This is a genomic window from Neochlamydia sp. EPS4, assembly GCF_000813665.1.
In the GTDB taxonomy this organism is placed as follows: domain Bacteria; phylum Chlamydiota; class Chlamydiia; order Chlamydiales; family Parachlamydiaceae; genus Neochlamydia.
Genome location: NZ_JSDQ01000052.1, coordinates 1 through 57,671 on the forward strand (window position 1 = coordinate 1; position 57,671 = coordinate 57,671).

A 57,671-nucleotide genomic window follows, 5' to 3' on the forward strand; every position below is an offset into this window, starting at 1 on the left:
CATACATTACAGCATGAAATTAAAAACGACGAGAGTGATCTTGAGATACGGCCAGTCTATGTACGTTCACAAGAAAGTACAAAGGGCCATGTTTTGGTTGTAATGTTAGCCTACATAATTATCAGAGAGCTTGATAAAGCCTGGAAAGACCTTTATCTAACAGTAGAAGAGGACTTGCGTAGCTTATCTACTTTAACATCAATAGAATGGACAGCAAGTGAGGGCTTAAGCTTTCAGCAAATCCCAGAACCACGTCACCAAAACAGACAGATACTTGAAGCCTTAAAAGCAGATTTACCAAAAGTTTTACCAAAGAATCATGCGCCTGTGGTCACCAGGAAAAAGCGCCGATAATACGCATAATCTTTTAATAATCAATAGCTTGTTTCTTCTGGTTGTTTCTAAAAAAATGGAACTTCCATTATATTTTCCCCGGCAATCGAAGAATTAGAGATAAAGCTTACCGCGCCTTGTGCTTCTAATTCATCCTCTTGATATAAAATACGAGTTGGAGAGCCTAGAGCAGGGGTAATTTGCATACCAATTCTTTAGTTTTTTGATTGCCTGCTATGGCTATCAGTTTACTTGGGAAAATTTAAAAGCAGTTGAGCTTTAATTTCTTTAGCCTGCCGCTTAGGAACTATACTTAAAAGGCTCTCTAAGAGCTTAGCATGGGTAGAGACTTTTGCTTTTTGCCAACTTGGATGCTTAAGCAAGATATCTAGAATATCGATTAATCCCTCTTCAATAGCATAATGCAAAGGTGTTCTTCCTTGGATATCCTGCTGAAGGATGTCAAGTTCAGGATAACGTGTTAATGCTAATACCATGCTAATGTTTCCTTGTAAGACAGCAAAATGGAGGGGCGTTTGGCAATGATTTTTTTCATGAGTTTGTGCATTGATATGGGCGCCATTTTTAATAAGAAGATGGGCAGTCTCCACTTGGCCACAAAAAACAGCACGATGCAAGGGAGTGCGATCCAATCGGCCTTTGGCATTAATGGTAGAGGGCTTACGTTGAATAAGTAATTGAACGATCTCATGATGGCCTTTTTCAGCTGCCCAATGAAGAGGTAAATAGCCTTCATTATCCTTTAAAGTTAGGTCGGCACTCTTATCGATTAAAAGCTGCATGGCTTCTCTTTGATTATGATAAGCGGCGTAATGCAGAGGAGCAAAGCCTACCTGAGAAGGTGTATTCACAAAATCTTTACGACCCCACCTCCATTTTTTGCTAATTTCTTGCTTAAGATAATCGACTGCTCCTAGCTGGCTGGCTATAAAAAGATCGGTGACTTTTAGATCCTTTTGTAGCTCTTGCTTTTTGGCTCTTAGTTTGGCTAGCTCTGGCTCCATGGCTTCTTGCAGCTCATAGCCTTGGTCTGTCAGCTGCTGCTTGCGCTCAAAAAGCTTTTCAAAGATATCTTGATACCTTTCAAACTTTTCTTTAAGCTGAGCTCGCATCTGCTCTAAATTGGTTGCGTCCTCTAGAGGAAATTCTTCTTTAAGCTGATGGATACTTTCTTCTAGTCTTTGTTGGTAGGCGTGCTCTAAGGTACCTTTTGTTTGAGCATTCAGCTGGATGGTCTGACCTTCTATTATAATTAGTTCTCTTGCGTCTAACAATCCTCGGTAGTTCTCTAAGCAATTTTCTCGAATGCCTTCTATTCGTGTATCGATTTGCTGCCGGATCACTGAGATTTCTCTTTGTTCAAGAGGTGGCTCAAGCTCTTTTAAATAAGCATCCATGATGTCTGTTGTTAAAGCAGCATTTTCCTGCATGGTCTCATCAAAAGCTCCTATAAGCCCTCTTAAACGATAAACTTCTCTTTCAATTCTTGCCATCTCACCACTGATGTGATTTAAGGAAGCATTACAGTGAATGATTGGACGGGCAGGATCGTAGTCTAGTGAAGAAGAAAGTTGCATAATTTTTATTCCTTAAAGGGGAGGGTTAAATATCTATTGTTTTATTTAAAAGCAATCTAAGTTTTTAAATGAGGTTTCTTTATTTCGTCAAGGAAATGTTTTTTTAAAAATAATTTTTTTGCATTTAGCTTAGATAATCAGCGACTTAGGAGGCGTTTAATGCCCTTTAGTGGCATTGAAGCTATATAATTGAAGGAGTAGAAATAAAAAACTTGGTCTAGCTAGTTGCTAAAAAGGCAGTGATAGGCATCTAAGGGGGGGTATCTATTTGCTCTTAGGGTCTTAGATATAAGCTCTATATCATTCTAACTTATCTATTTCATAAACAACGTTAACATTTGCTTTGATTTCAATATCACCTGGTTCTATAGGCGTCAGCTCCGAAGCCATAGTTTTAAGAAACATAGGAGTTAAAGATTGCGGAGATCTAGCAAGAGTATCGTTGAGGGAGATGGATAAGAGGCGGTTTAATTTTACCTGGGCAGCCTCAGCCATAATTTTAGCATCTGCAATAGCATTCTTAGTGGCTTTGGCGACGGCTTCTTCCCAATAAACTCTTTCATCTTTTAAACTAGCATAGATGTGATCAATTTTATTGGCTCCTGCTTGATGAGCAGTGTCAATAAGAGCGCCAATCTCTTTGATTTTATCTGTCTTTATCTTAAGGGTATTAGAGACTTCATAACCATTGATGGTAGGGCGCCAGCCCACAGGCGGGTTTTGAGGGGGGAGAGTATAGGTAGGTTGGATGCTAAACTGGCCTGTCTGGTATTCAGACTTATCAAAACCTTTTTTGTTTAGCTCTCCAATGATAGTTTGCATTTTTTTTGAATTCTCCGCTAATACATTATCGGCTTCTGCTCCCAAGTTAGTGATACCAATGATTAGACTAATCTGGTCTGCTTGCTTATGTAAAACAGCTTGTCCTTTAAGGCTGAGTGTAGGAATCTCTGCTGCCCTTGCAAATGTGCATAAGAACAAGCAAAGTAATGGCGTTAAAACTTTAAACATCATAACCTTTCTTCTTAATTTCTAATTAATTAACCGATAGATCGTCAGGAATCATAGAAAGCGAGGCATATTTCCCTCCCATCTCTCGTAGAAGACTTTGCCAAAGTTTATCCGGAGGAGTATGAAAAATATGTTTAGTCGTGGCAGGATAGATGAACCATGTTTCATCTAGCAATTCTCTTTCCAATTGGCCTGCTCCCCAACCGGCATATCCAAAGCAAAGATGGATATAAGGCCCATTCTCATCATTTAAGGAATCTTGTAAGAATTGTAAATCTCCACCCAGATAGATATCTTTAGTGATTTGTAAGGCTTGATGGGAAATATCTTTGCCCGTATGAAGAAGCATCATTTGGTTAGTTTGGACAGGTCCTCCTCCACGTATTCCTACACGTGGATTAGCTAAATGTTGAACGCTAATAATTTCTTCAGGCAATTCGAGATCTAAAGGTTTATTGATAACCAGGCCAAAAGAACCACTCGGGTTATGTTCACAGATAAGAACGACGGCACGAAAGAATATGCCTTTATCGATATCAGGAGAGGCGATCAGAAAATGGCCTTTTTGTATTTGTGTATAGGGGATAGCTTCCATCACTCACCTAACTTAATCTTTTACACCATTCATAACTTGCGCAGAATTGTTTGTAAATCTCTAAGTCTGTTCACTCTGTTTTTTTAGCATTCATGTCTATAAGTTGTTGATTATACATCTTTAATGCTTCTTCAGTATCTGCCACTCGTCTAAGTAGTTCTCGATAAACTTTTTGGAACTCCTGATTTTCAAAAAGCTTACATCCTGATGAGCTTCCATGGCTTTGCTCAGCCAAAGCATAGACCCGTGAGAGTGAAGTATTAATTTGATCGATTTCTTGGTTGAAATAATTACGAAATTCTTGAGGGGTAGATAAGGTAGATAGGAGGTTAAGACGGCGTGCGCGAAGACGCTGCCAGCCTTTATCCATATTGAATAGTAAACCATAGTGATTAATATCATTCATCATCGTTTCTCCTTTGCTTAGAAAGGAGTTAGCTTTTAAATATAGCTGATCAGTCATCAACAATTTTCCTAGGGTTCCTTGCCCCTTTTCGACATAACTTAAAATATTACTCCCTTTATCTGTGAGTAAACGAAGGTTGTGGGAAGCGGCAGATAAGTTACTTAACATCCCCTCTACCCTGTCCCATAATGTAAGAACTTTCTCAGTAAGTGTATGCGCATTTTTTATCATTTGAGAGAGTTGCAAGGGCTGGTTTAAAGCATGAGTAATAGAATTAACATTTTGAATAGCCATCCCTAATTTTTTTACAATCTTTTCTTCGGACATTTCATTAAAAACCGTAGAGATAGAATTAAGAGAGGTATCAAATTTTCCTGCAAGCTCTTTAAATTCTTTAAGAGTATCTTCCACACTACCGGCTTCAGTGGCATACAAAATCTCCTCGTTCACAAGGCGTAAAGGCTTTCCTGCCTTGGAAGGAAAGGGAATAATGACTACCGATCTTTCTCCTAAAAGGCCAGAGGTACGCACAGAAATCTCATCGGTGCTAAACACATTCACATTAGAATCTACATGCAACACCAGCTCATAAACATAAATAATTCCCTGGTATGGCTGACGGGATTCTATAGCATCTTTTATCTCGTGTATGGCCGCTACTTCACCGACTGGCTTGCCAGCAAATGAGACTCGAGTTCCTACTGAAATTTTATCAATATTAGGGAAACGTACACGTAGTACACGCTTTTCATCTCCTAAGGAAGGGTGTAAGAACATTAGAGCAAACACAATGACTGCCATAGCGGTGACAACAAAAATTCCTATCATAATATTTTTCAATGGATCGGTCATAATGATTTTATTTGCTCCAGATTTTTATAATTAGAGGAAGGCGAGTAAGCGCGAGTGACGATAGCATTTTCAAAAAAAGCATTGATTAGGGGATCGTCAATTTTAATAAATTCTTTCTTAGAAGTTATATGCATGAGTTTTCCGTCATGATGGAAAGCTAATCGATCGCCTACTTCCATAGCAGAATGAATGTCATGGGTGACTACAATACTAGTAGCTTTCAGTTCATGTTTGGTAGTATTGATTAACTGATTGATTTGCTGGGCCGTAATGGGGTCTAAGCCGGTAGTAGGTTCATCATAAAGAATTATTTTAGGTCGATAGATCACTAGGCGAGCTAAGGCAGCACGTTTACGCATTCCTCCTGATAAATCAGAGGGCATTGCCTTTTGCTTGCCACTTAATCCCACTATTGCAAGAGCCTCTGCTACGCGCTGCTGGATTTCTCTCTCATCCACTTCCTTTTCATGCTGGCGGAGATAAAAAGCGGTGTTTTCTCCGACATTCATGGAATCAAAAAGGGCTGCTCCTTGAAATAGCATGCCTACTTCCTTGGTTACCTTTAGCTGCTCATGTTGGCTAAGAGAATGAAGAGCTTTACCATTAATGTTAATCGTGCCCTGGTCAGGAAATTCAATACCCATAATCTGGCGTAAAAGCACGCTTTTACCTACCCCTGATCTTCCCAGAATAACTAGCGTTTCGCCTTCATAGACATTTAAAGTGAGGCCTTTAAGGACCTTTAATGCACCATAAGATTTATGTAAATTTTGAACTTCGATGATCGCCATTTAGATTCCTTTAGCTTGCAAAGTATTCAATGTAAGCGTAAGAGCTATTTAAGGCTACGGTGATTAAGAAGTTGGCGACTAGAATCACAGAATAGCAGATGACCACACTGTTGGTGGTTGCTCGCCCTACTCCGGCTGCTCCTCCACGGGTGGTCATTCCGCGGTAGCAGGAAATGGTGATAATGATCAGGCCGAACACAAAAGCTTTTGCCAATCCGCTAAAAAAATCGAAAAGCTCAATATTGACTGGCAAGGGATCAATAAAAGATGTAGGAGCCATTCCATAGTAATAGACTGCAATAAAGTAGCCTCCTAAAATCCCACATAAGCAGCTAAAAATGGTAAGCAAGGGCATCATAACTAATCCAGCGATAAAACGAGGGGCCACTAGATAACGTAAAGGGTTGACAGACATGGATTTTAAGGCATCAATTTGCTCTGTTACCCGCATGGTACCTAACGTGGCACACATCGAGGCACCTACTCTGCCTGTGATCATGAAAGCTGTAAGCACAGGACCTAATTCTACTAACATAGATTTGGTAACCATTAAGCCTGTCGCGCTAGCAAGCCCTTTATCTGAAAGCTGAAAATAAGCTTGGGCAGCAAGCACCATGCCCGTAGAAAAGCCTGTGATACCTACGACCGGCAAAGATAAAACCCCGATCTCATAGAGTTGGTCGCGAATTAAGACCCACTGAGGAGGCTTGCGCAAGCTTACTGCAATCACTGAGGTAATAAATACAATATAGTCTCCCAAAGAGGCTAAACTGCGTCCAATGGGTGAGCTCAAAAGCCAATGTTTTGACATGCCATACAACTCATCATAAAAAAAGCATTCTATTAGAAAACAATCTTTAATGAAAAGCATAACCTTAAAAGAACGAAAAGCCATGGCACAGGGGAGGAAAATTAACTTAGACAATTCTCTTTAAAAAGCTTTCTAGCTTATATCAAAAAAGCTATAAAATTTAGCTTTTATTGCATTAACCTCAACTTCCTAAACTTATTTATTTGACTTTTCAAAAATTTTATTTCTAAAAAACTTGTTTTTTTTATGAAAATTTATTTTCTTAACCAAGGGTTAAAACTAGCTATAGGTTGGCGCAAAAAAAATCAGCTATTAGAAAAGCCTCTCTTTTGCTATCACATAAATATGTTTGAAAGGTTAAAGACTAATAATCGCGCTTCCATTTAAGCTGCAGCTGAGCGCTTGAGTCATCTCCAACTTGTGCTCGTGCCTTGATGTTACGCCATAGATTCGCTTCTACGCTAATCTCGTTAACTTCAGAGGTAATGCTTTTATTAAGAGAGACAAAAACCCCGCGGGAGATATACTTGCCTACTTGTATGGAAACTTCATTAGATTCCTCGCCCTCTGATTTGTTAATATCTATGCGGTCTAAGCCGATGCTATCCCGAATCCTAGTGAGTACATCAGGGCCTTTATTGCCTTCTTTACTTAAATTGCTTATCGATTGAGAAAGTTCAGCTCCTTGGAAAGGAGTAATGTCGGTGACGCCCCTTCCAAAAAGTATCCAGGATAATATCTCACGTTGAGACATAGGAGGATTAGAACGGAAGGCTATGGAGGGGTTTTTCACAGAGCCCTTAAGGATAACTTCAGCGACCATTTTACCTAAATCTTTACTAGCAATCACATAAAGATTGGTTTTTTTATCAGGCTCTCCTGCAAAAGAAATGGTGCCCTCTTTAATATCAAAAGTTTTTCCATTAAAGTTGTAGTCTCCTTCAATAATTTTGACATCTCCAAAAAGCTGAGGAGTCTGAGGAGTACCTTTCACTTTAACGCCTCCTTGCCATAGGCTAGCGAGTGCTTTGCCTTTAATGGTGGTGCTAGAAGCTATATCAATTTGCATATCCAATTCTACGGGCCAGGTAGGCTGAGAAGAATTAAGAAGGGGGGATGTTTCTCCTTCGGGAACATTAATATATCTCACATCGACAGAGTAGGCGAGTGCGGGAGCTTGTTCAGGAATAGTAATTTGGAGCGAATCAGTAGTAAGATGGCCCGTTACCTTGGCTTGACGAGCATTACCTTTAATGATCGTTTCGCCACTAGCGATGGCTTTGGCAAAATCCAGATTTAACAGTTTAATACGTGCGAGTTGGATATTGAGCGTGAAGGGAAAATCTAACTCTTTTTTTAATTCTAGCCTGCCGCTACCACGGATTGCTCCCTCATTCATATCGAAAGCTTCAAATTCCTGCAGAGTCAGTATTTTATTGTTAGCTTCAATTTTAGCATTGAGATGATGAAAAGCAGCCCCGGTCGTAGGACTTTCAAAAGAACCATCCTTAATAATAATATCTCCTTGCGTATGAAGGTCATTAAGGGAACCTGTAACATCTAAAGCGATAGAAGTATGACCTGAGATAGAAGAGGACTCTATCTCAAATAAAGGCAAAAAAGGACTAATTTCTCCTTCAGCAGCAAGATGAACCAAGAGAGGGTCATGCTTGCTTATTTGAATGTCTAAAGGATTAATAGAAAGGTGAATAGGTAATCTAGCAGTTACTTCAATAGGTTTTGGGGTAAGTCCTATGATCTGAGCCGAACCTGTCATTTGGTTTTCTAAAACGGTTCCTATCATACGTGCTTCTAAAGAGGTGGGAGAGTCTAGAGGATCATCGACTAATCTAATTTGAGACAGATGGGCACGTATATGACCCTTTAAATTTTCTGGATTGCCAAATAGATCCACCTCGCCTTGTAGATATCCTATCAAAGGAGCTTGTAAATGAAGGGGGTAAAACAATTCTGCCGGCAAATCTTGAAATTGAAAGCGGGCTGTTGCATAGGCATTTTCTTTTTGGTGATCGAGAGTAAAAAATAAATGACCGACGCCTATTCGCAGCGATAAAGGAGAAAGTTCAAAGAAATTGTTATATTTGGTAAAAGTAAAAGTTTTTTGCAGATCAAAAGGCTTTTTTTTCAAGTGCCCTTGAAGAAGTTCTACTTTTACTGTAAGCTCCTCCTTGTTTAATTTCCAGAAACCCTGGGCTTGGGCCGCCAAAATACTCTCTTCATCTTCTTGAGTGGAGATACTAAAAGGCCAATAATCTTTCATCCTCTCCACTTTTGTCTCAGCGTTTAATCCTGTAAGGCTCCCACTACTGCTATAAGCTTTCTTAGCTTTTAAATGTAGATCTGCTTGAGGAACGCTGAAAGCATTCGTTATATTCCCTGAGAGGATAGCTTCTTCTAAATAAAAATCGCCATACCGTCCTTTACCTATCTGCCAAACAAAATCCATATTTTGCAATTCTTTCTTATCTTCTAATGAGGCTGTATCGTAAAATTTTAAGGACACATTGCTTGAAGTTAACAGATCGATATTTAAATATTTTTGCAGTAAATAGCTGTTTTTTATGGAGGCTTCTAAATGACCGATGAGCGTTTTAGTCTCTAATTTATAATGAAGGTCTCCGGTTAATTTTTCATTCCCATATTCGGCATCAATATCTTTTAAGTGGATATGCTGCTGGCTCCCTTGCCAAGGATTATCTATTTTAAATTTTAGCTGATTGTGGATAAAACTTAAAAAAAGTTGCCCTTTTAAAGCCTCTTCATTTGTTTTAATAAAAGTAAATTGCCCTTCTAAATCTTCTAAACTTTCATTGCAAATTTTTAGATGGTCTGTCGCAACTTTAAGTTCGATAATAGGATTGATGACCGTACCCGCAAAGGAGCTGATGAATTGCATAGAACCTTCTATAGGGAAATTTAAAGGATTTTTCCAGCGTGAAAGATGAGCCACAACCCCCGTGAATTTGCCTGTTTCTATTTGAAAAGTAGAGGTGTTAAGTAAAAGTTCACCTTCAACTTGCAAAGGTCCTATATTGCCTGCCACTGAATGAACTTTTAGCCAACCGTCTGGATGGTAGACAAATTTTCCAAGTATATCCTCAGAGGCTGATTCTATTATCTTAATATCTTCTATCGCACTACATTTGAATTGCCCCTGGTAAGATTGATCAGCAGCCAGGGTTCCTCCTAATTCTAGAGCGGCATCGTGAGCCAGCTCTAAGCCTAGCCATTGAAAAAGAAGGCTTTGTTTAGGGGCGAGCAGATCTAAATGATAGGTAAAATGGGAGGAGCCTTGACAAGAAAGGTTTAGGCGCATTCCCTCTTGATTTAAAGCTTCTTTTTTTAAGGATAGATTTACATGAGCGATATGATTTTGAGGACGAAAAGTTAAAGAGCCAGAAAGATCTAACGGAAAAAGTTGAGCAGGGAATTCATGAGGTAAAAGATGGGGAGCAATCGTAAGATTTTCAATAGAAAGCTCGGCAAAGTGAATATTATAAGGAAAAATTTTCCAAGAGAGTTTGGGCTTGTCGGCAGGAGAATTTAATGGGGGAGTAGGGTAATCTAGGAGATGTACATGGTTTAAAGAGACTGCCCGTAAAGCAAAAGTTTTGCTAAGCAATCGCCAATAGGGAATGGAAAGCTTAATTTCATCTATTGTCAGCCAAATCGATTGGTTGTGCTTAATTTTAACCTTATAAGCAACCCAGTTAAAAGGCAGGGGGAAAGCCAGCTCCTCAATCTCTACTTCATGACCCGTTTTTTCATGAATGATTTCCGTTAGAAAGGAAAGAATAGCCTTTTGGGCGTGAGAAGTTTGTAGATAACCCCATACTGCTACAAATACACAAATCAACCCCACTAGAAAAACAGATAAAACTTTTTTCATCTTAAAATGCCTGCCCAATGCTTAAATAGACTTGAAACTTCTCGTCAATATGATATCTACGGTGTAAAGGAATTGCAAGATCTATCCGTAAAGGGCCTACAGGGGTGTTATATCTTAGTCCAATACCAGCAGATTGCAAGATTTGTTTGTTAAATTGGGGTAAATAATTTTTAAAAACATTTCCAAAATCATAAAAAATTACCCCTCCCCATGTTTCTGTGGCTCGCCAACGTCCTTCTAAAGAATAAATCATCATGGAACGCCCGCCTATCGGTTCATTATCATGTAAAGGGCTAACTGTCATGAAATGATAACCTCGCAAAAGATTTTCATTTCCTGCATAAAAGCGTTCAGAAGGAGGTATGGTATGACGTTTTTTCCCAAATATCGAGCCAAAAGTTCCTTTAGCAGCAAAAACAAAGCGTTTATCCGAGGTAAGAGGAAGATAAATAAAACCTGTAAAAGTGTTAATGCAATAGGCGAATTTGGGATGAAGAATCTGTAAAGAAGGGATGATTTTAACATGGAGGGCCAGACCCTGCGTGGGATCTAAAATATTATTAGTTTTTTTCCAACGCAGCTGGAAAGGGATTTTGAACAAATTGAAATTTCCGTTGTTATCAGAATGAGTATCACGTAAACGTTTAAACATCCCTCCATACGAAAGGCGCGTGTAATCATTAAGTTGCCTTTCAAGAATACCTGAAACACTGAATGAGGAAGCATGAAAACCTTTAGTCGTTTGGCGTTGAAATTCTGCCAGCCAGATAAGGTCCTGGTTTGAGCGTTGAAAGTCAGGGATAACATAAGCTAAAGTTCCTTCCTGGAGGCGTTGAGCCATTAATGCTTTAAAGCTAAGCTTTTCCCCGCGACCTCGAATGTTTCGATGTTCCCATTCACCTAAGATCCCTAAGCCATCGTCTGTAGAATATCCTATACCTGCCGCAATGCTGCGATGTTTACCTTCTAAGACTTCTATTTCTATGGGAAGTAAGCCCTCTTGTGAAGCACTATCGAGATGAGTAATGGAAATAGAGCTAAATAGGCCGGTGGCTTCTAAGGCACCATGAGTTCTTTCAATCGGCGTAGGATGATACATATCTCCTAGATGCCAGGCAATCTTTTTACTAACAAATTCGGAAGAAACCCGCTGGAGGCCTAAAAACTTTACTTCTCCAAAATAGCATTTAGGCCCTGTATTGACACGGAGGACAACATAGATAGAGTGCGTGGATTGATCAGCAATCACTTCGCGATCTACAATTTTTGCTAGTGGATAACCCTCTCTTTCTAACTTTAATATTAAAAGCTCTTCGGCATCAAGAATACTTTTAGGGAAGGCGGGACGACCCAATGTGAGGCCTAACTCTTCTTTATTCCAATTCGTATAAAGAGAGGTTAGATCATTTTTAAGGTCGGAAGGGAGAATTTCAAAGCTGGCCAAAGGGTAGACTGGGCCGGTATTGATCTTAAAAACTACTTGGGCTGTCTGATGGTTGAAGTTAACTTCCACATTGACTTTAGCTTGGTAATAGGCTTGGCTATGAAGAGCCTTAATGAGAAGAGGCAGATCTGCTTCGGCACGTCTTTTTAAGCCACGATTAGTAGAAGGAGGAGAGCTTTGCAGCTCTACCGTTTTAGAGATTGTTTGTAGTAAAGAGAGGGTTTCGGGATGAGAAACCCCTTGAAAAATTACCTGATAAGCTTCGACAGCATACAAAGAAAGATTCAAAATCGCTATAAACATGATCAGGCATAGTATTTTGGAGAAAGAGGCGATCATGCTTTAAAGTCCTAATTTTCTTTTATCCAGCAGTAAGGTAAGCATTATTGCTTGATTCTAAATTTTCAACAAGAAAAGAGTCATTTATTTTTGCAAAATGGATTGACTATCAACTAGTTGTTGATCCTTCTTCTTAAGGATTTTTTATAGCCCATACAGAAAAAAAAGCATGCAGGGATAGAATGGCATGTTATTTGCTATAAAATAAAAAGTGATATTTTTTTTATTTAATATAATAATTAGACTTTTTAATTAATTATTATTATAATGAATATTATTAATTAATAATATTAATGGGGAAAATGTATGTCAGTTTCTAATGGATTACCTCAGTGGCAATCTACCTATCCTTCAAGAGAAGGAAATATAGAGGTTAAAAATACTTCTTCCTCCCCCAAAGCTATTTTCATAGGGGAAAGAGGGAAGGTTGATCAAGCGGTGCATCAGCTGGCAAGCGCAAGTCGAGCAGTAGCAACTGAAAAGCCTAAATCTTTTCAACGCACTTCTCTCCCAACCGCTAATCCTTTGGTAAAAAGGATATATAAGCGGGCAATTAAATCTACTCCCTCTTTTACTGCAAAGCAAGAAATCCCTTCTAAACCAAAGTTTATGTCTTCCAAAGAGCATGGCTTATATAAAGGTAAGAGAATCTCTTCTTTAGATCCCGAAGAAAATAAAAATATCGATAACTTTGCTAAGAGCCAATTCAACTCCTTTTCTTTTAAGGGAATATGGTCAGGTTTGCAAAAGGTCGGTTTAGCATTTAAAGCGGCTCTTATTACGGCAAGCTCGCCTCTTTCATCTTTCATTAAATCAGTTACGGCCGCTGTCTTAAATTTCTTCCATAGACAAGGCTTGCCGTCTGACTTAGCAAAGTTTAATTCTTTTAAAATTAAAAATGACGAGAGAACATTAAAAGATATTAGTGAAATGATTATAGGCAGAGAAGTAGATCATCAACTTAGCGATTTAAAATTCGATGACCTGTCTGTTGGAGTCCAATTACCTACTCAATTTTCTTTAGACTTACCGCGTGCTGATAATTTTGTTATTAACGGTAAAAATATGTTCCCCTATACAGAAAAAACCGCAGAGGAGGTAAAAAATTGTGCGGAGAAAATATATGAGGTCTTAGGAAGAGAAGAAACCTTGGTGGTGGGACGTTTTTTTCATCAATCCTGCACCGTGGGACTTTTGCACAAGTTTATTCAGGGAATGGAAGAGTTTAACAATACAAATGAAAAGAATAATCGGTACGCATATGGGCAAGCACCTGGAGGAGAGCTTAATATTGAGGTGCAAAAGGGGATCGCTCATTTTTCTTATAAGCTCACTTATCAAATTATGAGAGAAGAAGATCCCGAGACTGTTATGGCTTATTGTGGAATGGAAACAAGAATTAGCCTGCCTCTTGAAGAATTAAAAAATTTAACTCGCTTAGATCTAGAGAGTTTAGAAGGGCAAGGGGAAGAGAAGGTTAAAGAGCTTGCTCCTAACTTGCAGGCTGTGGTTGCCTGCACAAAGTTTTATGCCGCTCTTGAAGAGGCTCATGAGGCTAATGGAATTTCTAAAAAAGAGAAATAAAGGAAGAGTCTCTAGCAAAGGATAGAGGGGATTTTATTTAAGCCGTATTTAACCAGGGTGAATTAGCCTCTCTGGCTTCTGGCCTGGCGATTGGGTGCTCTATCCTTCTGTTCGTAGATCATAGGCTTATTTTTCCAGAGGAGCATAAGCTTCTCGGCAGGTTTTAAAACTTCTCAACAAATTTACGATCACTTATGCTTTTTTCTTACTCATCTTAAGGTGTAAGAAATGCTTGCTCGCCCAAAAAGTCTAGAAATTTATAGACGTCTTTGTGAAGTAATTCCAGGAGGAGTCAATTCTCCTGTGCGTTCTTGTCAAAATATGCATCAGCCTCCTTTAGTGGCTGAGCGCGCTTGGCAAGATCTTCTCTATGATGCAGATGGGCATGCCTATATCGACTACTGTGGTTCGTGGGGAGCTCTCATTCACGGCCATGCGCATCCTCAAATTATAGAAGCTGCGCAAAAACGCATGGCCTTAGGCTCTACTTTTGGCATTACGACTTCGATCGAAGAAGAGCTTGCTCGCTATGTCATTACGCTCATGGAATCGATTGATAAAATTCGCTTTGTCTCTTCAGGTACAGAAGCGACAATGAGTGCTATTCGTCTAGCAAGGGGATACACCCAACGCGAATTAATTATTAAGTTTGCAGGAAACTATCATGGCCATGCAGATTTCTTTCTTGTACAAGCTGGTTCAGGGGTAGCCGGCTTTCTATCCCAAGCTTCATCACAAGGTATTCCTCCCGAGGTCGTTCGTTATACAATCTGCTTGCCATATAATGACATAGAGGGGTGTCGCCAAGTGATGCGTGACTCTAAAAACCGGGAACGTATTGCCGCTGTGATTTTAGAACCGGTTGCAGGTAATATGGGTGTGGTGCCTGCTACGCAGGAATTTATCCATATGCTACGCCAAGAAACTTCTGCCACAGGCGCTTTATTAATTTTTGATGAAGTCATGACAGGTTTTCGAGTGGGATTAAAGGGAGCGCAAGGCTTGTATGGGGTTCGTCCTGATCTGACTACTTTTGGGAAAATTATTGGAGGGGGCTTTCCTGCCGCTGCTTTTGGAGGACGCCGCGATATTATGGATTGCTTGGCTCCCTTAGGGTCTGTTTATCAAGCGGGAACATTATCGGGAAATCCTGTAGCTATGGAAGCAGGCTTACAAGCCCTAAAGCTCTTAAATCAAGAGGGTTTTTATGAAGAGCTATTACGTAAAACTAATCTTATCACTCAGCCTATTCAGGAATATCTTTTAAGCACAGATAAGCAAGCTTGCATTCAGCAGGTAGGCTCCATGTTTACTCTGTTTTTCGGTTCTAAAAAAATTACCCATTTTGGTGACACCAAGCAGCTGGATAACGAAATGTTTGCTCGTTTCTTCCGCTATTTATTTGCAAAAGGCATCTACATTCCTCCCTTGCACATTGAAGCATGGTTTATCTCGCAAGCGCACAGGGAAGAAAATTTAATCAAAACACGTGATCTTATTTTAGAATTTTTAAAAAAAGAGATGCCTTGATCTTAAAAATAGGAAGAGGCAAGGAAACTTTTTGCTTTTTTTACTCTAAATGGCCCTGGGTTGATTGCCTGATGCTTTTACAATGACTCTAGCCATTCGATTAGGTATATAGTGATAAGGTAAAATCTCTATATCTACAATGCTAACTGTTTTAAAATCAGCACCTTTTTGAATAGCAGCTTGAATAGCTTGTTGCTGTAGCTCTTCTAAGGTCTCCTGGCGATGTTCTAAAGAAACGACAGTATCAATAGTGGCCGAAATTGTAGCAAGGGCAGCACCAAATGCATTCGCATAATGAGCATAGGGCGGAATAATAAAGCGCCCGTCAAAAAGATGTTGCGGCAATAAAGCAGAGCCCCCTCCAATCATAATCACAGGCAGGGAACGTTCTTCAGGCCCAATTTTTGAGATAAGCTCATAAATTTGTTTGACCACTTCATCGATAACTGCTTTACAGCCTTTCCTAGGTAAGGATACGTTTTGGGGGCGGGCTCCAGCAATATCTACATAGCCTAAAGCTAGGGCGATATCTGTCAGAGTCAATTGCTTTCCCCCAAAGCTGAGTGATTGCGAGAAAGTTTTATTGCCGCAGCTTTTAGGGCCAATATGAATTTTCTCTTGGGTAATTTGAATCTGGCTGCCTCCTCCTAAAGCTATAGAATATACATCAGGCATAGGAAAATTTAGAGTCACTCCCCCTATGCATGAATTATTAAAACAGCGTCGTGGAATGCCTTTACGAACCATTCCAATATCCGTAGAGGTGCCACCAATATCAATAACAATAGCATCTTCTTTTTGAGCTAGACGTGAGCCTCCAATAAATGAATTGGTAGGGCCTGCTGAGATGGTAAAGATAGGATATTCATTAGCGTTTGCCAAGTCCGCTACACTTCCATCGTTTTGTGTAATCCAAAGAGGGCAAGCGATGCCCAGATCTCCACAAATGGCCACTAAATTTTTAAACGCCGTAGGCATGACTTGTTTTAAAGCCGCATTTAAAATGGTGGAGTTTTCGCGTTCAATAAAGCCTGCTCCCCCAATTTGATGGGAAAGAGAGATAGGCAGTTCTCCTTGCGTCATCTCTTGCGCAATTTCTTTTACCAGCAGCTCGTGATGAGAATTTAATGAGGCATAGACCCCAATAACTGCTAAGCTTTCAATGTTTTTTTTCAACAACTCTTTTAAAGCCGATCTAATCTCAGCAGGATTGATGGGCGTGATAGGATCGCCATGGCATTCAAAGCCTCCATTAATAGTAATGGTATCTACATACATGCTTTTTTTAAGCGCAGGAGGCCATAGTAAACAACTAGGTAGCGATTGGGGATGATGCCCAGCAATGCGAATCACTCCTACGCGGTAAAGATTATCCTGTTGGTGAATGGCATTGGCTACCTGGGTAGTTCCTAAAAATATTCCTGTAATATCTTCACGGATAATAGAAGCTTCATCAAGAATTTGCTTTAAAGCTGTTTTAATGCCTGTATTTAAGTCGGGAGTGGTAGCAGTTTTTGCACAGGCAATCACCTCGTTATCCGAGTCTAAAAGCACTACATCTGTGTTAGTTCCACCAATGTCAATGCCGATTTTATATTTTTGATTTATTTTCATGTGGTAATACTTAGCACGCTACTTTTTTGGCGCGCTTTATGAATGGGTTTATAATCGGTCTCATAGCCAAATTTTCTAGGACCCACCAAGGCAAGCCCTTGCGGGGTGGTCCAAATTTCTGGAGCTGGAAGTGCTATTAAATTAACCCTTAGGCCATATTGGAGTAATTCACTGGTAATAGGAGCTCCTGTTTCTTGCTCTAGCAGCATTAAGATATCAGGAGTGGTAGCAATGATCTTACTATTAATTTTTGCTAATAGATATTCATTTTGAAAAATAAGCTCTATTTTATCTTTGGAATTCTGAATGGTAATCGAGCCTTGAAGAAAACCTTTGGAGATTTCGCGATCTATATCAGTAATTTTGCCCGAGCCAATGAGAATACCTTTGCAATGGTTTAAAATAGCTTCTAAAGGATCTTCTCCTTTTTCTTTTGCCGAGCGGTGAGCTTTTCCTAGGTTAATAGCGCGTGAGATGCTATTAGGTACCGTGCATTCACGGGCCTTAGCCCCGGTAATAGGATAAAATGCAAAGGCGGCTATTGATCCCATCGCAATGGTAGCGCTACGTCCAATTTTTTCTAAAGCAAAGGTGTTTTTAGCGTGGATAACCACGGCGTTGTCTAGACTATCACTAATAAAGCCAGGATTAGGAGAAACCCCATAAAGGTGACCAGAACTCATCTGAGCTTCAGGGAAGGCCCGTCCCATCATATCAGCATCCAATACAGGCAATCCCATCTGAAGACCGGTGATAATAGGGGTAAACGCATTGTGGCCCCCAATTTCAAAAGGCATGATAGCTGTGATCTTTTTATTTAAGTTTTTTTCTACAATCTTAAATAGTTCGACATAATCACGTCCGGTAACAATTTTTTCCATTTCAACAGTGGGGGCTCCCATAAAACCTATGGGGATAACAAGAGCCTCAGGCTTTAAATCGGCGTAGTTAAGAATTGAAAGGGAAGCTTTTTTTTCCATCTCATAGCGGGCCATCATGTAAGCATAAGTAGAATCGCCTCCACCTCCCGATCCTAAAATCGCGCTTCCAATGGCTAAGTCATCTAAGTTTTGCAATGTTAGCTTTTTCACTATATTTCCTTTGAATTAAAACAAAAAATGTACCTAAAGATGAGCCAATAGTGGCATCTAAAACGGGAATAGAGGTTAAAGAAACTCCATTCAGACTAGAAAAGCCCATCGCTAATCCCAACATCCAAGCAAGAAAGTGACAGGGATAATCGTTGGAGGTCACGGGAAGCTTTTTTACTTGTTCAATGAGATAACGGGTAATAATCACACTGCCCATACTGGCGACAAAAATTCCCATCACATCTAAAACAATGATAAGATGATTGAGAAAATTGAAACAAGACAGGAAGGTACCCACACCTCCAAAAAGTAGAGTTCTTAATTTTTCTGATTTGATTTTTAAAAGCGGCTCTAAGCAGACGGCACCTGAGTATAGATTAATATTATTGGTGGTCCATCCTGCTAGGATAAGAAATAAAGCCACCCATAGATTCCAAAGATTTCCATTGGAGCGTTTTAAAACATCTAAGATTGTTCCTCCCGAGCTTCCGGCAGCTAAGTAGACGCCTACAATTTCTAAAATAGGGAGAGCAAGCACGAAAATGATAGAAATGCTGATAAATCCGTCTTTACTTGTTTTAGCATGACGATAATAGGTAGGTAAATCGATCACAAAGGCAATAGCTAAAGCGATAACCATCGAAATGCCTGCAAAAGAAAGAGGTACAGAAGGAGCCGATGGAGGGGCGTCCTCAACAGTGAAGAAAGCATAGCCTAAGGTAATGATTAAAAGAGGAAGGCTAAGATTAGATAGAAAATTGATAGACTTAATCCCATAAAGGGCAGCCACGGTAATTAAACTGCCGAGCATAAGATTGGATAGCACACCAGGTAAAGCCTGGTTTTTATCCAGAGCTAATAAGTCAAATACACTTAGGCTCATCATATTGAGCTGGATAGCAAACCATCCGACTAGCGATACACACATCGTTAAGGCAAAAAAAGTCACGCCTGTTTCCCCAAAATATTCGGTAGCATTTAAAGGGGTAGTCTTTCTTTTTTCGCAGCTCATTTTCGTCGTAGCTAGACCTAAAAGAAGCAAAATAGCATTTCCTAAGAGGATAGCTGCAATAGAAGAGGCAAAGCCATAAGTTTGATAAAGTGTTTGTCCAATAACGATTACAGGCAAGCAGATAACGCCACCTATTTGAATACTTGATAATTGCCACCAATTACGTTGATTATCCATATGTTTATCCCTCAAATAATTTAAAAGAAGTCTTATAGTGCAATGACTAGTTTCCAAACAATATAAAAGAAATTTTTGTTTATTTGAAGAAGCAAATCATCAGGGTCTTTTATTTAGCTAAATGTATGAGTAATCGGCTCTAAAACTATAAAGCAGCCACAAGGCAATCTCCTTAGCCTTTGCTCTAGCAATTTTTAAGGAGCAGGTTAAATATCTATCATGGTATAGAGTAAAATAAAGTAAAAAAGTGGGGAATTGGCATGGCAAACATGATCTATCGTTCTCATCCCTGGCATGGCCTTTCTTTAGGGCCCCTAATGCCTCAAATTGTTAATTGTTACATTGAAATCGTGCCTACGGATACGATAAAATATGAGCTTGATAAAGAAACGGGGATCCTAAAAGTTGATAGGCCTCAAAAGTATTCAAGTGTATGTCCAAGCTTGTATGGATTGCTGCCTAAGACCTATTGCGGCCATCACTTAGCGAGTTACTGTATGCAAAAAACGGGTCTTAAAAATATCCAAGGCGATGGAGATCCTTTAGATATCTGCGTATTCACCGAGAAAGTCATTCCTAGGGGAGACATTATTTTAAAAGCCATTCCTATTGGCGGATTTCGATTAATTGATGGAAATGAGGCGGATGATAAAATTATTGCTGTGATGGCAGACGATTTAGTTTATGGCAGTCTTCAAAACATTGATGAATGTCCGCAACGTTTGATTGAAAGGCTTCGTCATTATTTTTTAACCTATAAAGATTTCCCCGAAAAAACTACTGGCACTGTCCAAATCACCCACCTCTATGATGTTAAAGAAGCTCATCAGGTGATTGAACTAGCTCTTCAAGACTATGAAGATAAATATGGATCTACATCAAAGCCGGAAAATTTTTGGTAAAATAGTTTTTTTATTCTCCTGGAATAGTAGGCCTAAAGAATGCCTCATATGAGAGGGGAATTAGGAGCAATTTTATTGAAAAAAGGTGGAAAGAATGGCTATTGTAAAAGCGAAGAGCACTCCTATTGTGAACCATGCGATTGACTCTTCAAATAAGGAGCTAAATTAATGAGTCCTTTAATTTTTTTAGTGCTAGGTTTTATATTAATATTTATAGAGTTTTATCTGCCAGGTGCCCTAATGGGGATTGTCGGGGGTATTTGCATATTAGCCAGCTTTAGCATGTTTGCTAGGCAAACCGAATCTTTTCTATTGGTTATCTTATATGTGATAGGGAGTGGCGTGGCGCTTGCTTTTTTAATTAAATTTGCTCTCTGGCGCATTCGTACCGAAAAGCCTCAGCATAGCATTTACTCTGCAGATACTCAAGATGGTTACCGTGCTGTCGATTATGATGCTTCTACAATCGGTAAGTCAGCCATCGTGCTGACAGATTTAAAACCTGGGGGCTTTATTATCGTAGAAGGCAAACAGCAACCTGCTATTTCTCAGGAAGGGTATCTATCTAAAGGTACTAAAGTTCTTGTGATTGGCGGCAATGAATCTAATTTAATTGTTAGAAAGGAATAAAACATGACTCATCAACTATTGGCCTTGCATTTAAGCTCAGAACTATATTTTTTGCTGATTCTTCTTGCATTGGCTTCTCTTATTATTTTAAGCATTCTAGGAAAATTTCTTAGTTTTTGGTTTCAAGCTTTTGTCTCGGGTACTCCGATCCCTTTATTTAATCTAATCGGTATGAGTTTGCGTAAAATCCCTTTACGAGTCATCGTCAATGCGCGCATTAATCTATTCAAAGCAGGATTAAAGCAAGTGACTGTCTCAGACTTGGAAACACACTACCTAGCTGGAGGCCATGTTTCTGAGGTAGCTACGGCTCTTATAGCTGCAGATAAAGCCAATATTCAGCTCGATTGGCGCCGCGCAACAGCGATTGATTTGGCAGGAAGAGACCTTCGCGATGCGGTGCAGACCTCTGTAAATCCCAAAGTAATTGACTGCCCTAGCCATGGGGGCTACATCACAGGGGTCGCTAAAGATGGCATTCAAATTAATGTCCGCGCTCGTGTAACCGTGAGAACAAATATTGCCCAATTAGTAGGCGGTGCTACTGAAGAGACGATTATTGCTCGTGTGGGTGAAGGGATTGTAACTGCTATCGGTAGTTCTGAAACCCATCTGCATGTCCTTGAATCGCCTCATAAAATTTCCCAAGTGGTTTTAGAAAAAGGACTTGATTCTTCTACAGCTTTTGTTATTCTTTCTATTGATATTGTTGAGATGAACTTAGGCGAAAATATTGGTGCCAAACTGCGTGCCGATAAAGCAGAATCCGATAAACGTATCTTCCAAGCTGAAGCAGAAAAAAGGCGAGCAATGGCCGCTGCGATGGAACAGGAAAATATGGCTAAAGTTAAAGACATGGAAGCTAAGCTAATTGAGGCTCAGTCTTCTATTCCTATGGCGATTGCCGAATCTTTTCGCTCAGGGCACATAGGCATTATGGATTTTACCCGTTATGAAAATATACTTGCTGATACTAAAATGCGTAAATCTATTGCCGAAGAAAGTGACGATAGAAAAAAATAAGCTATAAGCTTGATAGGCCTTAATTGCTAAGTTAATAGAAAAATAAGGCCTTCAAGCTGCTTTCATGAGTAAAAGTAAGCTTATAAAGGGAAGATAAAAAATTTTAAGAAAGTTTTGTTCTCAGCCCTCTCATTAACAGCTTTGCATAGGGAAAAATAAGATGCATATTAACGATACGATAGGTTTCTTAGTGAGTGTAGCAGCCATGCTCTATATGCTCATTAAGCTTGTTCAGCCTAATAAAAGGTCTAAAAAACTTGCCAGCATCCAAGATGATGACCCCTTACAAGCTAAAAGATTGCAAGATTTTCTTCATTCCTTAAATGCCGATATGGAAAAAAGCAAAAGTTTTACTCCTCCCTCCCCAAAAAATTTAAAGCCAGCGAGCCTACCAGCTGAGTATAAAAAGAAGACAATCTATCATCAACCTGCTTACAAAAAGAAAACTTCTAAAGAGGAAAATAAATTTAAGTCAAATTTAGATGGCTTTCAGGTGCGCAATCAGATTGAAGAACGCCAATTTAATATGAATAGCAAAAATAAATATGAAGGGGATTATGGTGACCATCTTTTAAGCCAGGGCTTTCGTGAAAGCAAATCTGCTCCTCCTTTGATTTATAAGCGCTCTTCCCGCATTAAAAGTTTAATCCATCATCTTCCTACTAAGAAAGATCTCATTGTCATCCATGAAGTTTTAAATCCCCCTAAAGGTTTTAGATTTTAACTATGTCCATTCTTGATAATTACCGAGCCTTACAACAAGAAATTGCGGAAACAGCCCAGGCCAGTAATAGAAAGATTGAAGACATTAAACTAATTGCGGTCTCTAAAAAGCAACCTTGGGAATTTATTTTTCCCCTTTATCAAGAAGGGTGTCGAAATTTTGGAGAGAATAGAATTCAAGAAGCTCTACCTAAGATAAAACAGGCTCCTTCTGACTGCCATTGGCACTTCATCGGGCCCTTACAAAAAAACAAAGTACGTAAAGCAGTGGGCCCTTTTGTTTTGATTCATTCGGTAGATTCTTTGGATCTAGCTAATAAAATAGCAGAGGTGTCTAAGCAATTAAATTTAATTACAGCTATTTTACTTCAAGTAAACACCTCTCAAGAACCATCTAAGCAAGGGATGACTTGCGAGGAGTGCTATCAAAATTTTAATGATTTTCTTTCTTTACCCCACCTTGATGTGCAAGGATTAATGACAATGGCTCCTTTGACCGATAATGAGAAAATTATAGCTAAAAGTTTTGAAAGGCTACGTCGGTTAAAAGAAGCTTTGTTAAAAGATTATAAACCTTCTAATCAATTACCTCATCTATCTATGGGAATGTCCCAAGATTATAAACTAGCCATTCGCGAGGGAGTAACTTTACTACGTATAGGCTCAAAGATTTGGTATTGAATTTTTCTCCTCTTTTTTCAATTATTTATCAACCTTAAATAAATTTTAGCTTGAGCAATTGCTCGCGATGAGTAACTTTCATTGGTCTATTCAGCGCCACCTTTTGTCCTCTACTTGATTAGATAGAAAGCAAAGTTAACCTTTTTGTTTAAAAATAGTGTGCTATATATGTTCCAATAATTTATTCTTCTATCTACTTTTTTTATGCCTATAGATAGGGTTTTTATGAATGCTTTGCTAAATAAATCTATCCACCTGAACACCACTTTTTTACTTTTTGTAGCTGTTTGCTGTGGCCTTATCACTGGGTACATGAATAATGAAATGGTAAATACCGTGGCCGAAAGCTTTTCAGCCGTATTTATTAATCTCCTTAAATTGGTCAGTTTGCCTATCATTTTTCTTTCTATTGTTTCAACTTCGTCAGGGATGGAAAGTGCGCGTGAGCTAAAAGTTTTAGGCCAAAAAGTCTTAAAATACACTTTGTTAACCACGGTTATTGCGGCTTCTACCGCTTTGATTTTATTTGTAGTTATCGATCCTGCGCGCACTCATCTGCAGGAAATAAATTTTGAATCGGTAGCCACGATTGAAAAACAGGGAAGTTATGTGCATTATCTCCAGCAAATTATTCCTTCCAATGTCATCAGGCCTTTTAATGATAACAATGTAATAGGCGTGCTGTTTATTGCTCTTTTATTCAGCCTTTCCATCATTGCTCTTCCTGCTGAAAATCGCCATATCCTACATGCTTTTTTCTCAAGCCTCTATGCTGCAATGATGAAGATGACAACATGGATTATCAAGCTCATGCCCTTGGCCATCTGGGCTTTCATTACCCTTTTCATGCGTGATATACATGAAGGGCTAGAAATCGAAAGTTTAGCTCTCTATTTAGCCGTAGTCATTTTAGCTAACCTGGTGCAGGGAATTATTGTATTACCTCTTCTTTTAAAATTTAAAAAAATCTCTCCTTTAAGGACTGTGAAAGGCATGTTGCCAGCTTTATCTATTGCCTTCTTCACCAAATCTTCCAATGCCGCCTTACCGATGGCTATGAAATGTGCCGAAGAAAGAGTGGGAGTTTCTCGTCGTGTAGCGAGCTTTGCTTTTCCCCTATGCACGACTATCAACATGAACGGTTGTGCCGCTTTCATCCTTACTACTGTTCTTTTTGTATCGATGAGCAATGGCATGACCTATACGCCTTTAGAGATGATCCTATGGGTTTTTCTTGCTACTATCGCTGCCGTAGGAAATGCAGGGGTCCCCATGGGCTGCTATTTTCTTTCGAGCGCTTTTTTAGCCACTTTGAATGTTCCTCTTAACATATTAGGAGTGATTTTACCTTTCTACACCCTTATTGATATGGTGGAAACAGCTCTGAATGTTTGGTCGGACTCATGTGTAGCCACCCTCGTTGACAGTGAAGTTTCTCCTCATACTGCTGCTTCTTCTATCGTTAATGAATCTTCTCTAAGTGTTTAAATCAAAGTTACACGTAACTTTAGAAGACCTGGCAGTCCCTAGAGCTTTATTTAACGCTTTTAGCTCAATCCTTAGACAATTGGACTTAAGGGATGGCGCATCAGTTTTTTTTATTTTTTCTCCTTACTAGGCAAACATTCTTCCAAGAAGTCCTCCTCCTTTTTTTAGTTCTTTGTAAGCCTGATAGGCGCGATTAGAACGAAAAAGACTACGCCTATAAGGCGCTAGTTTTTTAAGAGGAGGGAGCTTTAGGGCAATGGGGGGGATAAGAAGAAAAGGTGAACCTTAGGAGGAATTCTAAGCTTTTTACAAACGTGATAGGGGGCTCGGTCCAAAATCAGTAAGGCATGAGAAGAAACTGGTAGGGATTGATTAACCTGTTCGAGAAGATGCTCAATGGCTTTGCTATTTAAGAAAGGAAAAATGAGTCCTTCTGCTTTTCCTAAAGCTGGACAAATAGCTGTCGCTATATAGAGGGTAGGATAGGCTATTGACTTAGGCACTTTTGGCCGCTTTCCTTTTTTCGCTGCTCCCTGGCGATAGGCGGGAGGGGGGCCTAGCTTGGCTTCATCTTCAAACCAAATTTCGATCTTGTGCTTAGGAAATTGATTGCTTAAGGCCTCGATGGCTTCTGGGACTTTTTTAAAACCTGTATATTCCTTTTTATTGGCTTGATAGCCCGGAATGCGGGATGTTAAAGTGGTATAATGAGGGTAATCTAAAATTTTCGACCCTTCAGGCAAAGTCAAGCTTTTATCAAGCTCTTCTTTGACGGTGAATGGAAGGTCATCCAGGAGAGAAAGACTGCTCGGCTCTTCAGAGCTAGGTCTTCTTTCTGCCCGTCCTGAAAATGCTTTTTTTTGCTGGGGCATTACAGCTCTTTTTCTTTCGGTAGTTATAGGCCGATTGTCTTGTAATCTTTCCAAGTGGTGATGATTATATCGTCGTATCCATTTCTGAATAGTACTTGTACTATATCCCAGAGCTTTTCCTATCTGATAAGAGCTTTCTCCTTCCATCGCCATAGCTATGGCTCTTAATGGGTGGCTGTATCTAGCAGATGGTTGCCTCTTTGCCAGGGCGTTTAGCTCCTCGATTGTATGATAAGCAGCTACAAACATGGTTGCCTCCTCCTTCTTCCATACCTTTTCTCATTCAATTATCCTCCTTATTAAAATTTAGTAAAAGACAGTTTGTATCCTTAAACTTTATGGTTGGCAAAGTTTTTTTAATCATAAGCATTCTTCATTCTTTGCGCGGGAGTTATTAACAACGCTAAAAAGTTCCTAAAATATAAAGAGTAAAAGCCAGCAAGAGCAAAGAGAAAGGTTTAAAAAATTTTTTTTTGCTTGGGACAGGGAGTAGGTAAGTTATCAAAATAGCTGAAGCCTTTCCCAAGCCTTAAGCACCTAAAGTTGTGGTATGTTTATGGGAGAGTCGGGGGAGTTTGTTCTCTCCTAGGTTTATGGCTTTCTAACCAGGAAATGGCTGACTTTAAGCCATTTTTAGGAAGAGAAGCACAAAAGATAAGAGCTCTGAAAATTATATAAGTAAACTCTCAAATTAGGTTAATAATAAAGGCCTGCGAGTAGATGGAGCGCGAAAACCTCATCCCCAAAGGATGAGTTTTAATTTCTCTCATGAGATAAACTTTAGGGTTACCCTCTTTGTCTTGCCTTTGAAGGTAAAATCCTGTGGAAACCATGGAGTTGTGCATCTGCTGGATGATTCACCTCAGGAGTTCTTATACTTGCAAACAAGTGGGTGGCGGCACTCTCTACTTTAAATTGAGTATAGTCACTCCACTTGTTTCTTAATACAGGAGTTACAAAGAAGTCCTCCCTTTGGACCGAGGTTCAAGGGGCGTTAAGCTAGCTGAGAGTCTCTCTTTAATTTTTTGAGCCAACTTGTCGGCAGAGCCAGGAAAATAGCTAAGGAAAAGTGAGGGCTCAATCATTTCTACTTCCACCACGGCTAACGCAGAACCTTTCTTGATCACGTCTACTCTAGCATGTAAATAAGGTTGTTCAGTAGCAAGGAGAATTTTTTTAACTTCGTTGATCATCCAATCAGGTGGGGTGACCGGTTGAACGGAGCCTCCATGTGCGCTTTGCACTAAAAATTGCCCATCTGCCGGTTTTTTTAACACGCAATGGATAAACTCTTTTTCGAAGAAGATAAAGGACCATTCGCCTTCTGTCATGATTTCTTTCATAAAAGGTTGAACTATTAAGTCACAAGGATAACCTTCAAAGTGAGCTTGCATTTCTTGGACAGTAGAAGAATTAAATCTAAAAGTGTGATCTCCACTAGCAGAAATACTAGGTTTTATCACGCATTCTTCCCATCCATATTTTTCTAAAAGGTTGGGTAAATTTTTTAAATCTTTAGAAGATAAATAAATACTATCAATGACCTTAACTCCTTTCTCTGCTAGCTTTTTTAAATAAACTTTTGAAGCATTCCAACGAATGGTGCTAAGGGGGTTAAAAAGTGGGATTCCTTGTTTTTCAATATTGCCTAAGGTTTGCAAGAAAAAGTTAAACTTATCGGTATGATAGTCCCAAGTAGAAAAAACTAACACTGCTTGATAGTCTTTCCAATTGTTTTGAGGATCATCCCAAATCACTGAGCGAGCATCTATTTGCTGTTTTTGCAAGGCTCTTATTAATAAATTATCATCTTCTTTTGATTCGGAGCAGTTGCTACTTGTGAGCAAAGCAAGGCTAGCTAAGAGAGTCGTTAAAATCATACATTCCTCAATTTATAAATTTTTATCTAACGTAGGAAGCTAAAAAGATTGTAAGCAATGATAGTTTGTTTTTCTATTTAAAATTTTTTTTGTATAGCGAGCCTTAAATCAAGGCTGGCTATCCTTAAGTAAAATAAATTAATCATTGATGTCCAAACAAAGGCTCTGGGAGAGAGCTTAAGTTATCTATCCTAACCCTTACGACCGAGCGTATAGAGCTGCCTCTTTCAAAGCAGTGTTTTTGCTTTAATATTTTTATTTATTAATTTATTAGTTGTTCTGCGTTTTATTTTAAAGAGAGCATAGAAAATAGTGAGTGAGGATAGGCAAAAATGGATTTTATACAGGCAGATCGCCAAAAAGTACTGGAAAGGTGAGGTAAGAAGAACTTGATCAAAAACTTGCGTAAAAAGGTACTAATCCGAATTAGCTGCTTAAAAAATTCTTGAAAAATGTATCCCATAAGATACAATAAGGATATATGGAAGGAATAGAAATCGAATTATACGAAACAGTAAATGGTAAGCAACCCTTTGAAATCTGGATCAAGGATATCAAAGAAATCCATACACGGGCCAAAATCCTGACACGGCTTGATCGCTTAAGGCTGGGGACTTCGGCGATTGCAAAACCTTACAAAAAGGGGTTTGCGAGCTTAGAATTCATTACGGACCCGGATTATTACGGAAAGATTGGGAATAAAGTCATTTTGCTTCTTTGTGGCGGTGATAAAAGCTCTCAAGAAAGGGATATTGCTAAAGCAAAAGATTATCAATTAAGAGAGTTAGATCATGGCAAGAAGTAAAAATATCAAAAATTTCTGCTCAAGCACTTAAAGGATCACGATGAAGCTGTTGCATACCTAAATGCTGCGCTAGAAGAAAGCCTTAAAGGCGATAAGGAATCACAACATCTTTTCTTAATGGCTCTACGTAACGTCGCAGAAGCTCAAGGCGGCCTTGGCGCATTGGCTAAAAAAGCTCATGTAGGCCGTGAAAGCCTCTAAAAAACCCTTTCAGGAGCCGGTAATCCTAAATGGCACACGCTTGTTTCATTATGTGTAGCAATGGGATTGAACTTGAGATTAAGTTAGACTATGAAAATTGACATCGACCTTTTTCAAGCTTTATTAAAAATAAAATTTCTCATGGATAAACCTTAAGAGAGTAATTAACGCGAGTTATCGGATAAGGAAATAGTTTAAGGCATGATTTGAAGCAGCCTTAGATTGTTTTCTTATCCGATAACTCGCGTTAATGTATCAATGCCTAGGGCCATCAATCTAAACCCTAATCTCATTGGGTGCTAATGGCAAAGGATATTATTGAGGGGAACTAAAATAAGAGTTATATGAACCAACAAGCCATTATTGCTAGATACGTCTAGAAAACGTGAATGGAGTATGAAGTTCCCCCTGCGTTAGATGCTGCCATTTCTATTTTTATGCACTCCATTCGCTTTAAGAAGTATCCATTTTCTAATAATCCTTTGACCTACACACCTGCCAAGAAAAGTTTAATGTCTATCCGAGTCCCGGTCGTTTTGACCGGCGTGTAGTCAGTGGCTTACTGGTAGTTATGGGCTGCTATTTCTACGCCGGCCTCGCTGTAAAGGTCGGCTGCCTTTTCTTTAGCCCTAGGAGTGAGAGGCACGGCGGCGCAATGGAAATTCTGCTAAGCTAGGGGAACGTGAAAAACTGGCCATTAATAAAAGGCTTTATTTTTTTCTTGGGAAGTAGGATTAAAAATAACAAGAGCTAGCGCTTATCCTCTTATACTCAATAGCCGTTTTTTATCGCTTTGGGGTAACGTCTCTTGATAGGCATAAGATAAAATTCTCAAATAAGACTGTAGCCTTTGATTGATTTAAAGCTTATCCATTTTATTTTTCAAATGCCATTCATCATGCTTGAATGTTGAAATATTATTTTAATAGCATTTATTTCAAACCCTCTCTAATATGATCGTTGATGAATATAGAGAAAAAGAAATTTAAAAGTCCTTACATATAAAAAGGTAGCGAAATGAAAATTTAGATAAAGAGAGGTTAAACAAATGAACCCTTTGCATCCAAATCCCTCTGTTTTATTTCCTGTATTTAAGACTCTTTCTTGGTTTAGAGAAGAAACAAATATTTATTCCGAGATCACAGTCAAGATTTTCTCAAAATTGGGAGCCTCCGATCTATGTCAAGCAGAGGGAGTTTGCCAAGAATGGAAGCAACTGATTCAAGCAAGTAACTTATGGAAAAAGCTCTATTTCCAAAAAGCTAGCAAAGTTTCCTCGTCAGAAAAAGAATCCGCTATAGGTACACTCCCTTCGGAAATATTGTTAAAAATTTTTTCCTTTTTGCCTGTTAAAGAACTTGTCTTTAGCCAGCAGGTATGCAAGAGCTGGTATGAATTAGGCGCAGAAACTGCACTTTGGAAATGTTTACTTGGGAAAACTTATCCTACTTTATCTGCTATACCCGACATGATGAAAATCTCTCCCAAAGATCTAATTGTGGCTCAATACAATATAGAAGCTAATCGTGTGCAAATTATTGATTTGCTTCCTATGGCATTGGAAAAAGGACATAATAAAAACTCGCAAGCAGCGTTTTCTTCTAATGGTAAGCATGTAATTATTTTTAATAATGACCTACTTACCCTTCCTTGGGACATTGCTCGTGACATTGTTAGCCTTTGGGATGCTAATACGGGGAAATGTCTACAGGTTTGGGAGGGAATTACTTGGAGCAAAGATCTATTTCTTTCTTCAGGTAGCCAGTGGCTAATTATCAATAGATCTAAGTCCATTAGTCTTTGGAATGCCAACACAGGAGAATGTCTAAAAGCCATAGAAGAAGACCCATTGGGCACAGAAGTATTCTTTTCTCCAAATAAGGAACGGCTAGTTACCTGGGGTAGCTCCATTTGCCTTTGGGATGCTAAAACGGGAGAATGTCTACAGGCTTTAGAAAGACGGGGAATAGAACATCGGAGTTCACAAACACCTTTTTCTCCGGATGGCAAGTGGCTGTTTATCGATAGCTCTAAATCCGTTAGCCTTTGGGATGCTAAAACTGGGCAATGCCTACACACTTTGGAAAAACTGGATAAAAAAAGCCTGTTCACAAGAATATCTTTTTCTCCAGATAGCGCGTTGCTAGTTATCACTAGTAATGAATCCATTAGCCTTTGGAGTGCTAACACTGGGGCGTGCTTACATATTTGGGATGAAATCAGTGAGGTAAGCTCAGTAACTTTTTCACCAGATAGCCAGCAAATAGTTATCGACGACTATGAATTCATTCGCCTTTGGGATATTAAAACTAGAGAATGGGTCTGCACTTTGGATGAATGCGGAGATGCCTCCATCATATCTTTCTCTTCAGATGGTCAGCGCCTAATTATTGAGAATAGGCAGTCTCTTTGCCTTTGGGATGTTAAAGCGGGGGAAAAGCTAAAAACTTTAGATGATAAGCTAGCGGCACGCACACAGATAATCCTCTTTTCTCCCGACAACCAGCGGATAATTGCCGATACGATGGATCTCATTCGCCTTTGGGATGCCAACACAGGAGAATGTCTACAGACTTTAGAAAAACTGGAAAAAAAAGAGTGGCTTGCAAGAATATCTTTTTCTTCAAATAGTGAAAAGGTAGTTATTTACCTCATCGACTCCATCCACCTTTGGGATGCACAAACAGGGAAATGCCTAAAAAATTTGGAAGAGCCTGAAAATTTCAAACAAGCATTTTTTTCTCCAAACAGCCAATGGTTGGTTATTTCTGACTCGCATGATGTTCAATTGTGGGATGCTCAAACAGGCGAATACTTGCGCACTTTGGGAAACCACTTGGGATACGGGGGATACCAGCCGGCATCCTTTTCTCCTAATGGGGGACAATTATTGATTGGGATGAAAGTTTTCAATTTTTTTCCCGCTAAAAACGACAGTTATCAACCCGAGGAACCTCCAAGAAATCTAGAAAATGAAGAGAGAGCAAACAATTCAACTGAAAAATTGGTAACAGAAGAATCTAAAAGAAGAAAAGCCAGAAGTGCTAAAAGCCAAGAAGATAGTAGCAACGTTTCAGCGGCCGTGGAACATCTTCCACCTCCTCACCAGAAAAAAAGGAAGAAAGGGGAGTAGGTTAAGGTTTCTATATTTTTAAGCATTTATTTTAAAGAGTAATATTTAAGCAAATTTCCCATCTATTGCTACAATAATTTGGCTCTTCTACGGTGTGTGTGTTACGTAGTAAAAGGCTTAATTAATACTTAAAGTAGTTAAATAAAATAGCGTTTATCACATCCTACTGTTTGCAAATAAAAGAAGAGAGTGAATAAATACTAAATCACTCGCGTTAACTAGAAACCAAACATGAGATTTCCCTCACGTTTCTTATTGAATAGAAATTAAATTTTGCCTAAGTAAATGATTCTGATGGAACTTTTAATGAGGAGATTTGTCTTTTAGAATTTTTATCTCTTCTTGTAGAGCTTTAATTATTTTTATGTATTTTTCTATATGGTTGAGAAATACGCTATTACGGTTATGAATTTCGATAGGCTGGGCTGGTAACCCTCCGTACTTACCAGAGTTAGGCAAGGATTTGGTCACCCCACTGCGTCCGGCTAACATCACTTCATCGGCAATCTTAAGATGCCCCGCTACCGCTACTTGACCTCCCATCACGACATGACGGCCAGTTTTAGTGGAGCCGGCAATCCCTGTCTGAGCCACGATAATATTATGAGCGCCTAGAGTGACATTATGTCCAATTTGCACAAGATTATCTATTTTAGAGCCTTTTTTAATATGCGTAGTTTCAAAGCGTGATCGATCGATAGTCGTATTGGCTCCAATTTCAACATCATCTTCTATTTCCACTTTACCTAATTGTTGCAATTTAATGTGTTCACCAGCTTTGTTGGTAATATAGCCAAAACCACAAGCTCCTATCACAGCACCTGGTTGTAGAATGACTCTGTCTCCTAGGGAGCAGCGTTCACGGATTACAGCGTTAGGATGGATAAGGCAATCCTTTCCTATAGTAGCATAAGGACCTACGTATACTCCTGCACCAATAAAGGTGTTGTCATCTATTTTAGCTTCTTTATCTATAACAGCATGGGGTCCAATTTTTACATTAGCGCCAATTTGGCACGTTTCGTGAATCACAGCTGTTGGATGAATTCCTGCAAAACCTGTAAGCTCTCCCTTTTCTTTAAAAAAAGCATCAATTAATTGCTGAAATGCTAAAGAAGGGTTTTCATTAATCAAAAAGTTACGATCACCCGCCAAAGGAGTATGTGAATTAACAAATATCACACCTGCATGAGATTTTTGCATCGCTTGCTCATAGCGGGGATTTTCTAGAAAGGAGGCCTCTTTGGCACTCGCTCTTTCTAGATCGGCAACCCCTTCAATTTGATAATCGGGATTGCCTATCAGCTTTGATTGTGTCATCGCTGCTATATGGGCCAGCTTAAAGGTTTTTAAGGAATTCATCGATTTCTCTTATGACTTTATGGATTGGATCCTGTGGATGTCTTTGGCTCTTTAGCTTCTTTATCAAAAAGCTCATCCATCACACTCACAATATCATCAGAAATGTCTAATTCCTTATCATAATAGTAAGCTCCTTCTTCGTTCATCACCATATGGTAGCCATACTTTTTAGCAACAGTCTCAGAGGCTTGAGTGATCACATCAGCGAGCTTATCCAATATTTTATAATTAGCTTGTTGTATTGCTTGATAATATTGCGACTGCTGTTGGCTTGCCTCTTGGCTTAAAGTTCTAAATTTACGCTTAAGCTCTGTTTCTGCTTCAGGGGAGAGGCTGTCAAGATAGTCAGGATCATTAAGTTTATCGGCCATTTCATTCAATGTTTTTTCTTTTTCGCCTAGCATTGTTTCCATTTGCTTTTTGAGCGATTCAAAGCTAGCTTGTTCTTGCTTGCCTAGTTTAGATTTTTCTACGCAAGTCTTAAAGTTCACCAGACGCATTTTAATTCCTTGATCAGCTTTAGCTGCAGAGGCTTCTACTGCTGCAGGGCATAGGGCCACTAAAGCGAAACTTACGCTAACTGCTTGCAGGATTTTTTTAGATAACTTTTTCATTAAATTTTCTCCTTGTTTTGATAGATCTTAAAGACGCCCGCCCACGCTGATGAAGAAGCTTTTAACCTCTCCGCGTGTTTTAGGATTGATAGGGATTCCATAACCCATCGTAAGAGGGGGAATGCTTTCGACTATTTTGAAACGTATGCCTAAGCCAACGGATGTACTAATACGTGCTTTTTTCAATCCGAAATCAAAAGTGGCAAAAGAAAGATGACCGGCATCACAGAAAATGAAACCTTCGAGGTTTTTCATGAACCTTCGAGAAGCCTCTATCGAATAAATCTCCATGGACATCCCACCCCGTGGATCTCCTTCAATGAAACGTGGCCCCAGTTTATAAGGACGATAGCCTCTTATCATGTTATCGCCACCCAGAAATAACCGCTCGTCAAGGGGCATTTTTTTAGCAGTCGTCCCTCCAAAGGGATAAAGGAAGCGAAAATCCATGCGTAGCTTTAAAACACTGCGTCTATCTAATTTATGAAACCAGCTATTGGTGTAGGCAGCGCCAAAGAAACGATAGTTACCGCCCAATCCAGCTATCTCCAATTCTAAACGTGATTTAAATCCTTGGGTAGGTTTGGCCGGGTGATCAGTAGAATCGTAAGACCATGTTAATCCGGTGGCTGAAACCATTCCATCATTATGGGATTCTTCAACTAACGAAGCCCCATGCTCATGCTTGGCGTAATATTTATACTGTTCTTCATAAAGCAAGTCATGCGAGGTTTGAATATCTGTATGTTTTAAGCGGTAATGCCACCCCAATTTCATAAACTGATTTAACTGATAAGTAGCATTAACCATTCCCCCATAAGTTTTTATATCATAGTCTTTGGCTATATAGCGATTGACAGAATTTTCTAGCTCAAATCCTACAATCCATTGAGTATCATTAAAAAATGGCTTGGTCCAAGAAAAAACATAGCTGCGGCTTTTGGAGCCCACTGTAGCGGTAGCATGGGCATATTCGCCGCCTCCTCTTAAGGCTTTATAGCCATCTTGAAAGAAACGACCTAAGCCTTTATAGTTAAAGTTTTTTTCAGTGATATTAAAGCCGCCAAAAATACTTTCTGCGGTGCTAAATCCAAAGAATGCACCAAAATGTCCCGTGCTGGTTTCTTCTACTTCAATGTGGACATCGCGATAATTTTCTCCTAAGCCATAAGAATCTTCTGATTTAACAGCATAGACGTTTACATGCGAAAAATAGCCAATGTTGGCTAAACGTTCTTCAGTTTTTTTCAGTTTTTCAATATTAAAGACTTCTCCAGGAATAATCAGGGTTTCATGGAGAATAACTTTTGTTTGGGTCTGAGAATTTCCAAATACCTTAATTAAACCTACCCGAAACTGCTCGCCCTCTTCAATAGTGATTTTAAGGTTGTAGATGTGTTCTTGGCTTTCAGAAAGAGTAGGTTCATGATCAATGATGGCATCAATATAGCCTTTACGACCATAGAGATTTGTAATGTTTTCTAGGCTTTGACGAATTTTTTCAGGAGAAAATATCCCTCCTTCACAAAAAGTTAACTGCTGATAGATTTCTTCTGTACTAAATAGGTGATTTCCCTCGATTGTAATATTACCTACTCTATAAATAGATCCTTTGTTTGCAGTAACTATAATGACCACACGGTTTTCTTGAGCGGCTTCCACAACTTTAATATCGACAGCTGCATCAGCATATCCTTGATTATGAAGATAATTAAGAATGGTGGCTTGATCATGCTGCATGGCCTCTTCATTGTAAGTTCCTTCATTGCTTAGCCAACTTAAAAATATATTATATTTTTTAGTCACCAGCTGCTCACTTATCTCTTCTTGTTCATGATCTGTAAAATTAACAAATACAATTTCTTTGATATAGCCCGAGCGCCCTTCAGTAATAGAGATGTTGATATCTACTTCGTTAGTAGTGGCATCTAGCTGTACATCGTAGGTAAGCTCCGCTTCAAAAAAACCTTTTTTAATATAGTAAGCTTTTAGCTTGTGAAAAGCTTGATTAAAGCTTTTACGGTCAAAAACAGAAAAGCAAGATACTTTCAACTCTTGCTTTAACCTTTTAGTTTTTATATGTTCGTTACCCTGCCAGTTGATAGAGCGAATGATAGGCTTGGGCCATATTTTTAAGGTAATATATAGCTTATCAGCTAAGCTTTCAACAAGGGGTTCAACACGGTCATAATCTTGAGAAAGAATTTTAAGATCGTTATCAAAATGTGTTTGCGAAAAAAAATCTCCTTGCCGTGTTTTGATTCGGTTAAGGAGAGCATCTTCTTCAAAATGGTCGCAAGGCCCTTGAAGAAGAATTTCAATTTTTTCTATTTTTTGATTTTCATATTGGGTAGACTGACCGAAAAGATTTGATGAGTAGCCGCTTACTAGAAGCAAAAATCCTATATTAAGGAAAAGCATTAATTTATTTGTCACAGATTCCTCTGAAAATTATAGATGATAATCGAAAAAAGAGTAATCATAGGGTAAGTTTTGTAATATTGTAAAGAAGAAGAAAAGGAGAGGGGACTGAGGATTAAAATTTGCTTCTTCCGGAGAAAGCTCGTGCTAATGTACCTCCATCTACATAATCGAGGGGGCTTCCCATAGGAAGTCCAAAAGCTAAACGAGAGATAGCAACTCCCAAGGGAGCTAATTCTTGCTTTAAATAAAGAGAGGTAGCATCTCCTTCAAGAGTAGAATCTAAGGCAATGACAATCTCTTCTATTTTTAGCAAAGCAATACGTGTTTTTAATGCGGCAATAGTCAGTTTATCGGGACCTATGCCTTCTAAAGGAGACAATAAGCCTCCTAATACGTGATAAAGGCCTTTATATTCGCCTGTTGTTTCAATGGAAAAAGCTTCTCTTGCACACGAAATAATGCAAATAACCTTAGATTGCTGGCGTTGCTCTGTACAAAAAGGGCAAGCATATTCGCCTTTTAAGCAGCCACATTCCTCACACTGCGGCAATTTTTCATGAATATCTTTTAGGGTGCTAGCCATTTCATCTAAATATTCTTGTGGCCATCCTAGCATATGGAAAGCGTAACGCTCGGCACTTTTAGAACCTACTCCCGGTAGCCTTTTCAAGACATTTATAACTTTTAATAAATGAGGAGGATAATGCATAGTTTTGCCATAATTTTAAGAAAAAGCATAGCATAAAAGGTTATTTTATTTAAAACCTAAAGAGTGGGAGAAAAACTTCATCTTGTAATCGCTACTGGTGCTGTTTTTTTAGTTATTATTTTTAAATTTATGTTTTTTAGCGAGCCCTTGTATTTTCCTTAAAAAAGCAGTTTTTTCAATCGTCTTGTCTGCTTAACTTTAAGTTTTTCTACGCTTAACCCATAAATATATATCCCTATAATTTTATCTCTCTCTTTTCACTGAATTATCTATATTATCCATGTAGATAGCTTGGGGCTCTAAAGGGAGCGCTTCTTTTTAATAAGCATTTTTGATACAGTTTTGCTTTTTAATAAATAAGGGGGGCAGACAAATGCCAATTCAACCTAAAGCGCGTATCGTAGGAATGGGCTCTTTTTTACCTGAACGTATTTTAACCAATCAACATCTAGAAGAGATGGTTGAAACAACCGATGACTGGATTGTCTCGCGTACAGGAATAAAAGAACGTCGAATTGCCGGCACTCACGAGCCTCCTTCTTTAATGGGGTTTTATGCGGCCCAAAAAGCATTGCAGGAAAGTAGCGTGTCAGCTGCAGATATAGACATGGTTTTAGTGGCCACAATGACACCCGATTACATCACACCAAGTACAGCTGCTATTATTCAGGCCAAGCTAGGGGCGTCATCTGCTGCGGCCTTAGATATACAAGCCGCTTGCACAGGTTTTTTGTATGGATTGTCGATTGCTAAGGCTTACATTGAAGCAGGCATCTATCGCAATATTCTTTTAATTGCTTCAGAAAAGCTCTCTACTATTATCAATTACAAAGATAGAAATACCTGTGTTCTGTTTGGCGATGGAGCGGCAGCGGCTGTGATCTCTAATCAAGGAAAGGGATTTTCCCTCGACGCATTTTGCTTAGGTTCAGATGGAGAAGTTGCCGAACTTTTAATGATTCCTGCGGGTGGCGCGCGTCAGCCTTCAAGCATCGAAACCGTAACCCAAGAGTTACATTTTTTGAAAATGGAAGGAAAGGAAGTTTTCAAGCATGCCGTACGAAGAATGGGGGCTGCAGCAAAAGAATGTTTAGTTAAAGCCGGTATAACCGAAGGAGAGATTGATTGGTTAGTACCCCATCAAGCTAATATACGGATTATTGAAGCATTAGCTAAAAGTTTTAATCTACCAAGTGAACGCGTTTATAAAACCTTGCATAAATATGGCAATACCTCGGCATCTAGCGTGGCCATAGCCTTGGAAGAGCTCAAGAGCGAAAACCAAATTTTACTAGGTGAAAAGCTGCTATTGGTAGGTTTTGGAGCCGGGCTTACTTGGGCAGCCGCTATTATAACCCAAATAGATGATTTATCCTCTTCATTCGACTGATAAGGTATAAGGACGCAAAGATATGTCGCATTCTAAAAAAATTGCTTTTTTATTTCCTGGCCAGGGAGTCCAATATCTTGGGATGGCAAAAGATATTTATGAAAATTTCTCCATCGCTAGGCAAACTTTTCAAGAGGCCGATGAGGTGTTACATCGCCATTTATCTAAAATAATATTAGAAGGTCCTGAGGAAGAACTGCTTGAAACAAAAAATAGCCAGGCGGGCATTTATGTTGTCTCTATGGCGCTTCTAAGGATTATTAAAGATTTATATCCTAACATACAGCCAGATGTGTGTGCTGGCTTAAGCTTAGGTGAATATTCAGCATTGACAGCTTCTAAGAAACTAGATTTTGCCTCCTGCCTCTCTATTATTCAATATAGAGGCCATTATATGAATGAAGCCTGTGAGGCTCATCCAGGGGGTATGGCAGTTGTTTTAGGTCTTACAGCTCACGAAGTAGAGGAAGCTGTGCAAGCAGTGAATTTGCCTCATGATTTATGGATTGCTAATTTTAATTGCCCCGGCCAGATAGTGATTTCGGGAACTCGAAAAGGAATTGATAGCGCTGCATCAGCGCTTAAAGATAAAGGTGCCAAACGTGTCTTGCCTTTAAATGTATATGGAGCTTTTCACAGTGGTCTTATGAAGACAGCTGAAGAACGTCTTGCTGAACATATCCATCATGCTTCTATCCAAGATAGCCCGATAGGTTTGATCATGAATGTTCCTGGTAAAAAGGTAGAAAATACTCTCGATATTAAAAGTCATTTAATTAGGCAGGTGACTTCTCCTGTTCGCTGGGAGCAAAGCATCCGCCACCTGGGGGAAGAGGGAGTCGAGCTATTTATTGAAATAGGGTGTGGAAAGACACTAGCAGGTTTTAATAAACGTATTCTTCCCCACATAAATACCATTTCTGTAGAAAAATTAACGGAACTTGATCAGCTCGCTAAAATATAGGAAAACTCTAGATGCATCATCTTTTAAACAATCAGGTGGCTATCGTTACAGGAGGAACTGCTGGCATTGGCAAAGCAATTGCTCATGAATTTGCTCGTCAAGGAGCAATGGTGGCAATCTTCGGAACAAATGAGAAAAGAGGCCAAGAAGTAGTACAGGAAATTGGAGCAGAAAAAGCCTCTTTTTATCCAGTCAATGTAGCTAAAACCCTAGAGGTAGAGGCGGCTATAAAACAGGTACAGCAAAATTATGGCAAAGTGGATATTTTGGTCAATAATGCCGGGATTACGCGCGATCAGCTAATGTTGAAAATGACTGAAGAAGATTGGGATACAGTCATGGAAGTTAACTTAAAATCCTGCTACAATACTTGTAAGGCCCTTACCCGTCATATGCTTAAAGCCCGCCAAGGGGTGATTATAAATATTAGCTCAGTGATCGGCCTGATTGGTAATAGTGGGCAAGCGAATTATGCGGCTTCAAAAGCTGCTATTATAGGTTTTACAAAAGCTCTTGCTAAAGAATTTGCCTCCCGTAATATTCGCATTAATTGCATAGCTCCTGGCTTTATTGACACGCAGATGACGAAAGACATGACAGAACAGCAGCGCCAGGCCATACTCTCTTCCATTCCTATGGAAAGGATGGGCGCGCCTGAAGATATTGCCAATGCAGCCGTTTTCCTAGCCAGCTCGATGGCCCAATATATGACTGGGCAAGTATTAGTAGTAGATGGAGGAATGGTGATGTAACCCTAATTACATCATTGAATGTAATTGGTAAAAATGATATCTTATTTTTTTTTAAGAAATCTATTAATTAAAAGGAATGTGTATGTCATCAACAGAACAAGAAGTCATCGACATCATTGTAGAACAGCTGGGTGTAGATAGAGATGATGTAACTCCTTCTAAAAAGCTTGTCGAAGATCTAAATGCAGATTCTCTGGATTTAACAGAGCTCAATATGACTTTTGAAGAGCGTTTAGGAAGAGAAATCCCCCAAGAAGAAGCTGAAAAGTTTAAAACTGTAGGCGATATCATCCAATATTTCGATCGTATCACCAAAGAATAGAACATTTATATAGGGCTCTAGGCAAGCCAGAGCCCTACATCTCAAAGTTTTAAGATAGGCATTTATCTAATAGATAAATGCATTTAAAGCTTATAATATTTTTTCAAATTTGGAATTTCTTCCCTTCCTTTATCTTGCTAAAATATAAGTTAAAAGGCCATCCTCAACGGGAAATCTTTTGATGCTTTTATGCAGGAAGTTGCTTCGTTTCCTTATCCAATTTTCATTCAATTTTACACGTTAAGATGTGTTACAAAAAGAAACTGCAAGTCATTCTATTGCTTTGCATCATTTTTCGTTGAACAGTATGCTATAAAAAATTATTTTAATGGTTGGCAATGGCTAACGATTTTAGCGGTACGAGGAGGAAATCTTGCATAACTTAATTTGGAGCCTTTGACAGATACTGTTACGCTATAAAAAGTTCCGTCTGTATTTTAAGAAGGCAAATTAAGCCTTCCTTACCTACCTCTTTTATTCCAAGTGATATTTTTTTAAGCATATGATAACTTAGAAAACTGCTTAAAAGCGTATTCTCAATATTATTTTGTATCCGCTACAGGCTCAGGTAACTCACCTATATAAAATTTAAATTTTTTATATGCTTAGTTTCTTCATGCCCTTTAGTTTAAAAGGGCCTATCGAGAATTTAAATAGGCTCTATATAGAAATCGTTCGATGTTTTTCTTTATCTCGAGCAATCTTAACCTTTTCAAAAATATATAATACGCTTCAAAAAAACTAAGCCTGCATACCCCACACCCTGAAAGTCTTCTCTCTACTTAACGAGAGGGGTTTTATAAAGTACGGGATTGCATAAGAAGTAGCTCAAAAGCGTATAATCTTATTTTTTATTAATTGAATGAAAACTTGTTCTCTGATTATCTTCCAAAAATGCTGTATCCATTATATCACTTTTTATAAAGCTTCGTTACGAAAGATATGGCCACTTTTTTGAGGCTTGAAGAATGGTTTGCCTCTTTCAAGCTTAAAAGCCTGAGCCTTAGATTGAAAAATTGACAAAATAGATAGAAAAAGAGGCAAGTGTCACTGCTTGCTTTGAGAGCTAAAAAAATAAAGAAGTAGCTTTTAAGCAAGGTTTTTAGTATGAAAAGTAAAACATTGTTTTTTATCTTTCTTTTAAGAGGACGACTCTAAAAAGATAAAAAAAATCGCCCACAGCGTTACAAACCCACTGAAGTGCACCCAAAGCTAAAATAAGGATAAGCAAATGAGTTTAGAGAGTTCACCTATTAGCTCTTATGGATTTACTAAATTTAAGGAAATAGAAAAAAGAAAACAGCCTTATTTGAAACTAGGTCCCTATTCAGAGATTAGTTTAGAAATCTTCAAAAAATTAGGGCAGCAAGATTTATGCAGAGCACAATCAGTTTGTAAAGAGTGGAAATCGTTAATCGAAAAAAGTGATGAATGGAAAAAACTTCGTTCAAAAAAACCAAGAAATATTTCATTAGAAGAAAATCCGCAAGCTAATCATCAAGGTAGTTCTTTAAATTCTTCTCATAGTCAAGGAGAAGAACACGAAGTAAATAGGCTCTTTAAATCTTTGACACTCTTATCAAAAGAAAACCAGCAAGCCAATCATCCAGTTAGTTCTTTAAATTTTTCTCCTAGTCAATGGGATCAACATCAAATAGCTAAATCCTTATGGTTCCATTCTTCCACTATCATTAACGAATCAATGATAGCAAAAGTAAATAAGGCATCTAATTATTTAAGCAAGGAAGGATTTGAATTAAGAGGTGTTCCAAGTGACGGCGACTGCTTTTTTAGCTCATTTTTAAGAAGCTATGCCTGTCTTTCTAGGAAGATCCCTTTGCTAGACGATCAAGAAAACAAAATCTCGTATTTAAGGCAAGTACTCGCAGGCATTATTAAACATACAGACAGCCAAAGAGCACTAGAAATAATAGAAAAAGGAAGTTGGGTAAGCGGCTTGGGTGAAGGAGATCTGTTAGCTTCGGCTTTATCTATTCCTATAAGGCTAGTAACGGTTAATGAAGAAGGGCTGATTTGCGGTATTCATGATACGTTAATTTTTTCACAAGCAGGTTTAGTTGAGGATAATAGATCCCAAGAATGGGAAACTATTCCTCAAGAAGAAAGGCCTCAAGAATATATCTTTATTGTTGATCTGGGTGGTCATTTTGTTTATGCTCAAAAGCTTTTAAAGCTAGATAAAATCATTTCTTCAAAGTTAAAAACTTCTCCAAGTGCTGCTTTAGGAAAAGATAATTCTTCTTATCCCAATAAAAAAGCTAGAACAATGGATAAAATAGGGGAAAATAAGAGATCTTTATCAAACAAGCTAAAGTCAAAAACGCCACCATCCTTTCTGTCAGGAGAAGACGATTCTTTTCACCCACATAAAACAGCTAAAATAGCAATTATAATAGGAGAAACTGAACAATTGGCAATAAAAGTATACCAAGGTGATGGGACGGCTAAAAAAGAAATATTTGATCCCTCCAGACCTTTAGCTACTCTGCCCTTAAAAATTTTCCAAAAAATTTTTCTTTCTTTTAGCGGTTTGCAGCAGGATGAATTAAGGCAAATTCTTGACGTAAGAAGCTGCGCTCAAAAGTTCAGACAACGCATGCCAAGTAACACTAAACTTTTAACAAAGTATCAACCTCAGAAAATGCCACTTTATCTGGACAAACTTGCAGATTGGTTAGGAGAGGCGATCTCTCCAATTAACCAGAGTAGCAATGTATTAATAAATGCTAGGCTAGAGGATGCTGAAGAGGCCTATACCCAAGCTTTAAAATATGCTGTCCAAAAGAAAGACCTTATCCAAGAAAGCTTTTGCATAGAAAAATTAGGTGATATTTATTTAAGAAAAGGAACGCCAGAAACGCTTTTGCAAGCTGCGGGGCTCTACAATTATGCTTTACATATGTCTACTCAAAAGCAGCAAAAAATTCTTAACGATAAGCTTTTCAAAGTTCAAAATTTGCTTGTTAGAGCATGCAATGGCAGCCCCTTAAGTTTGGCGGTTATGAAGAAGCAATTTATTACCAATCGCCAAGCATTGAAAAAGTTTAGAGAGAAAATAGAAGATAAAATTCAGGCTCTCGGCTTAGATCCTTCTCCTGAAGAAGTAAGAGAGTTGTATGGTGAGATTGCACAACAGATAAAAATTTTCTTTGAGCGTTTGGCAAAGCAGGCCATTGAAACATTAGGGTCACCTCCTTGTGAGTATGCAATGATAGGATTTGGCTCGTTAGCTAGAGAAGAAATGACGCCATATTCAGATTTAGAATTTGGCATTCTTATGCAAGAAGATACTCCAGACAACAGAGAGTATTTTAAGCGTTTGACTACTTTAATTCACTTAAAGGTCATCAATTTAGGAGAAACCATTCTGCCTGCTTTAAATATTCCCTGCTTAAAAGCCATAGATTTTTTTGATGACAAAACGCCACGTGGCTTTGCCTTCGATGGCGAAGGAGCGAAAGGAAAAGGGTGTAAAACCCCTTTTGGTAATCGCCAGACTTTTGAGCTTATCCAAACTCCTGAAAAGATGGCTCAATATGTCGCTCAAGATGAAAATGGTAAATGGTGGCATCAGAAAGAGCCTCATCTTCCTATGGAACTTTTGACTTTCACTCACCTCCTAGGTAATCATGAGTTAACTAAACACTACAGTGAAAACGTTCAAGAAAAACTTAATACGCCTTACAAAAAAAGCCTTAATCTCCGTCAATACTTGGCTAAAGTTCATTTAGTCAAAGAGGATATGATATCTTTTGACCCAGGAATGGGCCATTTAGAAAGGCACGGTATGCTTTTTAAAGTGAAAAATGATTTGTACCGGTTTCCCCATCTAGCCGTGGATCGACTAGCTCTTCTCAAAAAAATAGAAGGTTCCAATTCTTTCAGTAGGATCGGTCAACTAAAGGAGCAAGGAGTTTTAACAGAAGGTGCGTCTACAAAGCTAAACGAGTGGATAAGTATAGCGTTATTCATGCGCCTTAAAACTTACTCTCATTATCAAGCGCAAAAAGAGATGATGAATCCTCTGCTTGAACCTTTTGGGTTTGATGAACCTGAACTTATCCGAAAGCAGTTTGCTTTAAATGAGGGAGCATTAGAAAAAGTAAAAAAAATTTATAGCTTTTTTATTCCATTTTACCAGGCTATCCACGCTTTTTTATCTGGAGATGAAAGTATACTTACTTCTTCCACTTTGGATGATGATTCGCCACAGATTCAAGGAGATATATCTTTAAGGCTTTTTCAACATGAAGAGGCAATAAGATGGTACTTATTAGCAACAGAAAACGATCCAGAAAATTCTAATCTATTAAATACTTTAGGGATGGCCTGCCGTGATCAAAAGAATTTAAAGCAAGCGAAAAATTATATTGCTAAAGCACTTAAAATCGATCATAGACAGTTTGTTGAAACATCCCTCAACATGGCAAGAAGTTTCAATAATTTGGGTTTGATTTACCAAGACCGAGGGAAGTCGAAGAAGGCAATTGATTGTGCTGAAAAAGCTATCAAAATTTACGAGGTGCTTTCTCACAAAGATTTAAAAGTGGCGGCCAGCTATAGCCATTTAGGATTGATATATATAGAACAAGGTGATTTAGGACATGAGAGTATATTTGCTTCTTCCACTTTGGATGATGATTCGCCACAGATTCAAGGAGATATATCTTTAAGGCTTTTTCAACATGAAGAGGCAATAAGAGGGTACTTATTAGCAACAGAAAACGATCCAGAAAATTCTTATCTATTAAATGCTTTAGGGATGGCCTACCGTGATCAAGAGTATTTAAAGCAAGCAAAGAATTATATTGCTAAAGCACTTAAAATCGATCATAGACAGTTTGTTGAAACATCCCTCCACATGGCAAGAAGTTTCAATAACCTCTGTTTAATTTACCGAGAGCGAGGCAAGTTAAAGAAGGCAATTGATTGTGCTGAAAAAGCTATCAAAATTTACGAGGTGCTTTCTCACAAAGATTTAGAAGTGGCGGCCAGCTATAGCCATCTAGGATTGATATATGTGGCGGCCAGCTATAGCCATTTAGGATTGATATATATAGAACAAGATAATTTAGAAATAGCACTTCCTTATTTTGATCAGGCTCACAAGATTATTACTGATCGTTATGGTAAGAATCATGTAAGTGCGGCCGCATTTTACAACAATCTAGGATGTGTCTTCCAAAATGCAGGAAATTTAGGACAGGCAATTGAATATACTAGGAAGGCGCTTAAAATCAATATTCAGCACTTTGGCAAGCATCATGCAAATGTATCAATAAATTATCTTTGCTTAGCAACCATTTACTTCGATTACGGAAATTTAGGAATGGCGGTTCAGTATATTAATAAAGCTTTTGCAATAGATGTTAAGTTGTTTGGGGAGAATCACCCAAGGATGGCAGGCGTTTACCGCGTCCTAGGCTTGATTTACATAGCTTGCGAAGAAGTAGAAGAAGCAATTAAATGGATTGAGAAAGCACTCGAGATTGATTCTAAGCAATTTGGAGAATATCATCCAGCAGTAGCAAGACATCTTAACATCTTAGGGCGCCTTTATCAAAATTTATGGGAATGGGATAAAGAAAAGTCATTAGAATATATAAGTCGAGCTCTCAAAATTAGACATAAGCTTTTTGGAGAGAATCATTCAAGTACGGCAGCTTGTTACAGTAGCCTTGGGATTCTTTATAGCCGACTAAATAATAAAGAAGAGGCAGTTCAGTACATGAATCGAGCAATTGAAATTTATCATAAGCTTTTTGGAGAAAATCACATCTTGGTAAAACAAGGCTATGAAAATTTGTCTCTGATCAACAGGTATAGTCTTGGAAATCCAGAGGAGGCAGCTGAGTGTAGTAATAAAGCTCGAGCCATTGGTACTGAGCTTTTTAATCATGCCGAGGTAATAAAAAAATACGTAAACCGGTACTTCATTCATCTAAACCACGGAAATTTAAAGGAGGCAGATGAGTGTATCAACAAAGCTCTCGACATTGACCCTAAGCTTTTTGGTGGGGATCATTTTAAGAGGGCAGCATATTATACTCAACTCAGCCAAATCTATTTAAATCAAGGCGATTTTGAAAAGGCGGCTGGGTATGACAAGAAATCTCTCACCATTAATCTTAAACTTTTAGGTGAGACTCAGCGCAATATAGCAAATGTTTATAAAAAGCTGAGCCGAACCTATGTAGATCAAGGTGATCTAGAAAGTGCGGCTGAGTATACCAAGAAAGCATATGCTATTGCCTTAGAGCTTGCAGGTGAAAATCATCTCAGCGAAGCGAAGGAGTACGTCAAGCTGAGCCAAGACTATTTAAAACAAGAGAATTTAGAAAGGGCGACTGATTATGTTAAGAAAGCGCTTGCTATTAACCTTAACTTTTTAGATGAAAATTATTTTGATGTTGCAATACTTTACAATAAGCTAAGCCAAATCTATTTAAATCAAGGTGATTTAGAAAGGGCAGTTGAGTATATCAAGAAAGTGCTTGATATTAACCTTGAATTTTTAGAGGAAAATCATCCAAATATTGCGAGCCTTTACGAAAACCTGAGCCAAGCCTATTTAGAACAAAGAAAATTGCAAAAGGCAGCTAAGCATGCCAAAAAAGCGCTTACCGCTGAGCGTAAACTTAATGGAAATAATTCTATTAGGGTCACATCTTATCGCGAAAGCCATGAGTCGATTTGCCAAGAGCATAACAAGTTAAAGAAGGCAGCTAAGAATATTAAGGAATCACTTACAATTAAACTTAAGTGTTTTAATGGAAAGCATCCTGAGGTGGCAAAAGATTACCATGAATTAGGAACCCTCTACCGGAAACTAGGTAAGCCCAATAAGGCAACCAAGTATGCCGAGAAAGCTCTTGCCATTAACCCTAGCATTTTGGATGAAAATCATCGTTCTGTTACAACAGGCTGCCACATCCAACGAATGATCTACCGAAATTATGGCGAACTAGTGCAGGCGGCCGAGGGTAGTGAGAAAACTCTTGCCATGCACCTTAAGTTTTTGGATGAAATTTATCGCAATTTAGCAAGAGATTACGACAGCTTGGGAATAATCTACCAACAACAGGGCAATTTAAATCTGGAAGCTGAGTATGTTGAGAAAGCTCTTGCCATAAGACGTAAAATTTCGGGTGTAGATCCTACGACTGTAGCAATATATCATACCCGATTAAGCCAAATATATTTAAACCAAAAAAAATTCGAAAAGTCGGCCGAGTATGCCGAGAAAGCTCTCACCATTGAGGTAAAGCTTTTAGGCGAATATCCTGACGTTGTAGGAATATGCTACAGTAATCTGAGACAATTTTATAAAGAACAGCGTAATACAGATATGGCGGCTAAATATGCTAAAAAAGCTCTTGCTATTAAGCCCAAGTCACTAGGCGAAAATTTTCTTTCTGGAGCGGTATGGTACAGCAAGCTGGGACAAATCTACCATGAACAAGAAAATTTAGGCAAGGCGGCTAAATACTTTAAGAAAGCGCTTGCTATTAACATAGAGCGTTTTGGTGAGAACAATCACACTGTTTTTGAGAATTATAAAAATTTAGTGCAAATCTATGAAAAGCAAGGCGAGTTGAAGAAAGCAGCTTGGCATTGCAAGAAAGCGCTTGCCATTATCCTCGAAATTTTTGATGAAAATCATCTTAATTTAGCAGCAATTTATGCCAACTTGGGCCAGATCTATTTAAGCCAAAGAAAACTTAAAAAGGCTGCTGAATATGCCGAGGAAGCTCTTGCCATTAATCTTAAATTTTTTGGTGAAGATCATCCAGCAGTTGCACAATCTTATAGCTATCTAGGAGAGATTTCTAGAAAAAATAAAGATTTAAATAAAGCCGTTAAGTATATCAAGAAAGCGCTTAAAATTAATCGTAAATATTTTGGCGAAAATCATCCCCAGATTGCAGAATGTTATAACGATCTGGCGAAAATTTACAAAAAAACAGACTTAAAGAAAGCTCTTAAGTATGCCAAGAAAGCCCTCGAAATGGCCCAAGGAATTTATGGTGAAAATCATCCAAAGGTGGCAAGATTTTATAATGATTTAGGATATATATACCTACGAAAAGAAGATTTAGAAAAAGCCATTCAGCATACGAAAAAAGCCCTTGATATCAATATTCAATTTTTTGGAAAAAACCATCTATATGTGGGCAGGGATTACAATAGCCTGGGAAACATTTACTTTGAAAAGGGTAATTTAGAGGAGGCCATAGAATATGCCAATAAAGCGCTTGAAATCTGTCGTGGAATTACAGGAAAAAGCCATCCAATGATGATAATAACGTATTACAATCTGGGTACTATCTACGAAAAAGTTAATGATTTAGAAATGGCGATAGAGTGTGTTGATAAAGCACTCAAAATTGCAGAAGAGATTCTCGGTAAAAATAATTCATATATGGTAAGATTTTACCAAACGTTGGGGAGCATCTACGAAGCTAAAGGAGACTCAGATAAAGCTGTTGAGTATAGTATGAAAGCGATTGATATTGGTCGTAAGCATTTTGGGGAAAATCATTTAAAAGTAGCAGTATGCTACAGTAGCTTAGGAATCATCTATCAAAAGTATGGCAATTTAGAAGGGGCGGCTGAATGCTTTAAGAAAAATCTTGATATTAACTTAAAGCTTTTGGGTGAAGATCATTCTCATGTAGTAGAAGCTTACAATAACCTGGAAACAATCCACTTTAAACAAGGCAATTGGGAACATGCGGCTGATTACATACAAAAGGCGCTCCCCCTTGAACTTAAGCGTTTAAGTGAGGATCATCCTCATGTGGCAAAGATTTACAATAAGCTGGGGACAATCCACTATAAACAAGGCAATTGGGAACAGGCAGCCGAGTATGTCAACAAAGCTCTTGCTATTAACCTTAAGCTTTCTGAGAAAGATCATTTTGCAATTGCAATGAATTATAATAATCTAAGACGAATCTATCAAGCGCATGGCAAAACAGGCAAGGCTTTTGAATTTGTCAATAAGTTTCTTGCCATTGATTTTAAGCTTTTTGATGAAAGTCATTCAGATGTCGCAGGGCTTTATAATGACCGAAGCCAAATCTATTTAGAACAAGGTGATTTAAAAACAGCTGCTGAGTATGCCGAGAAAGCGCTGGCTATTAACCTTAAGCTTTTGGACGAATATCACCCTGCGATGGCAAATGATTATAACAAGCTAGAACAAATTTACCATGATCAAGGAAAGTTAGAAAAAGCGGCTGAGTATAGCAAGAAAGTGCTTGTCATTAGACTTAAGCTTTACGTTAAAAATCATCCTCTCGTGCTCCAAGATTACGTTTGGCTTGGAATGATCTACCACAAGCAAGGCGATTTAGCGAAGGCAGTTGAGCATTGGAAGGAAGCACTGACAATTGCACGTAAGCTTTATGGTAAAAATCATCTCACCGTGGCAGCTTGCTACTATATCTTGGGATTAATTTACCAAGAACAAGGCAACCCCAAGAAGGCAGCTGAATGTACTGATAAAGTTCGAGCCATTAACCTTAAGCTTTCAAGTGAAAGTTCTTCTACTGAGGCAATAGAGGATTGCAATTTAAATACCTCTAATGAAAATACGGAAATCTAAAGCAGGAAAGCATGTGCATGTTTTAAGAGATGAAAAGCTAGTGAATCCATCATAAGAAAAACATTTATTTTAAAAACTAAAGCTTGGTTTAACATTTGCACTGGTAAATATAAAAGAAAATGAATAGGAGAGCGGCGAAGGCTTCCACTTTAGCCGCTTAATTGAAGGGAAGCACGACTCGTGTAGCAGTCAGCACAGCAAGGATTGCCCGAATGCCAAAGCAGCTACTCGTCCGAAAAGGCACCTATTGACAGCTAACTCACGCTTGCCTGGCTGATGGAATCGTTAAGAGATTTTTGCCAAACCTTTCTGCTTACGACTCCTTGCTGTTACACTCAATGGTAATTTTTCCTGTCCATTTGGATACCAGATAAATGCTGATTAAGCTGACCGCAAAGGCAGGAATTTCTGCTGGAACGTTATGTCCTAATAGCTGCTTGCTATAAGCTTCCCAGGTGCCTGCAATCATTCCTCCAGTAAGTATGCCTGCTATAGCCCCATATTTATTTACTGATTGAGAATAAAGAGACATGAGCATTAAAGGACCAAATGAGCATCCTAAGCCGGCCCAAGCGTACCTTACGGCTTCTAAAACGGTTGTACTTTTGTTATACGCTAAAATTAATGAGGACAGAGCGGTAAAGACTAAACCTAGGCGTGAAATTAAAAGTAGCTTCTGGGGAGAAGCTTCTTTCTTAAAAATACCTTTGTAAAAATCCTCGCTGATGATGGAAGCACAAACTAGAAGTTGGGAATCCATGGTGGACATATTGGCGGCGAGGATAGCACATAAGATGAAGCCGGTGATAAGAGGATGAAAGAGAAAGGGGACCATATCAATAAAGACTAGCTGAGGATCACGAAGCTGACCATCAAAAAAAGGTAGACCTATAAGTCCTACGGCTGTTGCTCCTAGCAAGGTAAGAATTAACCAAGACATCCCTACATATTTGGATTTATGCATCTCTTCCACATTTTTAATTCCCATAAACTTGGTCACAATGTGAGGTTGCCCGAAATAACCTAATCCCCAGGTGGCCATAAATATAGCCTCGAGGATGGAAGAGGAGGAGAGATCTTTAAAGAAAAAGAGGGAGGCATTTTGGCTTTTAGCCGCTTCTGTAATAGATTGCCATCCATTTGGTAGATGCATGAAAGCATAAGCAGGAACAAAGATAATCATGGCCATAAGAAAAAGAGACTGAAATAGATCTGTCCATGCTACGGTAACAAATCCACCTATCAAGGTATAAATGACGACGACAAGCATGGCAACAGATAAGCCTACATAGTAGTTAATGCCAAAGACTGATTCAAATAACAGTCCCATGGCTATTAATCCAGCTGCTATATAGGAAGCTAGGAAAAAAAGAGCGATGGCAGCTGTTAAGAATCTTATTGTGCCTGACGTATCATTAAAGCGGCGTTCGAAAAAGGTAGAGAGAGTATGAGCATTATATTTCTCGGTAGCTTTTCTTAAACGTGTAGCAATAAATTGCCAATTAACAAACATTCCACCAATTAATCCCCATGCAATCCAGATCTTAGGTAAGCCGCTACTAAAGACGGCAGCCGGAAATGCCATAAAAAGCCAGGCGCTCATATCGCTGGCATGGGCAGAAAGGGCTGTTAGCCAAAAGTTAAGTGAGCGATTGCCTATAATAAAATCTGCTGCGGATGTTTGCTTTTTATGAAAGTATAGTCCCATGCAAAGTAGCATAAAAAAGTAGGCGAAAAAGGATATAACTAGAAAATAATGCATGCGTTCTACTGTAGGTTTTATAATAATCGATTCAGTTTTTAATATAGGCAAAAAGAAAGCATTAAGCCTTTATCTTAAAGAGAGCCTTTTTAAGATAAGGGAAGAAAAAAGGAGATTTTTAAAGATAATTTTTCTTTTTGCCTATTTGAAAGGAGGGCATTATAAAAAAAGAAATAGCATTAGTCAATAAGAGATCTAGCCTTTAAGAAGCACTTCTTAAAATGCTTGAAAAAATGCTAAATTTTTAAAGGCTTATTCTCTAGTTTTTCTTCTTTATTTTAAAATATTATCAAGGGGTGTGCTTTTTGAGCTTAGCACTAAGGCGGTGGGAGGAAGATTGGTAGAAAACAAAGTTATTTCATTTAAATAAGTAGTGTAGTCTTCCATCGACTCATTAATTTTTGGTGCGCGCATGCTTATAAAAACGATACCGGCATTTTTGGAAAATTCTTCTACTAAGGGATAAAAGCAAGCTCTACTTTCATCGGAGACTAAAATTTCCACATCTAAAGGAAGTCTTTTGCTTACGCCAATTTGCTTAAACTTTTCCATTTCTTGTTTACGAAGAGTTTCGTTATCTACAATTCCTTTTAAGCAAATTCTTGTCTTTTTCCATAGAGGGCTTGTTTGTAACATATAGGAGAGAATCAACATGAGCTCAGAATTTTCTATATTTTTTTCATCCCACCAGATGTGAATATCTCCTGTTAATTTTCGATCTTGTAAAGGAAGTAAATCTTTCGATCTATTTTCATTTAAGATCACCACATTGAAATGCTTGAGGTAAGCTTCCTTCATGACTTGCGCAAATTCTTGCGACTCGTTGTCGGCAACTCCCCCAAAGACAAGCGTATTAGGTTGAAGGGGGCCAAGGCCATAGCTTTTGATCATTTGCGTCATACCTGCCGTAATTTTATGCGTATGCATGATATGAACAAGGGCTTGAATGTTTTGTTTTTGGAGATCTTTTGCAATCGTTCTTTTTAATTCTTGTTTTTCTTTTTCATTATCAAGTTCTTGAGGAACAAAAGAGGCCATGGTCAAAAAGCCTTTACTCTGGCTAATGGCTTGAGTGAACTCAAGCAAGTTGTTAGAATAGCCTTCTGTGTTCTTAGAAAAAACAAGAAAATGAGGCCGCCAAGATTTAGCTACGCTTTTGCTGTAGGCCAATTGATAAATGGCAAAGCGTGAAAAGAACACAAGGATGCCATAGCGCATATCATCCCAGGCACCACTCAAAGCGCGGCGCTTGGCGATTAAATAGAATAAGATGATGAGCGCTACTGCCATAATAGCAGCTCCGGCATCAATCATTAACATTGTTAAGACACAAAGGAGGGCTCCCAACATGGATATACTCCAGTGGATGCGAAAGCGGGGGCGCCAGCTTGGATTGGCCATTAAAGTTTCAAAGCCTGCGGAAAAGTTTAAAACGCCATAGCAGATCAGGCAGATCATGGCAAGAAGTGGAGCGAGTACGTTAACACTTCCAAAATAGACGCCACAAAAGGAAATACAAAAAGTTGTTAAGGTGGCTATGCGAGGTTGCTTATCTTTTCCAAAAGTGCGTGCAAATATTCGAGGAACTACTCCATCTTCTGCTAGTGCTTGTAGCATTCTTGGAGCCCCTAAAAGGCCTCCTAGAGCACTTGATATAGTCGCTCCCCATATGCCTAAAATAATTAGAGAAGGAATTCTTGCTATATTCTGCATGATCAAGGGATCAGCAGACAATAGTTCGAGGGAAACATTTTTAACTAAAAAGACAGGAATAAGCATATAGATAGCGTAAGCTACAAGCAAAGCACTTAAAGTACCTAAGGGCAGAGAACGTTCTGGCTTACGTAGATCTCCCGACAAAGAAACTGTGGCTTCTACGCCTGTCATGGCTGGAAAAAAGATAGCAAAAATAGTCCAAAAACCTAGGGATGTGGCAGGCTCCGGAGTAAAAGTTTCAGGACTTGGAGAAATAAACTCTCCGCCTCCCATGAAGAGAGAGATTAAAGAGGCTATCAAGCTTACAAAAATGAAGACTTGTATCTTAAGTGCTCCACTTAAAGAAAAATAGGCTAAAGCCGTAAGGACGATGAGCGTCCCTATGCTAATAGAGACTATCGGCCATTGAGGGATTAAATCGTGTAACGACTCTGCAAATCCAATCACACAAAAAGCAATCGATAGCGACTGTTTTACATAGAGAGGAAGTCCGATGGCAGCTCCTATCTCTATTCCTAGAGAACGAGAGAGTATATAATAAACACCACCTTTTCCTATTTCAATATTAGTGGCTATGGCGGTCATAGAAAGGGTAGTCACAAAAGCGATAAAAGCTGCTGAAGTGACAATCATTAGAGTGGTAGATAACCCTACTTGGCCTACAATCCAGCCTAGTCTTAAGAAAATGATCACACCAAAAAGCATGAGTATACTAGGAACGAATACTCCGATAAAAGTACCAAAGCCTTTCTCTTTTTCTTCAACCTTTTCTCGGGAGAATAGAGTTTCACGAACAGTAGATAAGAAAGTCATTATTGTTCCATTTTAGTGGTAAATTCTTAAATAAATGTAAATTTGATTGTCACTATCTAGGGCAGCGATCGCTGGACTTTTAATAGTTTTTTGAGATTACAGGTCGGTTAGACTCTCTGATTAAATAGCAATGTTGATTTTATGTCAATTTGATATTTATTAATTTATTTAAAATTTTTCTTTTTCTACCTAGAAAACATTTGGAATTGCTTTTTCTTAAATAATTTAAGTTTTTTTTATTATTTTGTTTCTTGTAGATGTATGTTAATTAATAATTTATTAACAATTAGTGGATATAATTTAATTATAGAGGAAAGAGCTTTGCTTTTACTCGAGAGAACAGGAAAAAAACTATGAGTATGATTAGCCCCTCATCTAGTTATGTTGCAGAAGTTCGAAGAGTATCCTTTGCTGAGCAAAAATTGGAGAAGGTCTCCCGGCAAATTGGCAACCACATAAAAGATAACACACTTGAGCGGTCCCAATGGCTCAAAGCTGTTAAACATCCCACTTCAGAGGTAAGAGCGGCGCGTATAGAAAAGATATCTATTCCTTCCCAAGTTCCAAGTGAAAAATTTATCCACTCTATTAAAGCTCATTTAGAAAGAGTTAAAAATAAGGTTACTCATTCTATAAAGATAAAACAGAGAAACACCCCAGAGGTTTTTTACCCGCCATCTTCGCCTTTGTCCGCGCAAAAATTAAAGCCTATGACTTCTGCTAAAAATCCTTTAATAGCTATTAGGGAAGAGCTTGAGCAATTAGATAACCTTAAAGAACAGCTTTTAAGCTTAAATCTTGGTGGGCAAAATCTTAAATTAGTAGGAAGGGTTTCTAAAAAGAACGATGAGTTAAAGCTTTTGTATGCTCAATGCAAGCAATTAGAGTCGCAAGAAATTAGCGATAAGAGTGGGGCAGGGAACAAAAAGCTAGGAGGTATTTATTTAAAGATTTTTCGAAAACGTAACGATATTATCGTTCTAATGCAACCTTTAAAAATCTCCGCTTGGGCCATAAAATATTTCGATGGAGAAATTAATGAATATAAAGAGGTAGGGCTTGGTAAAGCCAAACGTGTATGGATTACAAATTCTTTAGATCCATCCCCCCATGCTTTCTTTACTCCTGTAGGAAGTGAAAATGGTTTTACGCTCAAAAGTTATTTCAAGAAAGCTGAGATAGCTGAAGAAGTTAAAACTGCCAAAGACATAAAAAATAGCCTTTTTAGGGCTACTCTACGACCATTAGTAGCTCAAAGTTTTGCTTCGCAGGACGCAGCTAAAATTGTGGAAGGTGTACTAAAAAAATACAATAATCTGGCTGCATTTAGCGAGGTTTTATCTAATCAATTAGAGATAAAGAAATATTTTATCGAAGAAATAAAAATGTCTATGGAGCAAGCAACTATCTTGCTAGATAAATTATCACTTGAGCAATGGGATAATCTAGGAGCTAATCTTGCTGTTGAAATGGAAGAAGTAGCAGATTCTAAGCGTATCAATGGGGCTTATACAGTAAAAACCTTTAAAGCTACCCGTGATTTAGAAAAGGAAATCCGTACAGTTAGAGATTCTTTAGATCAGATAATAGAAGCCCCTACCTCGGATCAGTTTCAAGATGACTTTAAAAATAGAGCTTTGCTAGCTAGAGGATTTTTGAAAGGAGTGAAAGATCTACATGCGGCGGGTTATGTGCATGGCGACTTAAAGCCAGAAAATATCCTAGTCTATACTCAGCCCAAAGAAGAGGGGATGGTTAAAGAAGTCAAACTGTCTGATTTTGGTAAAACCCAAAAGATAAAAGATAACGAAGAAAAAATACATACGGGCAATCAGCGTTTTGCCGCGGTAGAAGGAAAAATAAGCAAGAAAGCTGAGGTTTATAGCTCTGCCTTAGTTTTAATACGCATGCTTGAAGAAGGGCTTTTGCAAAATGATTTAATGATCCATCCACCCACCACAAGAAAATCTTCTGGTCATTCATCTTTAAATTTGCGCGGTGTTGAAAGATTTCTTGTCGAAAACGCTGCCTGTCCTCAAGTCAAAGCTGTAGGTTTAAAAGCTAAAATAAAGCTTTTAGGACGCCTGCTTAGGAAACCTTCAGAAAGCGTATCTGCTGCAGCACAAAATGAGGTCCATGGCTATATCGATGCTCTGATTGTAAAAATGAAAGAAAAAGAGCTGGCGGATGAGAAAAAGCTCACTGCTCTTGGAGATCTTTTGAAGAGTATGACCCTTACTAACACTCAAGATCGTCTTACAATGGAACAAGTTCTCACAAGATATGAGAGCCTTGAGATCTAAGCTTATTAATGACCTCAAAAGGAGAGTAAAATGTCTTCTATCAATGAAGGTAGTAAAATTAAGCTCACAGAGAAAATTAATGAGCTAGCCAGCCTAGAATCTATTTCTCCACCGCGCGGCGGAACCGAAATTGAATCTGCGCTTAAATTATTCGAACAGGCTGTTAAAACTAACCCACCCATTCCTCTAAATTTAAAAGCACTGGTAACGATTTTAAGTAAAGAGATAAGTAGTTATGGTAAGCAAGCAAAAGATATAGGGGTAGTTACAGGAGGGAGCTCAGCATGGAACGCCTACCAACTTATCAAGCTTTTAATGGAAATTAAAAAAAACAATTATTTTGAAAACAGGCAACTGATTAGTTTGGCACCCGCCAATGTAGTTAGCCAAGAATTGAAAGATGATATCGACGACCAGCTCTCTAAAGCCTACCTGAAAGCAGCAGTGCTTTCTCTTAGAATCTTGAAAGCAAGTACTCTGTTAATCTCACATCCACTTATAAAGAATGGTGCTCAAAGCACTATGGACGCTGGAACACATCTGCTTTCTATTTACAGTGAAGCAAAAATTGAAAAACCTCTATTACGTCGTAATCCTTCAATTTCCACATGGAAAGATACTGCGGATAAAACGTTAAAGATTTCTTTATCATGTATTAGTTTGGTCGGTAGCCTATATGCACTCGCAGCTTCTTGTGAATGGGTAGAAGATCAGGATCCCACCTACGAACTGGTTAAAAAAGCTTCACTAGTGAGCGTCGCTACATCGATTGTTTATTCTGTGTGTCAACAAGTAGGATTGATGGCTAAAAGAGACTAACACCCTCGAGTAAACATACGGATAAAAAAAGGATTGTCTAAACATATGGAAAAAATTTTCTTTTATCGGTGGGTTTCCCAACTGCTAGTTATTCTTATATAATTAAGAAAAAAGATCTTATTCTAAAAATCCTTTTATATCATTTAAAAAAGAAAGAGTAGAGGGAAAATCAAGGGATTTACCTTCAGAATCCAAGGAAGGACAAAGAGCTAAATAAGCAACAAGAGTTAATATACCTGTAGCGCCAACAAATTTGGCTACTTTCAGTGCGGTGCTTTTGCTCTCTGGACTTAAATAAATTAAAGAAGTTTTTGAGTTTTGCATCTGCAAGACTTGTTCTCTTTCAGGTTGATTAGATTCTTGAATTTGGCTAATAAAACCCATAGTTGCTCCTTCTTTAAGAATGCTTTATAAGAAATGAATAATTTAATTTTATAATGTTTATATCCTAAATTAATTGCTGATTATTTGGCAATCGAGCCTTACTACTTTCCTTTTGCCTCTAAGGCTTTTTCTTCTCTAGCTCTCCTGCTTGATTTTTAAATAAAAACTAATGGGCTAGAAATAAGACCTAAAAGGTAGATTTTTCCTTTATCCTTTATTTTCTATACAGTATGATTTTCGTCTATTTACCTATTATTTCCAGGATTATCC

The 57,671-nt window shown here is 38.5% G+C and carries 39 protein-coding genes and 1 pseudogene; 19 read left to right on the plus strand and 21 right to left on the minus strand.

What is annotated here, in order from left to right:
- A pseudogene (locus DB42_RS11425) lies at positions 1-354 on the plus strand (hypothetical protein); the annotation flags it as partial.
- A 47-nt stretch (positions 355-401) separates the two neighbouring features.
- Here DB42_RS11425 and DB42_RS11215 read toward each other — a convergent pair.
- The 9 genes from DB42_RS11215 to DB42_RS05400 all read right to left on the minus strand — a co-directional run bounded on the left by DB42_RS11215 (position 402) and on the right by DB42_RS05400 (position 12,090).
- Positions 402-539, minus strand: a complete 138-nt coding sequence (locus DB42_RS11215) for a hypothetical protein (RefSeq protein WP_155117436.1) — start codon at positions 537-539, stop codon at positions 402-404.
- A gap of 42 nt (positions 540-581) precedes the next feature.
- On the minus strand, positions 582-1,931 hold the full coding sequence (locus DB42_RS05365) for an ankyrin repeat domain-containing protein (protein ID WP_044882063.1): 1,350 nt from the start codon (positions 1,929-1,931) through the stop codon (positions 582-584).
- A gap of 300 nt (positions 1,932-2,231) precedes the next feature.
- Complete coding sequence (locus DB42_RS05370; RefSeq protein WP_080502749.1) at positions 2,232-2,945, minus strand: SIMPL domain-containing protein; 714 nt, start codon at positions 2,943-2,945, stop codon at positions 2,232-2,234.
- A gap of 22 nt (positions 2,946-2,967) precedes the next feature.
- Positions 2,968-3,537, minus strand: a complete 570-nt coding sequence (locus tag DB42_RS05375; RefSeq protein WP_039385351.1) for a YqgE/AlgH family protein — start codon at positions 3,535-3,537, stop codon at positions 2,968-2,970.
- A 70-nt stretch (positions 3,538-3,607) separates the two neighbouring features.
- Positions 3,608-4,795, minus strand: a complete 1,188-nt coding sequence (locus tag DB42_RS05380) for an MlaD family protein (protein WP_044882065.1) — start codon at positions 4,793-4,795, stop codon at positions 3,608-3,610.
- Entirely contained in the window at positions 4,792-5,586 is a 795-nt protein-coding gene (locus DB42_RS05385) for an ABC transporter ATP-binding protein (protein WP_044882066.1), read from the minus strand. The genes DB42_RS05380 and DB42_RS05385 overlap by 4 nt, the downstream gene beginning before the upstream one ends.
- A gap of 10 nt (positions 5,587-5,596) precedes the next feature.
- Positions 5,597-6,397 (minus strand): ABC transporter permease, encoded by an 801-nt coding sequence (locus DB42_RS05390; RefSeq protein WP_044882096.1) that lies wholly within the window; start codon positions 6,395-6,397, stop codon positions 5,597-5,599.
- A gap of 364 nt (positions 6,398-6,761) precedes the next feature.
- Positions 6,762-10,307, minus strand: coding sequence for a translocation/assembly module TamB domain-containing protein (locus DB42_RS05395; protein WP_044882067.1), 3,546 nt, complete (start codon positions 10,305-10,307; stop codon positions 6,762-6,764).
- Between the two features lies 1 nt (position 10,308).
- The gene (locus DB42_RS05400) at positions 10,309-12,090 is read right to left on the minus strand and encodes an autotransporter assembly complex family protein (RefSeq protein ID WP_044882068.1); all 1,782 of its coding nucleotides are present in this window, start codon (positions 12,088-12,090) and stop codon (positions 10,309-10,311) included.
- 306 nt (positions 12,091-12,396) lie between these two features.
- Between DB42_RS05400 and DB42_RS05405 the strand changes: the two genes are divergently transcribed.
- Positions 12,397-13,674, plus strand: a complete 1,278-nt coding sequence (locus DB42_RS05405; protein ID WP_044882069.1) for a hypothetical protein — start codon at positions 12,397-12,399, stop codon at positions 13,672-13,674.
- A gap of 228 nt (positions 13,675-13,902) precedes the next feature.
- Positions 13,903-15,204: a glutamate-1-semialdehyde 2,1-aminomutase gene (gene hemL, locus DB42_RS05410; RefSeq protein WP_044882070.1), complete on the plus strand. Its 1,302-nt coding sequence runs from the start codon at positions 13,903-13,905 to the stop codon at positions 15,202-15,204.
- A 45-nt stretch (positions 15,205-15,249) separates the two neighbouring features.
- On the opposite strand, the gene DB42_RS05415 is transcribed toward hemL, so the two are convergent.
- Genes DB42_RS05415 through DB42_RS05425 form a run of 3 tightly spaced genes read right to left on the minus strand, consistent with a single transcriptional unit; the run spans position 15,250 to position 19,098 of the window.
- Positions 15,250-16,818, minus strand: coding sequence for a hydantoinase/oxoprolinase family protein (locus tag DB42_RS05415; RefSeq protein WP_044882071.1), 1,569 nt, complete (start codon positions 16,816-16,818; stop codon positions 15,250-15,252).
- Positions 16,815-17,909: a DUF917 domain-containing protein gene (locus tag DB42_RS05420; RefSeq protein ID WP_039385338.1), complete on the minus strand. Its 1,095-nt coding sequence runs from the start codon at positions 17,907-17,909 to the stop codon at positions 16,815-16,817. Before DB42_RS05420 ends, DB42_RS05415 begins: the two co-directional genes overlap by 4 nt.
- Positions 17,878-19,098, minus strand: coding sequence for a hypothetical protein (locus DB42_RS05425; protein ID WP_044882072.1), 1,221 nt, complete (start codon positions 19,096-19,098; stop codon positions 17,878-17,880). Before DB42_RS05425 ends, DB42_RS05420 begins: the two co-directional genes overlap by 32 nt.
- A gap of 260 nt (positions 19,099-19,358) precedes the next feature.
- On the opposite strand from DB42_RS05425, the gene DB42_RS05430 reads away from it, so the two are divergent.
- The 6 genes from DB42_RS05430 to DB42_RS05455 all read left to right on the plus strand — a co-directional run bounded on the left by DB42_RS05430 (position 19,359) and on the right by DB42_RS05455 (position 24,545).
- Positions 19,359-20,000: an inorganic pyrophosphatase gene (locus tag DB42_RS05430; protein WP_044882073.1), complete on the plus strand. Its 642-nt coding sequence runs from the start codon at positions 19,359-19,361 to the stop codon at positions 19,998-20,000.
- 168 nt (positions 20,001-20,168) lie between these two features.
- Positions 20,169-20,630 (plus strand): NfeD family protein, encoded by a 462-nt coding sequence (locus tag DB42_RS05435; protein ID WP_042238962.1) that lies wholly within the window; start codon positions 20,169-20,171, stop codon positions 20,628-20,630.
- 3 nt (positions 20,631-20,633) lie between these two features.
- Positions 20,634-21,653 (plus strand): flotillin-like protein FloA, encoded by a 1,020-nt coding sequence (gene floA, locus DB42_RS05440; protein ID WP_039385329.1) that lies wholly within the window; start codon positions 20,634-20,636, stop codon positions 21,651-21,653.
- Between the two features lie 160 nt (positions 21,654-21,813).
- Complete coding sequence (locus DB42_RS05445; RefSeq protein ID WP_044882074.1) at positions 21,814-22,377, plus strand: hypothetical protein; 564 nt, start codon at positions 21,814-21,816, stop codon at positions 22,375-22,377.
- Between the two features lie 2 nt (positions 22,378-22,379).
- Entirely contained in the window at positions 22,380-23,057 is a 678-nt protein-coding gene (locus tag DB42_RS05450; RefSeq protein ID WP_044882075.1) for a YggS family pyridoxal phosphate-dependent enzyme, read from the plus strand.
- Positions 23,058-23,282: 225 nt separating this feature from the next.
- Positions 23,283-24,545: a dicarboxylate/amino acid:cation symporter gene (locus tag DB42_RS05455; protein ID WP_044882076.1), complete on the plus strand. Its 1,263-nt coding sequence runs from the start codon at positions 23,283-23,285 to the stop codon at positions 24,543-24,545.
- Between the two features lie 248 nt (positions 24,546-24,793).
- Here DB42_RS05455 and DB42_RS05460 read toward each other — a convergent pair whose 3' ends face one another.
- The gene (locus tag DB42_RS05460; RefSeq protein ID WP_044882077.1) at positions 24,794-25,666 is read right to left on the minus strand and encodes an IS630 family transposase; all 873 of its coding nucleotides are present in this window, start codon (positions 25,664-25,666) and stop codon (positions 24,794-24,796) included.
- 704 nt (positions 25,667-26,370) lie between these two features.
- The gene (locus DB42_RS05465) at positions 26,371-27,297 is read right to left on the minus strand and encodes a RimK family alpha-L-glutamate ligase (protein ID WP_044882078.1); all 927 of its coding nucleotides are present in this window, start codon (positions 27,295-27,297) and stop codon (positions 26,371-26,373) included.
- Between the two features lie 481 nt (positions 27,298-27,778).
- Here DB42_RS05465 and DB42_RS05470 point away from each other — a divergent pair, with 481 nt between their 5' ends.
- The 3 genes from DB42_RS05470 to DB42_RS05480 all read left to right on the plus strand — a co-directional run bounded on the left by DB42_RS05470 (position 27,779) and on the right by DB42_RS05480 (position 31,436).
- Positions 27,779-28,102: a type II toxin-antitoxin system RelE/ParE family toxin gene (locus DB42_RS05470; RefSeq protein WP_080502750.1), complete on the plus strand. Its 324-nt coding sequence runs from the start codon at positions 27,779-27,781 to the stop codon at positions 28,100-28,102.
- A gap of 15 nt (positions 28,103-28,117) precedes the next feature.
- Positions 28,118-28,303, plus strand: coding sequence for a DNA-binding protein (locus tag DB42_RS11850; RefSeq protein WP_368665345.1), 186 nt, complete (start codon positions 28,118-28,120; stop codon positions 28,301-28,303).
- A 1,048-nt stretch (positions 28,304-29,351) separates the two neighbouring features.
- Positions 29,352-31,436 carry an F-box/WD40 repeat-containing protein gene (locus tag DB42_RS05480; protein ID WP_044882079.1) on the plus strand — a complete coding sequence of 695 codons (2,085 nt, stop codon included), beginning with the start codon at positions 29,352-29,354 and terminating at the stop codon, positions 31,434-31,436.
- 303 nt (positions 31,437-31,739) lie between these two features.
- Here DB42_RS05480 and lpxD read toward each other — a convergent pair whose 3' ends face one another.
- The 4 genes from lpxD to recR all read right to left on the minus strand — a co-directional run bounded on the left by lpxD (position 31,740) and on the right by recR (position 36,545).
- Positions 31,740-32,798 (minus strand): UDP-3-O-(3-hydroxymyristoyl)glucosamine N-acyltransferase, encoded by a 1,059-nt coding sequence (gene lpxD / locus DB42_RS05485; RefSeq protein WP_044882080.1) that lies wholly within the window; start codon positions 32,796-32,798, stop codon positions 31,740-31,742.
- A 17-nt stretch (positions 32,799-32,815) separates the two neighbouring features.
- Positions 32,816-33,412 carry an OmpH family outer membrane protein gene (locus tag DB42_RS05490; protein ID WP_044882081.1) on the minus strand — a complete coding sequence of 199 codons (597 nt, stop codon included), beginning with the start codon at positions 33,410-33,412 and terminating at the stop codon, positions 32,816-32,818.
- A gap of 27 nt (positions 33,413-33,439) precedes the next feature.
- The gene (gene bamA, locus DB42_RS05495; protein ID WP_238578999.1) at positions 33,440-35,848 is read right to left on the minus strand and encodes an outer membrane protein assembly factor BamA; all 2,409 of its coding nucleotides are present in this window, start codon (positions 35,846-35,848) and stop codon (positions 33,440-33,442) included.
- Positions 35,849-35,948: 100 nt separating this feature from the next.
- Complete coding sequence (gene recR, locus DB42_RS05500) at positions 35,949-36,545, minus strand: recombination mediator RecR (protein ID WP_044882083.1); 597 nt, start codon at positions 36,543-36,545, stop codon at positions 35,949-35,951.
- 373 nt (positions 36,546-36,918) lie between these two features.
- On the opposite strand from recR, the gene DB42_RS05505 reads away from it, so the two are divergent.
- The 5 genes from DB42_RS05505 to DB42_RS05525 all read left to right on the plus strand — a co-directional run bounded on the left by DB42_RS05505 (position 36,919) and on the right by DB42_RS05525 (position 49,604).
- Positions 36,919-37,935 (plus strand): beta-ketoacyl-ACP synthase III, encoded by a 1,017-nt coding sequence (locus DB42_RS05505; protein WP_044882084.1) that lies wholly within the window; start codon positions 36,919-36,921, stop codon positions 37,933-37,935.
- A gap of 22 nt (positions 37,936-37,957) precedes the next feature.
- Positions 37,958-38,899 carry an ACP S-malonyltransferase gene (gene fabD / locus DB42_RS05510; protein ID WP_044882085.1) on the plus strand — a complete coding sequence of 314 codons (942 nt, stop codon included), beginning with the start codon at positions 37,958-37,960 and terminating at the stop codon, positions 38,897-38,899.
- A gap of 11 nt (positions 38,900-38,910) precedes the next feature.
- Positions 38,911-39,651 (plus strand): 3-oxoacyl-ACP reductase FabG, encoded by a 741-nt coding sequence (fabG, locus tag DB42_RS05515; RefSeq protein ID WP_044882086.1) that lies wholly within the window; start codon positions 38,911-38,913, stop codon positions 39,649-39,651.
- Positions 39,652-39,727: 76 nt separating this feature from the next.
- Entirely contained in the window at positions 39,728-39,973 is a 246-nt protein-coding gene (gene acpP / locus DB42_RS05520) for an acyl carrier protein (RefSeq protein ID WP_039385299.1), read from the plus strand.
- Positions 39,974-41,204: 1,231 nt separating this feature from the next.
- Positions 41,205-49,604: a tetratricopeptide repeat protein gene (locus DB42_RS05525; RefSeq protein WP_044882087.1), complete on the plus strand. Its 8,400-nt coding sequence runs from the start codon at positions 41,205-41,207 to the stop codon at positions 49,602-49,604.
- A gap of 313 nt (positions 49,605-49,917) precedes the next feature.
- Here DB42_RS05525 and DB42_RS05530 read toward each other — a convergent pair whose 3' ends face one another.
- The gene (locus tag DB42_RS05530; RefSeq protein WP_238579001.1) at positions 49,918-51,312 is read right to left on the minus strand and encodes a sodium/proline symporter; all 1,395 of its coding nucleotides are present in this window, start codon (positions 51,310-51,312) and stop codon (positions 49,918-49,920) included.
- Positions 51,313-51,639: 327 nt separating this feature from the next.
- The gene (locus DB42_RS05540; protein WP_044882090.1) at positions 51,640-53,895 is read right to left on the minus strand and encodes an amino acid permease; all 2,256 of its coding nucleotides are present in this window, start codon (positions 53,893-53,895) and stop codon (positions 51,640-51,642) included.
- Positions 53,896-54,254: 359 nt separating this feature from the next.
- On the opposite strand from DB42_RS05540, the gene DB42_RS05545 reads away from it, so the two are divergent.
- Both DB42_RS05545 and DB42_RS05550 read left to right on the plus strand, forming a co-directional pair.
- Entirely contained in the window at positions 54,255-56,198 is a 1,944-nt protein-coding gene (locus DB42_RS05545) for a protein kinase (protein ID WP_162180759.1), read from the plus strand.
- A 30-nt stretch (positions 56,199-56,228) separates the two neighbouring features.
- The gene (locus tag DB42_RS05550) at positions 56,229-57,017 is read left to right on the plus strand and encodes a hypothetical protein (RefSeq protein ID WP_044882092.1); all 789 of its coding nucleotides are present in this window, start codon (positions 56,229-56,231) and stop codon (positions 57,015-57,017) included.
- A gap of 117 nt (positions 57,018-57,134) precedes the next feature.
- Here the strand turns inward: DB42_RS05550 and DB42_RS05555 are convergent, their stop codons facing one another.
- Positions 57,135-57,401, minus strand: coding sequence for a hypothetical protein (locus tag DB42_RS05555; RefSeq protein ID WP_044882093.1), 267 nt, complete (start codon positions 57,399-57,401; stop codon positions 57,135-57,137).
- Positions 57,402-57,671: the final 270 nt, after the last annotated feature.

Excerpts from the sequence above, each read along its gene's own strand:
- DB42_RS11215 (WP_155117436.1), bottom strand. The coding sequence starts at position 539 with ATGCAAATTACCCCTGCTCTAGGCTCTCCAACTCGTATTTTATATCAA.
- DB42_RS05365 (WP_044882063.1), bottom strand. The coding sequence starts at position 1,931 with ATGCAACTTTCTTCTTCACTAGACTACGATCCTGCCCGTCCAATCATT.
- DB42_RS05370 (WP_080502749.1), bottom strand. The coding sequence starts at position 2,945 with ATGATGTTTAAAGTTTTAACGCCATTACTTTGCTTGTTCTTATGCACA.
- DB42_RS05375 (WP_039385351.1), bottom strand. The coding sequence starts at position 3,537 with ATGGAAGCTATCCCCTATACACAAATACAAAAAGGCCATTTTCTGATC.
- DB42_RS05380 (WP_044882065.1), bottom strand. The coding sequence starts at position 4,795 with ATGACCGATCCATTGAAAAATATTATGATAGGAATTTTTGTTGTCACC.
- DB42_RS05385 (WP_044882066.1), bottom strand. The coding sequence starts at position 5,586 with ATGGCGATCATCGAAGTTCAAAATTTACATAAATCTTATGGTGCATTA.
- DB42_RS05390 (WP_044882096.1), bottom strand. The coding sequence starts at position 6,397 with ATGTCAAAACATTGGCTTTTGAGCTCACCCATTGGACGCAGTTTAGCC.
- DB42_RS05395 (WP_044882067.1), bottom strand. The coding sequence starts at position 10,307 with ATGAAAAAAGTTTTATCTGTTTTTCTAGTGGGGTTGATTTGTGTATTT.
- DB42_RS05400 (WP_044882068.1), bottom strand. The coding sequence starts at position 12,090 with ATGATCGCCTCTTTCTCCAAAATACTATGCCTGATCATGTTTATAGCG.
- DB42_RS05405 (WP_044882069.1), top strand. The coding sequence starts at position 12,397 with ATGTCAGTTTCTAATGGATTACCTCAGTGGCAATCTACCTATCCTTCA.
- hemL (WP_044882070.1), top strand. The coding sequence starts at position 13,903 with ATGCTTGCTCGCCCAAAAAGTCTAGAAATTTATAGACGTCTTTGTGAA.
- DB42_RS05415 (WP_044882071.1), bottom strand. The coding sequence starts at position 16,818 with ATGAAAATAAATCAAAAATATAAAATCGGCATTGACATTGGTGGAACT.
- DB42_RS05425 (WP_044882072.1), bottom strand. The coding sequence starts at position 19,098 with ATGGATAATCAACGTAATTGGTGGCAATTATCAAGTATTCAAATAGGT.
- DB42_RS05430 (WP_044882073.1), top strand. The coding sequence starts at position 19,359 with ATGGCAAACATGATCTATCGTTCTCATCCCTGGCATGGCCTTTCTTTA.
- DB42_RS05435 (WP_042238962.1), top strand. The coding sequence starts at position 20,169 with ATGAGTCCTTTAATTTTTTTAGTGCTAGGTTTTATATTAATATTTATA.
- floA (WP_039385329.1), top strand. The coding sequence starts at position 20,634 with ATGACTCATCAACTATTGGCCTTGCATTTAAGCTCAGAACTATATTTT.
- DB42_RS05445 (WP_044882074.1), top strand. The coding sequence starts at position 21,814 with ATGCATATTAACGATACGATAGGTTTCTTAGTGAGTGTAGCAGCCATG.
- DB42_RS05450 (WP_044882075.1), top strand. The coding sequence starts at position 22,380 with ATGTCCATTCTTGATAATTACCGAGCCTTACAACAAGAAATTGCGGAA.
- DB42_RS05455 (WP_044882076.1), top strand. The coding sequence starts at position 23,283 with ATGAATGCTTTGCTAAATAAATCTATCCACCTGAACACCACTTTTTTA.
- DB42_RS05460 (WP_044882077.1), bottom strand. The coding sequence starts at position 25,666 with ATGTTTGTAGCTGCTTATCATACAATCGAGGAGCTAAACGCCCTGGCA.
- DB42_RS05465 (WP_044882078.1), bottom strand. The coding sequence starts at position 27,297 with ATGATTTTAACGACTCTCTTAGCTAGCCTTGCTTTGCTCACAAGTAGC.
- DB42_RS05470 (WP_080502750.1), top strand. The coding sequence starts at position 27,779 with ATGGAAGGAATAGAAATCGAATTATACGAAACAGTAAATGGTAAGCAA.
- DB42_RS05480 (WP_044882079.1), top strand. The coding sequence starts at position 29,352 with ATGAACCCTTTGCATCCAAATCCCTCTGTTTTATTTCCTGTATTTAAG.
- lpxD (WP_044882080.1), bottom strand. The coding sequence starts at position 32,798 with ATGAATTCCTTAAAAACCTTTAAGCTGGCCCATATAGCAGCGATGACA.
- DB42_RS05490 (WP_044882081.1), bottom strand. The coding sequence starts at position 33,412 with ATGAAAAAGTTATCTAAAAAAATCCTGCAAGCAGTTAGCGTAAGTTTC.
- recR (WP_044882083.1), bottom strand. The coding sequence starts at position 36,545 with ATGCATTATCCTCCTCATTTATTAAAAGTTATAAATGTCTTGAAAAGG.
- DB42_RS05505 (WP_044882084.1), top strand. The coding sequence starts at position 36,919 with ATGCCAATTCAACCTAAAGCGCGTATCGTAGGAATGGGCTCTTTTTTA.
- fabD (WP_044882085.1), top strand. The coding sequence starts at position 37,958 with ATGTCGCATTCTAAAAAAATTGCTTTTTTATTTCCTGGCCAGGGAGTC.
- fabG (WP_044882086.1), top strand. The coding sequence starts at position 38,911 with ATGCATCATCTTTTAAACAATCAGGTGGCTATCGTTACAGGAGGAACT.
- acpP (WP_039385299.1), top strand. The coding sequence starts at position 39,728 with ATGTGTATGTCATCAACAGAACAAGAAGTCATCGACATCATTGTAGAA.
- DB42_RS05525 (WP_044882087.1), top strand. The coding sequence starts at position 41,205 with ATGAGTTTAGAGAGTTCACCTATTAGCTCTTATGGATTTACTAAATTT.
- DB42_RS05530 (WP_238579001.1), bottom strand. The coding sequence starts at position 51,312 with ATGGGACTATACTTTCATAAAAAGCAAACATCCGCAGCAGATTTTATT.
- DB42_RS05540 (WP_044882090.1), bottom strand. The coding sequence starts at position 53,895 with ATGACTTTCTTATCTACTGTTCGTGAAACTCTATTCTCCCGAGAAAAG.
- DB42_RS05545 (WP_162180759.1), top strand. The coding sequence starts at position 54,255 with ATGATTAGCCCCTCATCTAGTTATGTTGCAGAAGTTCGAAGAGTATCC.
- DB42_RS05550 (WP_044882092.1), top strand. The coding sequence starts at position 56,229 with ATGTCTTCTATCAATGAAGGTAGTAAAATTAAGCTCACAGAGAAAATT.
- DB42_RS05555 (WP_044882093.1), bottom strand. The coding sequence starts at position 57,401 with ATGGGTTTTATTAGCCAAATTCAAGAATCTAATCAACCTGAAAGAGAA.